This is a genomic window from Rhodococcus erythropolis R138, assembly GCF_000696675.2.
GTDB classification, from domain to species: Bacteria; Actinomycetota; Actinomycetes; order Mycobacteriales; family Mycobacteriaceae; genus Rhodococcus_F; species Rhodococcus_F erythropolis.
Genome location: NZ_CP007255.1, coordinates 5,361,476 through 5,419,146 on the forward strand (window position 1 = coordinate 5,361,476; position 57,671 = coordinate 5,419,146).

Genomic DNA, 57,671 nt, shown 5'->3' on the forward strand with positions numbered 1-57,671 from the left:
TACACCGACACGGACGCCGACATCGACCTCGATGCAGGGCTCCCGACGACCAGGGACACCTGGGAACGCCCGGAAAGCAATCGGACGCAACTGGAATGCGCCCGAGACGGTGTGATCACCCCGGAGATGCGCTATTGCGCTGCACGCGAGGGCGTTTCAGCCGAACTGGTGCGTTCCGAGGTGGCTCGCGGGCGGGCGGTAATTCCCGCGAACCATCGCCACGGCGAGCTGGAGCCGATGATCATCGGCAAGAAGTTCGCCGTCAAGATCAACGCGAATATCGGGAACTCGGCCGTAACCTCCTCTGTTGCAGAGGAAGTCGAAAAGATGGTGTGGGCGATCCGCTGGGGCGCCGACACCATCATGGACCTGTCCACCGGCAAGGACATCCACCTGACCCGTGAATGGATTCTGCGCAACTCACCCGTACCGGTCGGCACGGTACCGATCTACCAGGCACTCGAGAAAGTCAACGGAGATCCCACCGCTCTGACATGGGAAATCTACCGCGACACGGTAATCGAGCAGTGCGAGCAGGGCGTCGACTACATGACCGTGCACGCCGGTGTACGAATCGGTTACATCGCTCTGACTGCTGGTCGCGTCACGGGAATCGTCTCGCGCGGCGGCGCGATCATGGCCGCGTGGTGCATGCACCACAGGCAGGAATCGTTCCTCTACACCCACTTCGACGAACTGTGCGAGATCTTGCGCCGATACGACGTCACGTTCTCCCTCGGTGACGGCCTTCGACCGGGATCGATCGCCGACGCCAACGACGCCGCCCAATTCGCGGAGCTTCGCACTCTGGGAGAACTCACGCAGATTGCGAAATCCGCAGGAGTCCAGGTCATGATCGAGGGCCCCGGACACGTTCCCATGGACAAGATCGAGGAAAACGTCCGTCTGGAAGAAGAGCTCTGCGACGAGGCACCGTTCTACACCCTCGGACCGCTCGCTACCGATATCGCGCCGGCGTACGACCACATCACCTCCGCCATCGGTGCGGCGATGATCGCACGGGCGGGAACGGCGATGCTCTGTTACGTCACACCCAAGGAACACCTCGGCCTGCCCAACCGAGACGACGTGAAAACCGGTGTGATCACCTACAAGATCGCTGCCCATGCAGCAGACCTGGCAAAAGGGCACCCGAATGCACAGGCCCGCGACGACGCACTGTCCAAGGCGCGCTTCGAATTTCGCTGGTTGGACCAGTTCGCTTTGTCACTCGACCCGGACACCGCCAGGGAGTTCCACGACGAGACACTACCGGCCGAGCCCGCCAAGACCGCACATTTCTGCTCGATGTGCGGGCCGAAGTTCTGCTCGATGCGGATCTCGGCGGACGTACGTCAGTACGCGGAAATCCTGGAAGCGGAAATTCCGGAAACCGAGTCCATCCGGACCGAGCTGCCGTTTCCCCAGGTCCGGTCGGTAGGCTCGTCGTCGTGAAGCTGCTGCCCCTGACCCCCGCCGGACAGACCCCGATTCGGGCATTGACCATCGCCGGAACCGACTCCGGCGGCGGAGCCGGCATTCAAGCCGATTCCCGCACGATGGCGATGTGCGGAGTACACGCCTGTGTGGCCGTCGCCGCTGTGACGGTCCAGAATTCGGTGGGCGTCAGCGGATTCCACGAGATCCCGCCGGAGATCGTCGCCGACCAGGTGCGCGTCGTGGTCTCGGACATCGGCGTCGGCGCAGCGAAGACGGGAATGCTGGCCTCGACGACGATCATCGAAGCGGTAGCCGCAGTTGCCGCCGAGGTGGGGATCGGCCGCGACCGACCGATCCCGCTGGTGGTCGACCCCGTGTGCGCGTCGATGCATGGCGATCCGCTGTTGCACGAAGAAGCTCTCGACGCGGTCCGCAACACCTTGATCCCGGCTGCCACGGTGGTCACTCCGAACCTCGACGAGGTTCGGTTGATCACCGGCATCGAGGTCGTCGACGACAAGAGCGCCCGCCAAGCGGCAGAAGCGTTGCATGCGCTCGGCGCTCAATGGTCCATCGTCAAGGGCGGCCACCTTCGTACTTCGGAGTTGTCCACCGATCTGTTGTTCGACGGAGACCGTTTCCTCGAATTCAGCAGTGCCCGGATCGACACCGGCAACGATCACGGCGGCGGAGACACGCTGGCCGCTGCGATCACTTGCGCTCTCGCACATGGCTATTCCGTTCCGGACGCGGTGGCCTTCGGCAAAGAGTGGGTGACCAAGTGTCTCGAGGCGTCGTACGACCTCGGCGCGGGACATGGTCCGGTGTCCCCGCTCTGGCGGCTCCAGGTCTAGTGCGCTAGTTCCGGCGTACGCGCCAGATTCCCAGGTCGACGGGAACTCCGTTGGGCGTGGTCGCGAAGAACCCTCGTCGCCATGGCCGGATCGTGAGATCGAGATCCTCCAGGGTGCCGGCTTCGAGTTCCTCGAGAGTTGTCGCCGACATCATGACGTTGCCGTCGCCGCCCAAGCCCATCATCCGGGCGGCGATGGTCACGTCGACGCCGAGCCAGTCGTCGCCGATCTGGCGCGGAGTACCCGTGTGGAGGCCGACGCGCATTCGTGGGGTGTATCCGTCGAGGTCGACTTCCGCGAGTGCGTCCTGCGCGGTGAACACCGCCTTCAAAGCCGCATCCGGGCGAATGAACACGGCCATCAGACCGTCGCCCATCCGTTTGACGACGTGTCCGCCGTTGTCGGTGATCGGGGTTTCCACGGCCTGCGCCACGGCACGCAGGAGCGTCAGCGTGGCGCCGTCACCGGCTTCGAGCGACCAGGTGGAGAAGCCAACCAGATCGGTGAAGACGATGGTCAGTTCTTGATCACCGCGGCCGCGGCCCATCTTTTCCAGCGCCGCCTGCCACACCTGCAGTGCTCCGAGGCTCACTTCGCGAGTGGCTGCCGGCTTCTGATCGAGCAATCTGTCAGCGACGCGAGCCACGGCACGAGCACCGCCAGGACCTGCCAGCGAGAGCGGGTCTCCGAATCCGGGATCACCGGGTAGTGCCCGCCTCAGCCGTCGTAGCGCGTCGATGAGCTGCTGCCGACGGTTCAGTTCTGCCGCAGAGTTCAAGACGACGTCGACGACGCCTCGAACCGAGGAGGAAGGAGCACCTGTCGTGTCGGTGCCCTCCGGGGACAGATCAGCCATAACTCAAGCGTAACTCAGAGTTACAGACAGTGTGCTGCCGCCGTTCTCGCACAGTGGCCTCCTGGTCGCTCGCACAGTCGATCATTCGGTCAGTCGATCATTCGGTCAGTCGATCATTCGGTCAGTCGATCATTCGGTTCTGGCCTGTGTCCGGGCATCGCCGACGGGAACGCCGTTCGGCCCGCTCAAATCCTGGGCATACGTCGCAACTCCGAAGGCTACTGCAGAAGCGTTGGCAGCGAGCGCTTCGCGATCGATGTTCGCGAGGTTGTCCTGGGCACTGTGGTAGTTCGGGTCAAAGGTCTCCTCCGCTTCGCCACCCCACTTCTCGGCCTGAGCCGGCGTCTTGCGTTCGTCCGCGCCGCTGAACACTCCGCCCGCCGGGATTCCGATCTCGATGAACGGGCCGTAGTCGGAACGCCCGTCGAAGTCCGTTCCGTCCGCCGCAATCCCCCGATCGGCGAGAAAATCGACGAAGGTGCGCTCGATGCCTGCCGAACCCTCGGGCCCTGGCCCCTCCCCGACCGCATCCGAGTTGTCACCGTCGTAAGCCAGGTATCCGGCATTGGGCGAACCGAGCATGTCGAAATTCAGATACAGGGCGATGTCGGCCCGTTCCTGATCGCTCAGACCTTCCACGTAACGGGTGGAGCCGACCAATCCCACTTCTTCCGCTCCCCAGAAAGCGAAACGCACGGCATTCTCGATGCTCGGTGAGCTTCCCATCTGCAGCGCGGTTTCCAGCACGGCTGCGGTGCCGCTTCCGTTGTCGTTGATTCCGGGACCTTCCGGCACACTGTCCAGGTGGGCGCCCACGACAACCACGTTGTCGGTCGCGCCGGTCTTGGTCTGTGCAATCACGTTGCGCGACTTCGTCGTTTCCGTCGACGTGTCGAGAATCAGCGTGAGGTCTCCGGGCGCTACGGCAAGAGCCTCGCCCGACGCCTTGCTCACCCCGCCGGTCGGGATGCGGGCGTCTTCGGGTTCACCCAAGGTTGCCCCGCCCAGCATCGCGTCCTCGTTGTTGGCAACCAACAACGCTGCCGCGCCGCGGTCAGCGGCGATCTTCTGCTTGTCGCCGAACGGGCACACTCCGCGGGTGACCAGCACGATTGCACCGTTCACGTCGCGGCCGTCGTAGTCGGTGGCCTCGCAACCTGGTGTCTCGTCGGCGGGAATCACCACCAGGCGTGCCGTGATTCCGGTCGGTCCCGTGGAGGGGGAATATGTCAACGCCCGCACCGGAACATCGGAGCCGTCAGTAGCTTTCAGGGATTCGGTGCCGGGATCGAAGGAGCTGAAGTCGAATTCCGGGGTACTGACGTCGAAGCCCTTGTCTTCGAGCAGGTTTGCCACGTAGTCGACACTGGCGTCGTAGCCGGGGGTTCCGGCCGATCGATTGCCGTCGTTGTTACCGGCGATCTTCTCGAGTTGCTCCAGATGCCCGGTCACGGCGTCGACCGTGACGGTCTCGGAGAATGCCACCGGATCTGCCGGGACGGCTGCTTCACTTCCTGACGACGAGCATCCACTGACCACGAGTGCTCCAGCCATTGCGACCACAACCACACCGAAGAGTCTCATCTTCGGAGGATATCGGCCGGAGCACAGGAAAGGGACCCAGTACGAATGGTTTTTCGTACTGGGTCCCTACTCTGCTGTCACTCCGCGTTCTCGGTAGGTCTCCCGACAACACCTACCGAGGGAGCGACAAGATCAGGCGTCGCGACGATTCACGATGACAATACTTGCTCCGAAAATCACCAGAACGAAGGCCGCGAAGTAGATCAGGCTGCCCCAGGGTCCCCAGTGGAAATCAAGGCTTCCGCCGCCAGGGCTGAGGAAGTGGTTTGCATTCGCGAACGGCAGGAACGGGGTGATCTTCTCGCCGACACTGCCGAACAGTCCGAACAGGCTCTCGATGAGCAGCGGCCAGAGCAGGAGCAACGCAATAGCGCCCGCCGACTGCCGGATGATCGATCCGACGCCGACAGCAAGAATCACGCAGAGGAAGGCGTACACCGGGATGCCGTAAATCGCACGCCAGTCATCGCCGGTCGACAGGGTCAGGCCCGTGCTGGCCTCGGTACCGGCCATGGCTTTGGCCACCGCATAGGACCCGAAAGCGAGGACAAACGTCAGCACCGCGCCGAAGGCACCGATGAGGCCGGCTTTGGCGATGAGAACCGAGGCACGGTTCGGAACTGCCTGGAACGTGGTGCGGATGGTCCCGAAGCGGTACTCACTGGTGACCGCGAGGGCCGCCATGATCATGAGAACCATGATTCCGAAACCCGAGATGCCGGCCGTGGCAACGGCGGTGTCGAGGTCCGGTGCTCCCTGGACATCGGAGGACGTCAAAGCCGACTTGGCAACCGCGCCCATGATGGCAGCGAAGCCGAGAGCGAGCACGACGATGATGACCGAGCACCAGAGCGGCGACTTGGTCGTGGTGATCTTGATACGTTCAGCACTGAGAACAGCCATTACAGTGCACCTCCCATAGCCTGCTGTGTGTTTGCCTGCTGCGTATTTGCATGGTGTGCACCAGCACCCGGATCGATACCGGACGCGTGATACTGGACATCGTCTCCGGTCAACTTCATGAACGCATCCTCGAGCGACCCCTGCTGGGACGCCAACTCGTACAACACGATTCCCTGCGAACCAGCCAAACCACCGATCACATCAGTCGTCGAATCCACGACCACCAACGCCGGCGCAACACCGGAACCGTCCTCACGCACCGTCAACCCCTGCGAGAGCAACACACTGCGCAACGCATCGAGCTGAGGACTGCGCACGCGCACCGTCGACTCCGACGAGCGATCCACGAACTCCGCCACCGTCGAATCCGAAATCAACCGACCCCGGCCGATCACCACCAACTGCTCCGCCGTCAATGCCATCTCCGAGAGAAGGTGACTCGACACCAGCACCGTGCGGCCCTCGGCCGCCAACCGCTGCATGAACTTACGAATCCAGACGATGCCCTCCGGATCGAGACCGTTGACCGGCTCGTCGAACAACAGCACCTTCGGATCGCCCAACAACGCACCCGCCAACCCGAGACGCTGCGACATACCGAGCGAGAACCCGCCGGCCTTCTTGCCCGCCACCTCGGACAACCCGACCAACCCGAGCACCTCGTCGACGCGGGACTTCGGGATCCCGTTCGAAGCAGCCATCCACTGCAGATGCGCCCGCGCACTGCGATTGGGATGCACCCACTTCGCATCCAACAACGCGCCCACCGTCCGCAACGGTGTCTTCAACTCCCGGTACGGCTTGCCGTCGATCAACGCCGCACCCGACGTCGGCTGATCCAAACCCAGGATCATCCGCATCGTCGTCGACTTACCGGCACCGTTCGGGCCCAGAAAGCCCGTCACGATGCCCGGCTTGACCGTGAACGACAAATCGTCCACCGCTTTCGTCGGTCCGTAAACCTTGGTCAATCCCCTCAGTTCAATCATGAGGAGAACTCTGCCCTACCGGCAATGACCAGCACATCGGCCACAGGTCTAGTTCCGAGTGGTACTCAGGTAGGACATGAGTCCGGGCAATTCGGGCAGAACCCCGAGAAATCACCCGGATCTCGTCCCTCAGGACGACGCTTGAGCCCAGAATCGCTTGGGGATCCGGCCGGCGTGCCGCGCCTCGAAACCAGCCACGACAGCGTGACGCATCGCCGACGCCATCAGCGCGGGATTCTTGGCCCGCGTCACCGCTGTCGCAAGTAGGACGGCGTCGCAGCCCAACTCCATGGCAAGGGTGGCGTCGCTGGCCGTTCCGATCCCGGCGTCGAGGATGACGGGCACGCCGGCGCGCTCGACGATCATCTCGATGTTGTGCGGATTCGCGATACCAAGCCCGGTGCCGATGGGTGAACCGAGCGGCATGACCGCAGCGCAACCAACCTCTTCGAGGCGAAGCGCCAGCACCGGATCGTCCGTCGTGTACGGCAGAACGGTAAATCCGTCGTCCACCAATTGTTCTGCGGCGGAGACGAGTTCGATTGCGTCGGGCAGCAGTGTCCGCTCGTCGGCGATGACTTCGAGTTTGACCCAGTTCGTCTCGAGCGCTTCGCGTGCCAACTGCGCCGTCAGGACCGCTTCGGCGGCGCCCCGACACCCGGCGGTGTTCGGCAACGGTTCGATTCCGAGGCGACGAAGCAGGTCCAGAACACCCGTGCCACCGGCCGCGTCGACTCGCCGCATCGCGACGGTGGTCAGTTCGGTGCCGGAGGCGACAAGCGCTTCCTCGAGCACCGCAAGGTTGGCGGCGCCGCCTGTTCCGGTGATGAGCCGGGAACCGAAGGTGCGGCCAGCGATAGTGAGAAGGTCCTGCTCAGCCACCCTGCACCGCCGTGAGGATCTCGATTTCCCAACCACGTCCGACGGATTCGTCCCAACGCCCGCGAGGAAAGAGCGCACCGTCGACGGCGACGGCGATACCCTTGCTCGGCAACTCGAGGTGCGTCAGTAGCTCGGTCACCGTGACTGCTCGATCGAACTCGAGATCTTCGCCGTTGACGGTGATCCCGATCGGGACCTGCTCACTCATGAATTTTCCTTAACTACTGCGAACCGCTCGGGTTCGGTTCCTTTTACCTCGACCAAAGATGTGCCGTTCAGCAACGCGACCGTCGCATCGGCGGTGACGGGCGTCAGCAGGACACCGTTGCGTCCGTGTCCGGTGGAGACGACAACACGATCGGACACGCGCCCGATCAAGGGCAGGTTGTCCGGCGTCATGGGACGCAGGCCTGCCGCGCATTCGTACAGTTCGTATTCGCCGATCGCCGGCATCAGTGTCTCGGCGTCGTTGATCAGGTCCCGTACTCCGGCCATCGTGACCTGTGTGTCCTCACCGGACTCGTATTGTGTTGCGCCGACGACGATTCCGTCACCGCGCGGGACGAGGTAGGCGGGCCGCCCGTGGACGCTTCCGCGGATGGTGCGGCTGGGCGCCGGGGTGACTCCAGGCCTACTCCGCAGGCGAAGGATTTCGCCCTTGACCGGGCGTACCGGTAACCCGGGCCACAGCTTGGGTGACGCGATACCGGCGGTGAGCACGATCTGATCGGTATCGAGTTCGGCGAGGTCGTTGACGGCACGCGCGATCAATTCGACGCCGGATTCCGCACAGGCCTTCTGCAACGCGTCCAGCAGAAGTCTGTTGTCGACGGCGGACTCACCGACAGCCATCAGTCCCGACCGGATGCCCCGGCCGAGCATCGGTTCGAGTTCGCGGATGCGGGCGCGACCGAGAACTTCGAGTTCATGGCCCTGCGCGGTCACCCACTCGGCGATGGTCTGCAGGTCCTGCGCGTCGGCCGCATCGAGTGCAACCGTCAGCGAACTGTCCGCGGTGAAGACCGATGGCCCGAACTCTCCGAGCTCCTCACCGAACGTCGGCCACCGTTCCAGGGACGCTGCACCAACCGTCAACGCTGTCTCTTCACCCGGCCAGCCTTCGGAAAGCGGGGCGAGCATTCCGCCTGCCACCCACGAAGCACCTGATCCAATGGACGGGTCGTACAACCGAACGGACCACCCGTCGCGGGCTGCTCGCCACGCAATGGCGAGACCGATGACACCGCCACCGACAACCGACACCGTACGAGCGTGTGTACTCACGAAACTCCACCTCCACTTCCTGCGCCGGCATGATCCGGGTCAGGTCTGACGGTCGGGATCTGGTCGCGATCCCCTCTCAGCCCCACGAACCTCGCAGTCACGACAAAAAGTGACGGCGACGTTTCAGGACTCCCGTGTCGAACCTTGCTCCCTAGAGGCTACCGTTTGCTCCGTGCACCCCACACATCCCAGTAACGTCATCGACCGGCGCGAGCGCCTGGCAGCAGCACGGCTGTACCTGTGCACCGACGCGCGCCGCGAGAAAGGCGACCTCGCGCAGTTCGCCGAGGCAGCATTGTCCGGCGGAGTCGACATCATTCAATTGCGTGACAAGGGCTCTGCCGGTGAGCGCGAGTTCGGCCCGCTCGAGGCCAAGGACGAACTGGTAGCACTGGGCATTCTCGCGGCCGCAGCGCGACGCCACGGCGCATTGTTGGCCGTGAACGATCGCGCGGATCTCGCGATGGCTTCCGGTGCCGACATCCTCCACCTCGGGCAGAACGACATTCCCGTCCCCTACGCACGAACCGTTGTCGGTGAAGACGTCGTCATCGGGCGTTCGACGAGTAGTCGCGCGCAGGCGAGTCTGGCCGCAATCGAAGAGGGCGTCGACTACTTCTGCACCGGGCCGGTCTGGGCGACACCGACCAAACCGAATCGAAGTGCGTCCGGTCTGGAACTGGTTCGATCGACCGCCGACGCCGCACCGCCGCGCCCCTGGTTCGCAATCGGCGGCATCGACGAGGAACGCCTGCCGGAGCTGCTCGATGCCGGTGCCACGCGCATCGTCGTCGTGCGTGCAATCACGCAGGCGTCGGATCCGCAGGCGGCTGCGCAGCGCCTCGCCGCGGCCGTCGCTGGACGCTGAAAACCGGTAACTGGCGACCGTCAACTGTTTGCCGGGCGATTTCTACACAGTTACGGGTCAGCACGCCCGACTCGAAACATGAACGGAAGTTGTCCGATCAGACAACAAACCCCCAGTTCCTAGGTGCGATTGGATGTCCGAAAAGTCGGATTACGTGATCTTGATCACAGTTGTTTCGATTGCGTGTCACATCCCATTCGGTTTGTTGTAGTTTACCTCCAGTTACTAACTGAACCTAGGAGCACTAAATGGGATCCCTCGACACCGGCTCGCTCAGCACCGAATCGCTCGAAGACCTGAACCTCGGCAAGATCAGCGAGCTGCTCAAGCTCGGTATCACCGCGGTCAGCTTCATCACGGCGCTGAACTCGCTCAGCTGAGCCTCGTTTCGGTCGGGAGACCGAAACACAGAAGGGCCGGACTCCTGAGGAGTCCGGCCCTTCTGCTGTATATGCCCTGTTAAGACTGCGTACTCGACGCCTCGGACAGGTTCTGGTCACTGCCTGACTGCTCACTGCCTTGGTGGGAACTGCCTTGGTGGGAACTGCCTTGGTGCGAGCTGACCGACAACCATCCGAAGCCACCGTCTTCGAGTACGACGGTGTGTGGGTCGCCGGCCTGTAGGTCTTCGGTCTCGGCTGGTACAGGCGCAGTCCGGAGCTCGGGCCACGAGGAACCGAATCCCGGATGCAATGGCAGCGAATCGACGTCGGCTTCACGCACCCACCGCAACTCGGTGCTCTCACCGTTGGCAACCGTCGACAGTGGATGTGCCGCATCAGCCACGACGGTGGTGTAGGTCCACCCGCTCTCCGCGTGCATCGTCACTACCTCACCGCGGACGCGAACGGCGTCTTCGGCGATTCCGGCTTCTTCGTGTGCCTCCCGGACAGCGGCGTGCGTCGTGCTTTCGTGTGAGTCCCGTGCTCCACCGGGCAATGCCCAGGTACCACCTTGATGGCTCCACGCCGCACGATGCTGCAGCAAGACCAGGGGCGATCCGTCCGAATCGGGGGCGCGCAGAAGCAGTCCAGCGGCTCCGTGTTTACCCCAATGCCGAGTACCGTCCGGTCCGATCGACCAACCGTCACCGTCACCACGCATCGACTACCTCGCTCCGCCTGCTCTCGCCGTTGTCCCACACTAACCGTTTCAAACTGCTCCAGGTGTAGGTGATGCTTATATGCTCGCGAAGATGCCCTGAATCATTTCTCGGCGGCATCATTTCTCGGTAGCCCGCCTACAGCGAAGTGAGGTGCTCGATGGTCGACCGTGTCGTCCCGTCCATCGAACCCCGGTCGCTGCCGCCCTCCGAGGGCACTTCGGTATCGGCGGAGGACGAGCGAGCACTTCTGCGGCGCGAACTCCAGGCATTCATGTCCTCGACGCCTGGCCGGTTGACCGTCGTCGGAGTGATCTTGATTGCGATCACCTTGATCGCCGGACTCCTCGCCACCGCAGCGATCGAGAACCGACAGGCGAACCTCGACCTCCTCCTCGTCGAAACCGAACCTCTCGCCAACTCGGCCCAGAACCTCTACAGCGCGTTGTCTTTGGCAGACGCCGCCGCGGCCACCGCCTTCATCTCCGGCGGCCTCGAACCCGCCGAAGTACGCGACCGATACACGCAGTCGATCGGTGAGGCGTCGGCGGAGATCGTCCAGGCGTCGGCCGGTCTCGACTCGACTGATCTTGCCGGGCACAGCGCGTTGACCACCATCTCGACCGACCTCTCCGTCTACACCGGGCTGGTCGAAACTGCACGGGCGAACAATCGCGTCGGAAACCCGGTCGGGGCAGCATATTTGAGCGAGGCCTCGCAGTTGATGCAGACCTCGCTGCTGCCGATGGCTCAGCAACTGCACGCCTCGCAGGAGACCCTGGTCTCGCAGGTACAGCGCGATTTCGAGACTCCACCGTGGTGGCCGATCGTGGCATTCGTCCTCGTGTTGTGCGCGCTGGTGGCAACACAGGTGTACTTCTCCCGCAAGAGTCGCCGACGCTTCAATCTCGGGTTGATCCTTGCCTCGCTCGCCGTCGCGGCTGCGCTGCTGTGGCTGCTCACCGTCGGACTGGTGTCCGCACTTGCCACCGGACGCGCACTCGACGCGGGCGCCGAGCCACTGCACGAACTGACCGAGGCCCGGATCATGGCACAGCAGGCACGTACCGTCGAAACCCTCACGTTGGCGAGACGGGATTCAACTGCCGAGGACAACGTGACGTTCACTCGCAAGGTCGACGCCCTGCGCGACATCCTCGAGGGCCTACGCAGCGACGAACGCGCCCGAGTGAACAACGAGGTGCTGACCGCCGCACTGGATTCGCGCGAGCAATGGGTGGCTGCGCACACGCGCATGTACGACCGTCTCGGGACCGGCGACTTCACTTCCGCTGCCGCCATCACCATCGGCTCCGGAGAACAGGATTCGGCCGCGGAATACGGAAAGCTCGATCACGAACTCTGGCAAGGAATCGTGGATTCGCGCACAAATCTTCGGTCCGACGTCTCGTACGCCTCACGTGTGTTGGCTGCCTCTGCACCGGGCATGACTGTATTGGCAGTTCTCGGAGTTGCCGGAATCTTCATCGGGTTCTGGCCCCGACTGCGGGAGTATCAGTGACGGGAGTACCGGAGATGCGGAGGAAGCTCCCGGCCGTGTGCGTCGCGGTTCTGGCAGCGTCCGTGCTGGCGCTCGCCGGTTGCGGTGCAGATCGAGCCGAAGACCTGAACAACGCGGCCGCCACGTCGTACACGGAACCGCCGCTGCCGGCCGAGGCCACCATCGCGCCCAGTCCGACACCGACGACTACCGCGTCGTGCACCAACCTCACTGCGAGCCTGCGCCCCACACCCGCAGACGCATCTCCGCAGCCACCCACGCCGAGCCTCGACGCCATCCGCGCCCGCGGGCGGCTGATCGTGGGCCTGGACACCGGTTCCAACCTCATGAGCTTTCGCGATCCGGCGACCGGACGCCTCGAAGGCTTCGACGTGGACATCGCCCGCGAGATCGCCCGCGATCTGCTCGGCGACCCGGAGAAGATCGAGTACCGAATCCTGACCTCGGACGATCGGATCGCCGCACTCCAGGAATCCATGGTCGACGTGGTCGTCAAAACCATGACCATCACGTGCGAGCGGCGCGAGAAGGTCGACTTCTCGACGCAGTACTTCTCCGCCGAGCAACGAATTCAGGTCCTGCAGGGTTCACCGGTACGCGGCATCGCCGATCTCGCAGGCAAGCGAGTCTGCGCTGCCCGGGGAACGACGTCGGCCACGCGAATCCAGGAGCTCCAACCCGAAGCCACCGTCGTGACCGTCCCGATGTGGTCCGACTGCCTCGTCGTCCTCCAGCAGGGGCAGGTGGACGCGATCAGCACCGACGACACGATCCTCGCCGGACTCGCCTCGCAAGACCCGTATCTCATGATGGTCGGTGGTTCACTGGGCGTCGAACCCTACGGAATCGGAGTGAACAAGGACAACCCCGACTTGGTCCGATTCGTCAACGGAACCCTCGAGCGGATCCGGGGTGACGGGACCTGGAACCGTATCTACGACCGTTGGCTCAGCGTCCTCGGTCCGTCACCCGGTCCCCCGCCGGCCGTCTACCGGGATTGAGACTGACATGACCGAAGAAACCGGCCCCGAGCCCGACGCCACGCAAGCCTCCGTACCCCCCGAGCCTGACTCCACGCAGGCAGTTCACCGCGAGCCTGACTCCACGCAGGCAGTTCACCGCGAGCCTGACTCCACGCAGGCATCCCTACGCTCCGAACCCGAAGCCACCGGTGCCTACGAGCGCCTCGAACCGACCTCGGCCCAGATACGAGGAACCGCGCCGTCCGCATCCTCCTCCCCTACCGGCCGCTCCACTCGATCCCGCCGCAGCCGGTCGGGACGAAAGCTGCGCCTCGGCGGCGGCCTGGTCGAAGTTCCCCCCGTCCCGCAGATCGACCCCGCATCTGCGGTGATGAGTGACCCGACGGTCCCCGAGCGCAAACGGTTCTGTTGGAAATGCAACGAACCGGTCGGCCGTAAGAGCGCAAGCACCAAGGCAACTCAGCACGGCACCTGCCCCAAGTGCGGTTCCACTTTCGACTTCCGCCCACTCCTCGAAGAGGGCGAATTGGTATCAGGTCAATACGAGGTTCAAGGGCCCATCGCGCACGGCGGCCTGGGATGGATCTACCTCGCGATCGATCGCAATGTCAGCGACAGGTGGGTAGTTCTCAAGGGACTCTTGCATTTCGGTGATTCCGAAGCGCAAGCCGTTGCGGTGGCCGAGCGTCAGTTCCTCGCCGAGGTCGCCAACCCCAGCATCGTCAAGATCTTCAACTTCGTCGAGCATCCGCGCCCGGACGGGACACCCATGGGGTACATCGTCATGGAGTACGTGGGCGGGCGATCATTGCGCGAGGTGCTGGCCGAATTCCCGGACGGCAAGCACATGCCGATCGAGCAGGCAATCGGCTACGTACTGGAAATCCTTCCGGCGCTGAGCTATCTGCATTCCACCGGCCTGGCGTACAACGACCTCAAACCTGAGAACGTGATGGTCACCGAGGACCAACTGAAGCTGATCGACCTCGGCGCCGTGTCCGGGATCGAAGACTACGGATACCTGTACGGCACTGCCGGCTATCAAGCGCCGGAGATCATCGAGACCGGCCCGACCATCGCCTCCGACATCTTCACCGTCGGAAGAACACTCGCGGTTCTCACCCTCGACATGCCCTCGAAGCACGGACGGTACCTCGACGGCCTTCCCGAACCCGAGGACGAGCCACTGCTGCGGGACAACGAGTTCTTCCACCGCCTGCTGCTGCGCGCCACCGACCCGGATCCGAAGAAGCGTTTCCAGTCGGCCGAGGAGATCGCGGGCCAACTCACCGGCGTTCTGCGAGAAATCCTCGCGGAGCAGACCGGGCAGGAGAATCCTGGGCTTTCGCTCGTGTTCAGCAGGCAGCGAACGTCTTTCGGCACCGACGAATTGGTCGGGCAAACCGATGTGTACGTCGACGGTATCAGCCACGACGCTGCTCTCGATCCGCGCGAAGTTGCGCACGCACTTCCCATCCCGTTGGTCGACCCCACCGATCCCAACGCGCCGTTGCTGGCGGCAGCGGTGCACAGCGAACCGTCTCAGACTCTCGATGCGTTGAAACACGCCCGCGAGAACGGAATCGACCGAACGTCAGGCACACCGGCGGCCGCCATCTCCGGCGAGGTCCGACTGGCCGAGGCCAAGGCTCATCTCGATCTCGGCGATCCGGAGACCGCGCTGAGTGTTCTGGACGAACTCCAGCAGAGCATCGGTGATCACTGGAAGATCGAGTGGTATCGAGGGCTTGCAGCGTTGCAACTGGACCGATTCGAGCCCGCCTTCAGTCATTTCGAGACCGTCCTGACGGCTCTGCCGGGCGAGGCTGCACCCAAACTCGCGTTGGCGGCGACAGCAGAACTGATCCTCCAGCATTGGGAGAGCGACGACCCGGACCAATGGTGCCGCTTCTCGGAGAAGTACTACCGCACCGTCTGGCGGACCGAACGGAACTACGTCAGCGCAGCATTCGGGCTCGCCAGACAACTCGCCGATCACGGCAACAAGAAGGCAGCCATCGCCGCCCTCGACGAAGTTCCCACGTCTTCCCGGCACTACAACGTCGCACGGATGTCGAGCGCTCTGACGATGCTGTCCGGCGTTCCGATCGCCGAACTCGACGAATCGACTCTGAGGGAAGCCGCCCGTCGCGTTCGCGCGCTACCGGCCGAGGAGAGCCGAAGTCTGCAGATGCGAACCCTGGTGTTGGGTACGGCACTCGATTGGATTCGCTACGGAAACCGCTCGCACACCGAACTCGAACCCATCCTCGACCTGCCATTCACCGAGCAGGGTCTGCGCACCGGAGCCGAAGCCTGCCTTCGCGCCCTCGCCCGCGCCACGACCTCCCGCACGCACCGCTACGCCCTCGTGGACCGGGCGAACGCGGTGCGTCCGCGCAGCAATTTCTGACGCGCTCCCCGAGATTTACAGCGCGGCCACCAAAGCCTTCGCCGCGCGGGCGATCGCCAACTCCTCGTTGGTGGGGACCACCAGCACCTCGACGGCCGACGTGGATGCGGAGATACGACGCTCGTCGCGGCTCTTCGCCTCGTTGAGAGCCGGGTCGACCTCGATTCCGAGACGGGAGAGGCCAGCCAGGCTGTCGCGTCGTACGTCGATGTTGTTCTCGCCGACACCGCCGGTGAAGGTGATGACGTCGACGCCACCGAGTTGAACGATGAAGGCGCCGATGTACTTACGGAGCATGTGTACGTAGACGTCGTAGGCAAGTTGTGCGTCTTCGTCGCCGCCCTCGATCAGTGCGAGCAAGGCACGGAAATCGTTGACTCCCGACAGTCCCTTCAAACCGGAACGACGGTTGAGGAGGTCGTCGATCTCGTCGACCTTCATTCCCGAGTTGCGATTGAGGTGCAAGATGATGCCTGGGTCGATGTCGCCGCTGCGGGTGCCCATGACAAGACCCTCGAGCGGGGTGAGGCCCATCGTGGTGTCGATAGCCTTGCCGCCCTTGATTGCCGAGGCCGAAGCGCCGTTTCCGAGGTGCAGAACAATCTGATTCAGCTCGGCCGGATCCTTGCCGAGGAAGTCCGCGACTCGTCCCGACACGTATTCGTGTGAGGTCCCGTGGAAGCCGTATCGACGAATCTGGTTGGCCTTGGCCACATCCCGATCGATCGCGTAGGTCGACGCTGCGGCGGGCAGCGTGTGAAAGAAGGCAGTGTCGAACACTGCTACGTGCGGAACGTCTGGCAGTTCTTCGCGCGCCACCTCGATACCGATCACGTTGGCCGGATTGTGCAGCGGCGCAAGGTTCGACAAATCCGCGATGGCTTTCACGACGCCGTCGTCGATGAGCGTCGGCGAATAGAAGATGTCACCACCGTGCACGACTCGGTGACCGACGGCGATGATTCCTGCCTCGCTCAGCGGCCGTCCGACCTCGGCGACGATGTCGAGCACCATCTTCAGTCCCGCACGGTGATCGGCGATGGGGAGGCTGCGGTCTTCGACTCCGGTGCGGTGGTTGTAGACGATGTGGCCGTCGGGTTCACCGATGCGCTCGATGAGGCCGTGCGCTACCGATTCCGCTGTATCCGGATGCACGAGTTGAAATTTGATCGATGACGAGCCGGAATTGATGACCAGTACGGTGCCGTCGCTCACGCTTACGCTCCCTGTGCCTGTATTGCCGTGATAGCCACGGTGTTGACGATGTCCTGGACCAACGCTCCACGCGAGAGATCGTTGACCGGCTTGTTCAGTCCCTGCAGAACCGGGCCGACGGCGATAGCGCCGGCGCTACGCTGCACTGCCTTGTAGGTGTTGTTGCCGGTGTTCAAGTCCGGGAACACGAACACCGTGGCCTTGCCCGCCACCAGAGAATCCGGCATCTTCTTGTCAGCGACACTCTGCTCGACGGCCGCGTCGTACTGAATGGGCCCTTCCACCAACAGGTCCGGTCGGCGCTCGCGCACCAAAGCGGTCGCGGTGCGAACCTTGTCGACGTCGGCTCCACTGCCCGAATCGCCGGTGGAGTACGAGAGCATCGCAATGCGCGGATCGATACCGAACTGCGACGCCGTCTGTGCGGACGAGATCGCGATGTCCGCCAACTGCTCCGACGTCGGGTCCGGAACCACGGCGCAGTCACCGTAGGAGAGAACGCGGTCGGCCAGGCACATCAGGAAGATGCTCGAAACCGTCGAAACTCCGGGGGCCGTCTTGATGATCTCGAACGAGGGCCGGATCGTGTGAGCGGTGGTGTGGGCGGCACCGGAGACCATGCCGTCGGCAATACCCAAGTGCACCATCATCGTTCCGAAGTACGAGATGTCGGCGATCACCTCGCGTGCCCGCTCGATGGTCATGCCCTTGTGCGCCCGCAGCGCGGTGTATTCCTGTGCGAAGCGCTCGGTGTACTCGGACTGCGCGGGCGCGAGGACCTGCGCGCCGCTGATGTCCACGCCGAGTTCCGCTGCGCGTCGACGCACACTGGGTTCGTCGCCGAGGATCGTCAGGTCGGCAACCTGGCGCTGCAGCAGCCGGCCGGCCGCGCGCAGGATCCGGTCGTCGTCACCCTCCGGGAGGACGATGTGCTTGCGATCGCGTCGAGCGCGGTCGATGAGCTTGTACTCGAACATCTGTGGGGTCACGACCGACGGAATCGGCAGTGCCAGTCGGTCCATCAGGACGTCGGCGTCGACGCGCTGTTCCATCAAGCTCAGCGCAGTGTCGACCTTTCGCTGCGAACCGACTGCCACGCGTCCGCGGGTTTGGGCTGCAGCGCTTGCGGTGTCGAAAGTGCCGAGGGTTGTCGTGAGGATCGGAAGACGCTGTTTGAGGCCGGCCATCAACGCCGCGATGGCCGGGTGCGGCGTGATCCCGCCATTCATGATGATGCCCGCGAGCGACGGAAATCCCTCCGCCTCATGCGCATTGAGCAACGCGAGCAGCACGTCCGAGCGGTCACCCGGTGCGATGACGACCATGCCCTCGACCAGACGCTCGAGGATGTGCTCGGCGGTCATTCCGCCCACCATCACCTTCAGTGCCTCGCGGTGCAGCAGTTCCGGGTCACCCGAGTACAACTCACCGCCGGTGGCCTCCATCAACTCGGCCATCGTGGGTGAGACGAGCAACGGAATCTCCGGCAGGCTCCACGTCGGAACACCGATGTCGGACAGGGCTGCGGTGACCTCGTCGAGCTTGTCGGGATCGCAGCGATTGGCGACGACCGCGAGCAGGTGAGCGTGGTTGGCGGCCAACTCGGCGGCGCACAGGTGCGCGAGCTGAGCAACCTCCTCGACGCTGCGCCGAGCGCCTCGAACCGCCAACAGCACCGGCGCTCCCAGGTTCACGGCGATGCGGGCGTTGAAGCTCAATTCGCTGGGGCTTGCGACGTCGGTGTAGTCACTTCCGATGATCACGACGGCGTCGCACTGCTCGGCCACGGTGTGGTACTTCGCGACGATGTCGGCCAGTGCGGCTTCCGGATCGGCGTGAACCTGCTCGTAGGTGACGCCGAGTGCGTCGGCGTAGGAGAGATCGGCAGTGGTGTGCTCTAGCAGCAGTTCGAGGATGTAGTCGGTTTCCTCGGTCGAGCGGGCGATCGGGCGGAAGACACCGACCCGGGCGACAGTCGCGCACAACATCTGCAGCACGCCAAGCGCGATGGTGGATTTTCCGGTGTCACCTTCAGGGGAGGCGACGTAGACACTCGACACGGCAGCGGGCGCTTCTGGCATGCCCAACAGCCTAGTGTGGGCCGCCGCCCACCTTGCCACTGATCGTGGTCACGCTCACGGTGCAGCCGACAACCGGCCGCTACGAGAAAGACGAACGGTGCCTGCCACACGTCGAGTGGCAGACACCGTTCAGTTGATCTCGAGGATCAGCCCAGAGCACGCAGGCGGGGCGCGAGGTCACGCTCGAACAGTTCGAGGAAGCGGCGCTGATCGTGGCCCGGTGCGTGGAACACCAGGTGATTGAGACCGGCGTCGACGTAGGCCTTGACCTGCTCGACGGCGTCCTCGGGATCGGAAGCGACGATCCAGCGCTTGGCCACCTGCTCGATGGGCAGAGCGTCGGCAGCTGCTTCCATTTCGATCGGATCCTCGATGCTGTGCTTCTGCTCCGGCGTCAGGGACAGCGGCGCCCAGAAACGCGTGTTCTCGAGTGCAGCCTCCGGGTCGGTGTCGTAGCTGATCTTGATCTCGATCATCTTGTCGATGTCGGCGACGTCGCGCTCGGCCTTGGCCGCGCCCTCGGCAACCGCCGGAAGCAACTTCTCGGTGTAGAGCTCCATGCCCTTGCCGGAAGTGCAGATGAAGCCGTCACCGGCACGTCCCGCGTACCGGGCGACAACGGGTCCACCGGCCGCGATGTACACGGGAATCCCACCCTCGGGGACGTCGTAGATCGACGCGCCACGAGTGGTGAAGTACTCGCCTTCGAAGTCGACACGATCGCCCAGCCACAGCTCACGCATCAGCCGCACCGACTCACGCAGGCGCGCGAAGCGTTCCTTGAACTCGGGCCACTCGCCCTGGAAGCCGGTGGCGATCTCGTTGAGAGCCTCACCGCTGCCGACGCCGAGCATGATGCGCCCCGGGTAGAGACATCCCATCGTCGCGAACGCCTGAGCGATGACCGCCGGGTTGTAGCGGAACGTCGGCGTCATCACGGACGTGCCGATCTGCACGCGCTCGGTGCGCTCACCGACGGCCGTCATCCAGGCGAGCGAGAACGGCGCGTGTCCACCGTTGTGGCGCCACGGCTGGAAATGATCGCTCACCGCAACGGAATCCATGCCGTGCTGCTCTGCCAGAACTGCCAGCTCTACCAGTTCGCGAGGGCCGAATTGCTCAGCCGATGCCTTGTATCCGAGCTTGAGTTCCTGCGCCACCGTGCACTCCCTTGTCGTCTGTTTCGTTTACTTCTCTGACGTGCTTCTCGTTCTTTGCAGACTATCCAGACACCGCTCGGACTTCTCTGCGTATCTCAGCGAGGTATCTCAGCGAGCGAGGCTGGTAACCACCGTTGCCACGCCGGCCGCGACGGCAACCCCGGCCAATGCCAGTGCGAACAGCCACAGCGCATGCGGTTCCGGCATCGCCGCTCCGTCCTCGAGCGCCTTCTTCACCTGTAGCCAGCGTCGCATACCGACGAGGGCGGCTGCTGCCGAGAGTGCGATCAACGTCAGACCGAGCGCCGTGCGAACCCACCCTGTACTCCACTCGGGGACCAACTGGACGACGGCGATGCCGCCCGCCAGCAGGGCAAGCGAGCTACGCATCCACGCGAGGAAGGTGCGCTCGCTGGCAAGGGTGAATCGCTCGTCCGGGCGGTTCGGTTCACTCATGCGTGCTCGCCTCCGTGGGGTGCCACCAGATCCGGGTCCTGACGCCAGTCGTAGACGACCTCGGTGCGCAGAACGATGTCCTGCAACGATCGTCGCCGTCGATCGACCGCCGACCACAGCAATCCGAAGGCGAAGAGCACACAGAGCACCGCACGGATGAAGGCGAGCGGCCAACGGACCAACCGGTGACCCGACGTGATCACCCGCAACCCCATCACGAGGGAACCGACAGTTCGGCCGGTGGTCGCCCAGCAGGCAGTCAGGTAGGCCACCGAGACGCCGAGAAATGCCGTCGTGGACAGGAAGATTCCCGGTTCCGAGAACGTGAAACTCTGCGGCGAGAAGAGCAATCGAACAAAGGCCAAGGCCACGTACACGGAACCCATCAGGATCAGCACGACGCCCAGGTCGATCAGTCCGGCGAGGCCACGGGTGACGATTCCGGCCGGGCCGGAATTCTCCTGGGCCACTAGCGTTCACCTGCGTTCGTGTCCGGATGCGGCTCGTGTGAGGGTGGTGCGTTGTCGCGGCCGAACAATCGTCCGACGAACCCGGCGACAGCGTCGTCCGCCTGCATCCCCTGCACGCGCGCCCCGTGCACGGCTTCGGTGGAGAGTGAACCGGTCGATTCACGAATCATCTGTGGGAGGTCGACACCCTCGATGACCTGGTCGGCGATCTTGAGGAGGTCGACGCGGTCGATCTGGCGCTCGAGGTCGACGCTGTCGACGATGCCGTCGAGGTCGAGGCGATCGATCACTGCTTTGACGTCGAGTCGGCTTGCGATCGCATCGACGTCGACGCGATCGATGATCGGTTCGAGCGAGACCCGTTCGGCAATCTTGTCCACGTCGATGTTCTCGGCGATCTTGTCGATGTCCACGTGGTCCACGACGATCTTCGTGATGTCGACTTCGGCAAGAGCAGCGTCGACGACAGCTTTGATCACCGTTCTCAACGTGGAATCGGCAAATTCCGCTGTCGAGCGAATCGCTTCCGTGCCGCGGGTGGCGACCTGGGTGATCGCGTCGTCGAGTGCGTCACCGACAACGGGGATCCGCTGCACCGAATCAATGGCGAGACCAGCGGTTCTGCGCGCCGCACCAGCCGTGATCGCGGCCAGCCCGAAGGCCAGCCGAATCACGTCGGATTCGGGGTGATGCGACTGCGATCCCACGCAATTGTCTCCATCTTCTTACCGGACTGTTATCCGGACATTCGTCACTCTCCTTCGCATTGTGCCACTGTTGGTAGGCACAAATACGCTGTCCGGCTTGCGCCAGGGGGAAATAATGAAGGCACGTCGATTCACGGCCCGCTTGACGATGGCGGTGGCCATGGCTGCCGGCTTTCTCGGCCTCAGCACGCCGACCGCGAGCGCGGATTCAGTGGTCAGCCGCATCGATGTCTACTCCCCCTCCATGGACCGCTGGATCGCCAACGACGTGATTTCCCCGGCCGGCGGTGGCCCCGCCCCGACCTTCTACCTGTTGACCGGCGTCGGCGGCGGTGAGGACGGGATCTCTTGGTTCAACAACACCGGAGTTCGTGACTTCTTCGACGACAAGCACGTCAACGTGGTCATGCCGGTCGGCGGCAAGTTCAGCATGTACACCGACTGGAACGCCGACGATCCGGTGCTCGGCCGCAACAAATGGCAGACCTACCTCACCAAGGAACTACCGGCAGCGGTCAACGCTCGATACAACACGACCGGCGTCAACGCACTCGGCGGCGTGTCGATGGCCGGTGGACCGGTTCTGGACCTCGCGATCCAGTCGCCTGGCACCTACCGCGCCGTCGGCTCGTACAGCGGCTGCCCGCGCGCCGGCGACCCGCTCGGCCAGGCAGCGGTGCGCTCGATGGTCGAGATACTCGGCGGAGGAAACGCGGCCAACATGTGGGGGCCGTGGGGTAGCCCGCAGTGGGCTGCTCACGACCCGCTGATCAATGCCGAGAAACTGCGCGGCACAGCGCTGTTCATCTCCACCGGCAACGGCCTTCCCGGTCCGGTGGACGGAATCAACTCACTGGCGATGGCTGCCGGAGTCGTTCCCGGCGCTGTGCTCGAAGGCATCACCAACATGTGCACCGCTGCCCTACAGGGTCGATTCGGTCAGCTCGGCATCCCCGCGACGTTCAGCTTCCGACCTGAAGGCACCCACACCTGGGGACTCTTCGAAGCCGACATGCGTGCGTCGTGGCCGATGATCGCGGGCGCGATCGGGGCGTAAGCCTCACGGCCCTCCTTCAAGCCATGGCGTCAGGTGAGACTGCGCGCCCAGTCCCGCATCCCGGCGGGGCCAGTGCCAGTGGCGTATTCAGCGAACCACACCCGGGACACGCCGAGTGTGATCGCGGCACCCATGCACATCAGGCATGGTTCGAGATTGACCGCCAATGTCAATTCTCCTGACGCTCGAGTGAACCCGAGAGCCTCGTCGGCCTGCAAGATCGCTTGAAGGTCCGCATGGACTACCGTCGGCCGAGTGCCCGTTCTTGCGTGTACGCCCGCCCGAGAACACGGTCGTCGTCGAACACGACTGCCCCGATCGGCATCTCCCCGAGTTCCATGCCCTCACGCGCTACGTCAAGAGCAAGGGAAAGCGCATCTCGGGGCGAAAACATCACTCGACACTAGTAGACCAAGGCAAGCTCATGCTGCCAGTAGTGCGGGTAGCCCCCATTCCTTGGCAAGCAGCTCGTACGAGCGCAGACGATCCTCGTGCCGATGGGTCACCCCGGTGATCACCAATTCGTCCGCTCCGGTGAGCTTCTGCAAACTGTCGAGCCTGTCGGCGACGGTGGTGGGTGAACCGACGAACTGCGTGATCAGCCGATCCTCCACTACTGCTTTGTCGGCATCGGAAAGTGGGAGCGCTGTGGCCGGATCGGGGTACGGGATGGCGCCGTGCCCGCTGCGAATGCTGTGCGTCCAGTGCGCGAAGGTCGACGCCAACTCCCTCGCCGTCGCATCATCTTCCGCAGCAACAACATCCGCGGAGACGACGACATACGGCTCCGACAGAACTGCCGACGGTCGGAATGCTGCTCGGTATGCCTCGACGGCATCGAGCGTACTCGACGGCGCCACATGGTAATTCGCGCCGAACGGCAATCCGAGTCGTCCGGCGAGTTCGGCACTGGGGCCTGCGCTGCTTCCGAACACCCACAATTCGACGTCGGCGTCCTCGCCGGGACTGGCATGCAATTCGATGCCGTCGCGGGTGCGGTGGGTGCCGTTCAGGAGCGAGAGTATGTCGTCGACCTGCTGCTCGAAATCCGGCGCCTGCGCGCCCGGAAACGCCAATGCCTCGAACGACGCCTGCAATCTCGGTGACGTGAGAAGACCGGTTGGATCGAAGGGCGCCGGGATCACGACGCCGTCGCGTACGACGTTCTCCCGCTTCGATTCTGCCGGGGCAGGCGTTCCGGCAGCGACGGCACGAAGTGCCTCCACCCGACGCTGCCCGCTGCGCCCGATACCGAGATCGATACGACCCGGATACAGCGCTTCGACGGTACCGAAGGCCTCGACCACCTGAGCTGCCGTGTTGTTGCCCAGCAGCACTGCGGCCGAGCCGACGCGAATGGTGTTGGTCGCGGCCGCAATCAGTCCGACCAGAACGGCCGGTGACGAGCTGGCTACGCCGACGAAGTGGTGTTCGGCGACCCAGTACCTCTTGTATCCCCACGCTTCGGCAGAACGAGCGAGGTCCAGCGAGTTCCGCAAGGCCTGGCGGGCCGTGTCACCCTCACTGACCGGCGAGAGGTCGAGTACGGACAGCGGCGCGCTCACCTCGGTGCGCTTCCGTCGCGGTTATTCGGTGTCTTCTCGCCGGCTTCCACCGCGAACGGCAAACGATTCTCGGCGGGGGCGACGGGGCACGTCGCGTAATCGGTGAAGGCGCAGGGCAGGTTCGACGCCCGATTGAAATCGAGGACTACCGCGCCACCGGGCTCCGGTGCACTAACGTGCAGCGAGCGTGCGGCCGGGTACGTGGACACACCACTGGTCGCGTCGGTGAACAGGATGTGAAAGCCGTTGTCCTTGCCCGCGAACGCAATCAGAGTCCGGGTTTCTCCGTCGTGTTCGAAGCTGATGGTTCCGCGGGCGTCGTGATGATGCTCGAGGCGCTCGACGACCGCACCCGTCGTCACCGTCCGAGCCTCCTCGAAAGCGGTGAAAACACCGTCGATGCGCCACTGCGGGTTCGGCTCGAAGGTCGGGATACCACTGAACTGCGCCAAGGCCGGGGCCGACGAATCGTGGATCCGCAGAGCCACCTCGCCGGTGCGGCGGATGACCTCGACCAACCGCGCGCCCTGGTTGACGATCAGTCCCGGCGCACCCTCGATCGGATTCAGAGTGACCGAACCGTCCACTGCGACGCCGTCGATCGAGAGGTCGTCGGCCGGCGTCGCGGTGACGACAACGGCATTCGCGTCGGCGCGCCATGCGCCCGGCAGGTCTGCGAAGGTGGAATCGGTGTCAACCAGCCATTGCAACGCAGTCAGGCTCAGCCAGCCGAGTGGTTCACTGAAGGTGGCGTCGCGCGAGGCATGCCAAGCATTCCACTCGTCGGTGAAGGTGCTGGTGGAAGTGTCGGTAACGGTCATGATGCGCGGACTCCTTCAGCCTGCTCGTATGGGTGGCGCAGCCCGAGATGGCTGCGCAGGGTGGTTCCTGAGTATTCGGTCCGGAAACTGCCGCGGTCCTGTAGTTCTGGTACGACGGTGTCGATGAACTCGTCGAGGCCCGCGGGGGTGATGTGGGGAACGAGGATGAATCCGTCGCTCGCGTCGCCCTGGACGTAGGTGTCGATCTCGGCAGCCACCTCCGCTGCACTACCCACGAACTGTTGGCGGGCAGTCACTTCGATGATGAGTTCACGGATGCTGAGGTTTTCGGCCTCGGCCTTGGCACGCCACTGATCTGCGACCGCTCGCGGATCCTTGACGTGGCGGACGCGTCCGCGGGTGATGTTGACGTCGTCCGACGGATCTTCCTTCGGCAACGGGCCGTCGGCGTCGTACTGGGAAAGGTCTCTGCCCCAAACCTGTTCGAGAAAAGCGATGGCAGTCTGGGGTCCGACCTGCTGCCGCCGGATGTGATATGCCTTCTCCTGTGCGTCCGCGGCGTTGTCACCGAGCACGAAGGTGGCGGCGGGGAGAATCTTGAGGTCTGCGTGCGTGCGTCCGTACTTGGCCAGGCGTCCCTTCACGTCGGCGTAGAACGCCTTGCCTGCTTCGAGCGTTCCGTGCCCGGTGAAGATGGCGTCCGCCTTGGCGGCGCCGAACTCGCGTCCTTCGTCGGAATCGCCTGCCTGCAGCAGAACTGGGTGTCCTTGGGGACTCCGAGGAACTTCGAAGCGTCCGGTGATGTCGAACTGCTTACCGGAGTGTTGGAACTGACCGACCTGCTGGTCGGTGGCAAAAATGCCGCGCTCACGGTCGACGATCGGACGATCGATGCTCCAACTGTCCCACAGCGTCCGTACTGCGTCGACCAACTCGTTTGCGCGTGCGTACCGCTCGGAATGCTCCAGATACCCACCGCGGCGGAAGTTCTCACCGGTAAAGGCATCCGAAGAGGTGACCAGGTTCCACGCGGCGCGGCCGTCGGAGAGATGATCGAGCGTCGAGAACTGCTTGGCCAACTCGTACGGCTCGTTGAACGTGGTGTTGATCGTCCCGGCCAGACCGAGATGCGTTGTCACACCGGCAACCGCGTTGAGAATACTGAATGTATCCGGGCGACCGACCACGTCGAGGTCGTGAATCATGCCCTGATGCTCGCGCAGGCGCAAACCCTCTGCGAGGAAGAAGAAGTCGAACAATCCGCGTTCGGCACTGCGGGCGAGATGCTCGAACGAGCTGAACTCGATCTGGCTCTTGGACGCCGGATCGGTCCACACCGTGGTGTTGTTCACGCCGGGGAAGTGAGCACCCAGGTGAACTTGCTTGCGAATCCTGTTCTGTGTCATCGGTGTTCCTGTTCTCTGTTCGCGCTACGCGAACTGATTGACGGGCAACTCGAAACCCAACCGCTCGCGCAGAGTCGGGCCGGTAGTCGGTCGCGGATTGAGAGTCGGCACCACGTCCGCCGCGATCTTCTCCACTGCGGCAGCCAAAGCCAAGGGACGCAGGACAACACCGTCGACCCCGGCCAGCCCACCGATCTCGCGAAGGAGGACAGTCAGGCCGGCGCTGTCACCGCGGTAGAACAGCGAGTGCGGGGCGTACGGTGCTCCCGCCCATTCCTCGAGTTCCGCCAGAGCGTCGTCGGCGGCTCCGCGATCAGCGCCGAGAAGCACGTCGACGTCGAGGAGAACCCTGACGCTGCGCCCGAGGGCAGCGGCATTCGCGTGGACCAGCTTGGCCGTGGCGTTGGCCTCGCCGAGGTCGGTTGCCGAGATCCGAATCAGATCTCCCCGCGCAACAGCGAGCTCGCGTGCCTCCGGCCTGCTCGCGTCGACTGCGATCAGCGGCTGCCCCTGCGGGGAGCGCGGCGTGATGGACGGCCCCTTGACGGAAAAGTTCTTTCCCTCGAAGTCGATGTAGTGCAGCTTGTCTCGATCGATGAATCGTCCGCTCGCAGCGTCCCGTATCTCGGCGTCGTCCTCCCAGCTGTCCCACAGCCGACTGACCACCTCGACAGCCTCGGACGCTTCCTCCCACGCGGACTCGGGGCCCTGCACTGCCTTTCGGCCGAATAACGACGCCTGCTCAGCGGTGTCGGACACCGCGACCTGCCAGCCGGCCCGCCCCGCTGAGGAGTAGTCGATACTCGCGACGGCCTTGGAGATGTGGAACGGCTCGGTGTGCGTGACTGTCGCGGTGGGAATCAGGCCGATACGCGAGGTCACAGCACTCAGCCGCGCCGCAGTTGCAACTGCCTCCAATCTGCCCCGCACTGCGTGCTGGCCCTCGGATTGCAGTCCGAACGAGTCAGGGAGGAACGCCAGATCCACCCCACCCCGATCCGCGGCGGTCACCAGGTCCACCCAGTACGAGGGCGTGAACAGATCTTCGGCGCGCGAATCCTCGCGTCGCCAGGAGTACGGATGAGCTCCGGTTCCCTCGAATTCGAGGCCGACCAGGAATGCTCCGGAACTACGCTCGGACATGTTCGGCCTTTCGTGTCGAATGATCCCGCCCGGGGATCGCGTCGAGAAGTGTGCGTGTGTACTCGTTTCGGGGATTGTCGAAAATCTCGGTGGTAGTGCCGATTTCGAGCAATCGCCCGGCCTGCATGACGCCGACGACGTCGCTGATCTGGCGAACAACCGCAAGATCGTGGGAGATGAAGAGATAGGTCAGGCCCAGTTCGCGCTGCAACTCGTCGAGTAGCGCCAGAATCTGCGCTTGCACCGAGACGTCGAGAGCGGACACAGGTTCATCGAGAACGAGCAGGTCCGGCTTCAACGCAAGCGCACGAGCGATCGCCACCCGTTGACGCTGGCCGCCCGAGAGTTCGGCCGGTTTGCGGCTCAGGAACTGCTCGGGAAGTGCAACCTGATCGAGCAACTCTGCTGCACGACTCTGCTGCTGGCTGCGTCCACCAACCTTGAAGGCCCGCAGCGGCTCCGCAACGATGTCCTGGACGGACAATTTCGGGTCAAGTGATGCATAGGGGTTCTGGTACACGAGCTGGATCTTTCGGCGCAGCTCGCGCAGATCGCTGCCCTTGACCTTCGTGATGTCGTGTCCGTCGAAGGAGATGGTGCCGGCATCCGCCTGCTCCAACCGCACGGCGATGCGCGCCGTGGTCGACTTGCCGGAGCCCGACTCCCCCACCAACGACACCGTCTGACCACGCGGAACAGTCAGCGATACCTCGTTCACCGCGGTGATCGAACTCCCGCGTCCGACGTTGAAACGCTTGGTGATTCCGGTCAACGTCAGCAGCGGGCTCGTATCCTGACGGACCGGCCGATCGACCGGTCCCGAGGACAGGCTCGGAGCCGAGTCGAGCAGCTTCTTCGTGTACTCGTGTCGCGGGTTGTCCAGAATATCTGCGGTGCGGCCGGATTCGACGATCCTGCCGCCCTGCATCACCAGGATCCGGTCCGCGCGGTCTGCGGCCACTCCCAGGTCGTGCGTGATCAGGAGCACGGCTGCACCGGATTCGGCGATTCGCTCGTCCAAGTGGTCGAGGATGCGTCGTTGAACCGTGACGTCCAGAGCACTGGTCGGCTCGTCGGCGATGATGAGGGCGGGGTTCGCGACAAGCGCGATACCGATCAGAACTCGTTGCCGCATACCGCCGGAGAGCTCGTGTGGGTACTGGCGTGCTCGGATTTCCGGCCGGTCGATACCCGCGCGCTCGAGCACCTCGACGGCGTCCAACCGGGCTTTGCGACGGTCTGCGAGGCCGTGGATCCGGAGGACTTCTGCAACCTGGTCGCCGATCCGCGTCACCGGGTTGAGCGAGGTCGTCGGATCCTGCGGCACCAAACCGATACGCGCGCCGCGGATTCGCTGCCACGCACGGTCGGAATACGAGTCGATCTGTTCACCCTCGAACTCGACGGTCCCGCCGGTGACGTGACCACTGCCGGCGAGCAGACCCAATATCGCGTGTGCCGTGGTCGACTTACCGGAACCCGATTCCCCGACCACCGCAACTACTTCGCCCCGACCGACGGTGAAGCTCACGCCGGATACCGCGGGCTCGGCGCCGTAGGCGATCTGTAAGTCGGTGACGGAAAGCAACTGTTCCTCGGTCGTGCTCATCGCCGGTTGTTCCTTTCGATCTCGTGGCCGATACGGTGTGCCGAGATGACCACGGCGACAATCGCGAGACCGGGAAGTGTTGTCATCCACCAGGCATTGGCGAGGAAATTGCGTCCCTCGGATACCAGCGATCCCCATTCCGGGGTAGGCGGAACGGCGCCGAATCCCAAGAAGCTCAGAGCCGACACCGCCAGTACTGCCTGCCCGAACTCGACAGCGGACAGCGCGACCACCGGCGCGTAGGAGTTGGGAAGCACGTGCCGACGCAGGACACCGAGCCACTGCACACCTGAACTGAACGCAGCCTCGACGTACTGAGCTCCGCGCACCCGCATCACTTCGGCACGCATCACTCGCGCGAAATTGGCGACCATACTGACGCCGACCGCGATGGCGACGTTGATGGTGCCGAAGCCGAGTGCGGTGACAAGGGCCAACGAGAGCAGCAGTGCCGGAATGGACAGCAGCACGTCGACGATGCGCATCAGCACGGCGTCGACGACGCCACCGACAAAGCCCGCGAGCAAACCGATTATCGATCCCGCCACCAATGCGATTCCGACCGCCACCAGGGTTGCGGTCAGGGACAGCGCGGCGCCGTGCACGAACCGTGTGTACAGGTCACGTCCGAGATTGTCGGTTCCGAACCAGTGAGCCAGGCTCGGGCCCTGCAGTTTGTCCGCCGGGACACCGGACAACGGATCGCCGCTGGCAAAGAATCCGGGTGCGACGGCAAAGCCGATGGCAAGCAACACGATCAACACCGGAATCACCAAGCCGGGCTTTCGGATCCAGCCGATGGCCGTGGACTCTCGGCGCGAAACAACAGGTGCCTTCGCCTCGACGCTCGGATCGAGGAGTAGGGGTTCGATCAATGTGTCAGACATGAGCCGGCTCCAGATCGGTCGAGCTTTCGGTATTCGACTTTTCGGTGTGACTCTTCTTCGTCTGGATGATCCGTGGATCTATCAAGGGGTAGAAGAGGTCGACCGCGAGGTTGACGAGCACGAACACGAGAGAGGCGAACACAACGACTCCCTGCACCACCGGGATGTCCTGCGCCATCACCGACGTCTGTGTCAGACGGCCGACGCCCGCGCGAGAGAACACCGTTTCCACAACCACCGAGCCCGCCAGCAGCGTGCCGACCAGCACACCGGCAATGGTGAATGCCGGAATGCTCGCCAGTCGCAACGCGTGACGGGTCTGCACGCGCCAACGGCTTGCGCCCTTGGCGTACGCAGTCTCCACGTGCGGCGAACGTAGCGTCGACTGCAGGCTGGTCGTGAGCACCTGCGCGATCACCGCGCCGGTCGGGATCGCCAAGGTGATCGCCGGAAGAATCACCGTTGCGAATCCCTTGTCTCCGAATGCCGGGAAGATGTGCAGACGGAACGAGAAGAGTTGCAGAAGAATCAGGCCCACCCAGAAAGTAGGCACTGCCACACCCAGCGGCGGCAGAGAGAACAACAGGTTCGCGAGCCACCGCTTGCGGGTGTAGGTAGCGAAGAACGCGATCGCCACTCCGAACAACACGGCCAGAACCAAGGCGGTGGTTGCCAGCACCAGAGTGCTGGGCAGCGCCGAGAAGATGGCATCCGTCACCGACTGACCGGTGGAGATCGATGTACCGAAATCGCCGCGAAGAGCATTCGTCAGCGACGTCCAGTACTGCACCCACACCGACTGGTCCAAGCCGTACCGCGCCCGAAGCTGATCGAGCGCGGCCTGATCCACTGCAACACCCTGACCGGACGAGTCGGCAGCCATGCTGACGGGGTCACTCGGCAGGAGGAACAGAATCACGAACGAGATGGTGAAGGCGGCCCACAGGACCACTGCGGCCTGACCCAGTCGGGTGAGTACGTATCGAGTCATGATTACTTACCCGACAACCATGCGTCGTAGAACTGCAGGCGTGAAGAGGCTTCGAAGTTCAGGTCCTGCACACTCGATCCGGCGCCGATGGCCTGTGAGAGCTCGATGGTCGGGATGGAGAGTCCACGGTCGAGGATCAATTCCTGTGCAGTGGATACCAGTTCGCCGCGTTGGCCGTTGTCCGTGGCTGCAAGCTGGTCTGTGAGTACCTTGTCGAGCTCCGGATCTGCGCCGCGACGGTTCAGGTTGCGGCCCTCGGTGCTGAACGATGCCCGCAGGATGTCGGCGTCCGCGCGAGTGCTGTTGTAATACAGCGAATCGTAATCACCCGATACTCCCTTCTCGGTCCATTCACCGTTCGAGACCAGGTTGAGCTGCAAGTCGACGCCGACCTTCTTGAGCTGCTGCTGTACGAGCTCGAGGATGGCCTGGTTACCCGAGAACACCGGACTGAAGGTGACGCTGAAAGTGAGCTTCTGCCCGTCCTTCTCGCGGATACCGTCGCTGCCGGCCTTCCAACCAGCCGCGTCGAGAAGCTTCGCCGACTTGTCGGCGTCGTACGTCACGACACTGGATTCGTCGCTGTAGAGCGGAGTGGTGTGAGCCAACGGGCTCGTGGCCGGGAAGAACGACGGATCCAGAACGGTGTCGACGAGTTCTTGGCGGTTGATCGCGGGAATGATGGCCTGGCGAACAGCCTGATCGGCGAGAACGCCGCGACTGACGTTGGGCTGGAAGAAGAAGCTCACACCCGGGTTCGGCCTTGTGAGGATTCGTCCGCCTGCGCCCTCGATCTGCGGCGCATCCTGCGGAAGCGCATCGCTGACCGCATCGAGCTGGCCGGAGGCCACGCTGCCTGCCCGCACACCGGATTCGGGGACCACAGTGAAGTCGACGCCGTCGAGGTAGGCCTCACCCTGATGCGCGACCGCGTCCGACGCCCAGTTGTATCCCGCACGCTTGGCGATCTTGACGCTCTTGTCCTGCTGCCAGTCGGTGTACACGAACGGTCCGGAGGCGATCACCGCGGCACCGGGGCAGCGCTGCTCGGATGCCAGCGCGGTGGTGGAATCGGCGAGGATTCCGAGCTGTGGCGTCGAAGTTGCCTGCAGGAACTGAACATTGGGTCCGGAGAAATTGATCTTCGCCGTGTGAGCATCTACGACGTCGGTACCCGTGTACGAGGACAGGTAACTCTTCGCCAACGACGCGTTCGGTCCGAGATTCTTGACCGAGTCGAAGGTCTTCTTCACCGAATCCGCCGTCACCGGTGTGCCGTCACTGAAGGTGGCGTCGTCGCGAAGGACGAACGTGAAGCTAGCGGCGTCGGGGCTGATCTCCCAACTCTTGGCGAGCCACGGGGTGATCTCTCCGGTGTCGGGATTTTGATCGGTCAGCGAATCCACCACGGTCCGAGTGACATACACGGTCTGGTTACTGCCGGCCTGGGCCGGATCGGCGCACGTCGGCGCCTGCGACAGACCGTAGCGAAGGGTTCCGCCGGACTGGGCGGGGCCTGCGTCGGCAGCACTGTCACTCCCGCTGCTGCAGCCGGCGAGGACGGTGCCGAGAACCGAGACAGCACCGATACCGGCGATTACGGTCGCGCGTTTGCGGGCACCGAATGAGGGCGAAGACACCAAGAACTCCTAAAGAGGCATGCCGAAGAGCGCACCCGTCGCCTGAGACGAGAAAGGCGATCGAGCACGAATCACTTGTGAGAGAAGAGAAAACAGACTTGTCGACGACTCGCCTGAGTGTGAATGACTGACCGAGGTCAGTTGGTACAGAAAGATCCCGCGGTGCGGCACAGGTCTACGTGACGACGCGACCAGGCGGTATCGAAACCGCCTTCGACTGCCTTCATTTCGTGTTCCTCCATCGGTCCTGGCGGTAGCACCCGCACCCGATCACTCGGGGGGTTGCTGCGACTTCAATGAGCCAGGTCTCTCGGTCGCTCTGGATGGTCGTTCGCAAGTGTACGAGGTTAAACCCGGGTGTTGTCAACCCGGTCGGTAGGAATTGCTGCTCGAGTCACATTTTCGAGGACCCGAAGTTGTTTCTCGAACGGGTGGATGCCCACCTCTTCGGGCGAGAGTGACGCGTCGTAAAGCGGTGTGTATCCACTGGACAGATACAGCGCGACGGCCTCGGGTTGCCGAGGACCCGTCGTGAGAAACACCCGGTTGTATCCACGAAGTTCGATCTCTCGTTCCAACTCGCGAACGACGGCCTTGCCGAGGCCGCGCTTCCGATAGTCGACCGATGTCCAGATTCTCTTCAGTTCGGCAGTGGTGGAATCGAATTGACGAAACGCACCACCGGCGATCGGCAGACCGTCGTGGGTGAGCACCAGAAGCGCACCCTGAGGGTAGGCAAATTCTTCTGCCGGATACGTCGTGAGATCCTCGAGCATCGCTTCGCGAGTCCCGCCGTAACGCGAACTGTATTCGAGTGCCAACTCCGCGATCAGTGGAGCTGCCAAGGGATCGTCCTGCGATACCGAATAGACCTCTACCGCTCCGACACCCTCGAGCTGCCGAGTTCCGAGCTCCAGTGCCACAACACTTTCCTCCATGAATCTGGTCAACGCTCCCCCAGCCTGAAAACTTCCGGAGCGAGGGTGGTTCCGTCGACGAGGTCCGCCACAAGTTCACCCAAGGCCGGACCGAACTTGAACCCATGCCCCGAGAACCCCGCCGCCACCGTGACGGCTCCGACTCGGTCGATGACGAAGTTACTGTCCGGCGTGCTCGTGTACAGGCAGGTGAGCGACTCGACACGGGTGGAATCGACACCGGGCAACCACGACTCGGCGTACTCCACCAATCGCTGCTCTCCGTCGATACCAGGGGTGTAGTCACGGGTCTGCGGAGTCACCACCGGCCCGGTCGCGTGTTCGCCGATCTTGATCCCGTCCTCGGAACCGAGCCCGTAGATCCCCGCGGTCTCCAATTCTGCGCCGGTGTGGTGAACGAAACTCGGCCACTCGACTCCGGGATCGAGCGGTGCGAAGTGTGCTGGTTGTTCCTGTGTCGTGCGCAGTGTCGGCAGTACGATCTCGGAGCCGAGACCGCTGTCTGCGATCAGATCCGCAGTCCACGCACCGGCCGCGATCACTACCTGACGAGCTGCGAGCGTTCCACTGTCCGTCACCACGTCCACGCCGTAGGACGCCCGCGCGAGTGCCAACACCCGAACATCGTGACGGATCTCGGCACCGGCGAACACCGCTCCCGCCTTCAGAGCGGTCACGGCGCGGTCCGCGTGCAACCGGCCTGCATCGGGATGATGGAGCACCGTGGTGTCGAATCGCAGCCCCGGCCAACGGGCGGACGCCTCGGCAGGGGTGAGGATCTCACCCTTGATGCCCGCCTCGAGAAGTATCTTCGCCTTGGACTGCACGGCCTGCGGCAGGCCGTGATCAACGGCACCGGTGAGTTCCAGGAACCCGATGTCCGTCGTGGTCTCCAACTCCCGCCACAGCGGCAGCGCGTCGGCCGCCAACCCGGTGTACAGGTGATTGTCGTACGCCTGCCGGTAGATGCGCGAAGTACCGTGCGACGCACCGTGCTTGTGCCCCGGCCCGAACTGTTCCAGCTGAACGACGCTACGTCCGCGCGCCGCGAGCCGCCAGGCGGCGGAGGACCCGACGAGTCCTCCGCCGATGACGATCGCATCGAGAATCTCACTCATGGACGAGAGCTCACTTGGTCTTCGGAAGGCCGGGCGGGTTGATCAGGGACGTGTCGACGGCTTCACTCGTGATGTTCCAGCGCTCGAGGATCTGCTGGTACGTGCCGTTCTCGATCGTGTGGTTGATCGCGTCGTTGATTGCCTTGATCAGGCCATTGTCCTTCTTCACCAGAACCGCGATCTGACCCTGCAGCGTGTCGCCTGCACCGGAGAACTCACCGACGACTTCGGTTTCACCCGACTGCTTGGCATGGAACTGCGACGACGGGTTCGGTCCGAAGTAGGCGTCGATCCGGCCGGACTGCAGCGGCAGGTAGTAGTCGGTGGTGTTCTGGTAATAGGAGATGTCGGTGGGCGCCAAGCCGGCCGCGACGTTCTGCTCACTCCATTTGACCAGCAGCGCTTCCTGATTGGTGCCCGAGGAGACGGCGATCTTCTTACCCGCGACGTCCTTGGGCTCCTTGATGGAGATCCCGGCTCCCTTCTTGGCTTCGAAGGCGAGGGTGTCGAGTCGGTAGGTGGCGAAGTCGTACTTCTCCTTACGCTCTTCCGTCACAGTCACATTGGACAGGAATGCATCAGCCTCGCCGGAATCGACGCGAACGAAGTTCTGTGCCCAGTCTGCGGTCTGCAGGTCGACCTTCAAACCGAGAACGTCACCGATCAAGTAGGCGAAGTCGGTCTCGGAACCGATGAGAGTGGTGTCGTCGTCGGCGTAGAAGCGGAGCGGCGGAGCGGAACCGGCACTACCGGTGACGCGCAGCGTGCCACGATCGCGGATGTCCTGAGGTAGCTCGGCGGCGATGGAATCCACCTTGTCGGTGGTAATGCGGTTCTGATCGGCCGTGAGGTTGTAGCCCGCAGCAGCGGTGACCTGGGCGCCGTCGGACTCCGCGTCCGCGCTGCTGCATGCAGCGCTGAGCAGTCCGACTGTGGCAAGAGCCGAGATCAGAAAAGTCGCGCGACGGGATGGGGAGAACATCAATTTTTCCTTCCGGGAATGAGTCTGGGTCGCGTCAGAGGACGCGGGAGAGAAAAGCTTTGGTCCGTTCGTGGACCGGATTGTCGATCACCTGCGAAGGTGGGCCCTGTTCGACGATGACGCCGCCGTCCATGAAGACCGCAGTGTCCGCCACTTCCCGAGCAAATCCGACCTCGTGTGTGACGATCACCAAGGTGGCGCCGTCACGGGCCAGCTGAGCGAGGACTTCGAGAACCTCGCCCACCAGTTCCGGGTCGAGCGCCGACGTCGGCTCGTCGAAGAGAATGACCGCCGGCCGCAGTGCCAGCGCTCGCGCTATCGCGACGCGCTGTTGCTGGCCACCGGAGAGTTGGCGGGGATACTCGTCCGCCTTGTCCCCCACTCCCACTCGCTCGAGCAGTGCGCGGGCCTCGCGGTACACCTCGTCACGATCACGCTTCTGGGCCGAGAGCGGCGCTTCCACCACGTTTTCCAACGCGGTCAGGTGCGGAAACAGGTTGAAGTTCTGGAACACGAATCCGATGTGCGAACGCTGTTTCAGGATCTCGCGGTCACGCAGTTCGTGGAGCCGATTTCCCTTGCGCCGGTACCCGATCAGTTCTCCGTCGATCCGCACGGTCCCGCGGTCGACCTTCTCGAGGTGATTGAGGGTGCGCAGCAAGGTGGACTTACCGGAACCCGACGGACCGAGAATGACGGTCACTTCGCCCTTGCGGACCAGGAGATCAACGCCGGCAAGTACTTCCAGCGTGCCGAACGACTTGTGAATTCCGCGCGCTTCGACGGCATACACCGTCTCTTCGGCCAGTTCTGCGGTCATCGGGTCGCACCTCTCGGAATATCGAGACGCGCATCGCGAATCTCTTCGAACTTCTTGCGCGCCTTCTGTACCGGAGTCAACGGAAGCGCACGGGCGGATCCTCGTGCATAGTGGCGCTCCACGTAGTACTGACCGATCGAGAGCAACGTCGTGAGGATGATGTACCAGATCGTGGCGACCATCAGCAGGGGCACGACTCGTCCGTTGCGGCCGAAGATGACCTGCACCTGGTAGAACAGTTCGGCGATTGCCATGGTGGAGACGATCGACGTTCCCTTGAAGAGTCCGATGACCTCGTTGGCGGCGTTGGGGAGAATCGCTCGCATTGCCTGCGGGAGAACGATCTTGAAGAACTGGCGACTGCACGGAATACCGAGCGAGTGAGCAGCTTCGATCTGGCCGTGATCCACCGAAATGATTCCGGAGCGGATGATCTCGGCCGAGTATGCAGCCTGGTGCAGCGCCAAACCGATGACCGCCGCGGTGAATCCGCCGATCACACCGCTGACCTGGAAGGTGAAGAACTCGGGCCCGAAAGGTATTCCGAGAGAAAGCGTCTGGTACAGGTAGGTGATGTTGAACCAGAAGAGCAGCTGCACGATGAGTGGAATCGAGCGGAAGGCCCAGATGTAGGTCCAAGCGATCACCTGCAGGACCGGGTTTTTCGACAACCGACCGAGTGCCAGGAAAACACCGAGACCGAATCCGAGGATCGTCCCCCACAGCGTCAGTTTGATCGTCATCCACAGCGCGGCGAGCACTGATTTCGCGGTGAAGTACTGCGCGAAGGTCGGCCAGTCCCAGCCGGGGTTGACGACGAGTCCGTGGATGAACTGAGCAAGCAGTACCAGCACGACCGCACTGATCACCCAGCGCAGCGGGTGCCAGGTGCGAGCAACGACAAGCTCCGAGTCCGGAAGTTGCGGCTCGGACACCGACTTTTCGGGGCGGACATCGGTGGGCGCGCTCACGGCGCGCTACCTGACGGAGTGGACATGACGAATAGACCTTTCGGGGAATGGGAACGCAGCTGTGGTCTCGAGTTGGTGAGCTCGAGTTGCGAAGACGACGGTTCGGTCAGCGACAGTGACACGAAGCGGTGCGGCACAGATCGATATGGCGGCGCCTGTGCGGAGCGTGCGAAGTGGAACCCATGTGATGCCTTCCATCGGTCCTGGCGGTAGCACCCGCTCCCGATCACTCGGGGGGTTGCTGCGACGTCGACGAGCCAGGTCTCTCGGTCGCTCTGGATGGTGAGCAAAGACTAGACCCGAAATGTCTAGTCGTCAAATGTTGTATTTCCCTGCACTGCAAGGGAAATGAAAGATCAACCAGGTTGAAATCGCACTGATTCCAACGGTGTCCGAAGCCGCGTTAGACGTGTTCAATGGAGTGTTCGAACGAAGACCGGGACCGCCGTCTGGACCGACTTTTCCTCTGCCGTACCGTCTGCGGAGTGAGTGGACTCGACGCATTCTTCATATTGCTGGCCGGCATCGGCGCGGGCGCGATCAACGCCGTGGTCGGCAGTGGAACGCTGATCACGTTCCCGACGCTGGTCGCCTTCGGCATGCCGCCCGTGACCGCGACCATGTCCAACGCGGTCGGGCTCGTCGCCGGCGGAGTTTCCGGCACCTGGGGCTACCGACGCGAGCTGTCCGGACAGTGGGATCGACTGAAGTGGCAGATTCCGGCGTCACTCGCCGGGGCACTACTCGGTTCCTGGTTACTCATGCATCTACCCGAGAAACTGTTCGAAACCATAGTTCCGGTGCTGTTGGTCCTCGCCCTCGCGCTCGTCCTCCTCCAACCACGCATCCAGGCGTGGGCCAAGAAGCGTTCCACCGAAGAAACGACGCTGTCCACCAAGAGGCTGATGCTCCTGACCGCCGGCACCTTTGCAGTCGGCATCTACGGCGGATACTTCACTGCCGCGCAGGGCATCCTTCTCATCGGTGTGATGGGTGCCATCCTCCCGGAAACCCTCCAACGCATGAACGGCGCGAAGAACCTGCTCTCACTGCTCGTCAACATCGTTGCAGCGGGGATGTACATCACTCTGGCGTTCGATCAGATCAATTGGGCAGCAGCCGGTTTGATCGCTGTCGGCTCGCTCGGCGGTGGCGTCCTCGGCGCCCGCTACGGACGGCGCCTGTCCCCCACTGCATTGCGCTACACGATTGTCGTCGTCGGCCTGATCGGGCTGTGGCGCCTTCTCGCTTGATCGCCCACATCGGGCGGCACCCGCACATACTGGAGTCATGACCAGTACAGAAGATCAGACCGGTTGGACCTACCTCATGGACATGGACGGGGTTCTCGTCCACGAGGAGCACTTGATACCTGGAGCGGACACGTTCCTGGCAGAGCTGGCGTCGAACGACATCCCGTACATGGTGCTCACCAACAACTCCATCCGAACCCCGCGTGACCTGCGAGCACGCCTGCTCAATTCGGGACTCGACATCCCGGAGAAGTCGATCTGGACGTCAGCGCTCGCTACCGCGACGTTCCTGGCCAACCAGCGGCCAGGCGGCAGCGCCTACGTGGTCGGCGAATCGGGCCTGACCACTGCCCTGCACGACATCGGTTACGTCCTGACGGACAGTGACCCCGACTACGTCGTCCTCGGCGAGACGCGCACGTACTCGTTCGAGGCGATCACCACCGCCATTCGCCTGGTCGAGCGTGGTTCGCGGTTCATCGCCACCAACCCCGACGCCACTGGGCCGTCGCGTGACGGCTCGCTGCCGGCCACCGGCTCGGTCGCCGCTCTCATCACCAAGGCAACCGGACGCGATCCCTACTACGTCGGCAAGCCCAACGCCTTGATGATGCGCTCTGCCCTGCGGTCCATCGGCGCTCATTCGGCTAACACGTTGATGATCGGCGACCGGATGGACACCGACATCGTCTGTGGCCTCGAAGCCGGACTGCAGACGATTCTGGTGATGACCGGGATCTCGACCCGCGCGTCGGTGGAGCTCTTCCCGTACCGACCCACAGTCGTTCTCGAGTCGGTCGCCGATCTTGTAGGAATGACAACCGATCCATTCCGTAGCACCGCAAACAATTGATTCAATTGCAAAACAAAACCGCGAGTCGGTAATTAACTGGTAAAAAACACTAGATTTGCCAGGATCCGACTCGTCCACTTTGTCCAACTGGACAAACAATCGGTTTTCTTCACTCCAAAATTACATACTGATAGTTATCTGCAGGTCAGAAGGCAATTTGTTCGACAGAGAAAGGTGGATCACAGTCGAAAAATAAATTTCGAAAAAGTAGTAACGAATCGTTTGCCGTGGCTGATACTCATGTCTGAACGACCCATTTCGGGTCCCAGACATGAAATGAGATTTTCATGAAGAAGCAGACCAAGGGCGCGATCGCTGCTGCGGCGGCCGGCGCCCTCCTCCTCGGCGGTGCGGGCTCGCTCGCTGTGTGGAGCGACTCGGCCGACGTCAGTGGCGGCGGACCCGTCACTTCCGGTGCACTCGACCTGAGCGCCTGCGCACCGGTCGGCGGCGGTTGGAACTCCCTCAACCCGACGAAGACCGCGATCACCAACATCTCGGCTTACCGCATCGTCACGACCGAGAGCATCGAATACACCTGCGACGTCACAGTGACCGCAGTGGGCGATCGTCTCGCGGCTGTTCTGACCGCTGATACGGCCGGCATCGTTCCAGGTGCCAACAGCGCCGAACTTGCCGCCGCTGTACAGCCGGTTACGACCATCAAGGACGCTGGTGGCAACCCGATTTCACAGATCACCAAGGTACAGAACGGCACGATCGTGCACGTCGGAGTCCGTCTGAACTTCACCGAGGTGGCCAACCAGGTCGCGCAGAATCAGTCGCTGAACTTGGCGGCGATGAAGCTGGTCGTCACTCAGACAGCGCTGACTCCGGCTCCGTAATTTCATGAGGAAAAAGGTCTGGGGAGCGATCGCAGTCGCGGTGGCTGCTGTAGCGGTGTTCGCATCGTCACAGCAGTCGCTCGCGCTGTGGTCCGATTCGGCGAGCGCGAGTGGTGGGACCGCAACCGCTGCCAGCGTCAACCTCACCGTTGGTACATCGGCCGGAACCAGTGCGGCGTACACCCTGGCGAATTTGACGACGGCCACGACGCCTGTGGTCCCGGGAAACACGGTGCAAGCTCCGCTCACCGTCAAGAATTCGGGGTCTGATCCTCTGCAGTGGCGAATGCAGTCGACGAGCGCACTTCCGGGATTCACGTTGACCACGTACGGAGTCGACAACGAAGGCGCCTGCCCGACCGGCGTGAACACCGCGGCTCCGGCAGTGACCCCAGTGACGTCCGGATCGATGAATGCATCGCTGCAGTACCCGGTTTCCCCCGCGTACATGCCGACTCCGCTCGCAGCCGGTGGCACCTACATCCTGTGTCTGCGGCTCACGGTGGGTGTTGGTGCGGTTTCCGGTCAGACGACCAACGCCACCTTCACGTTCCAGGCAGGGGCGGCATGACGAAACACTCGACCAAACGCGGTGAACGTACCGGCCCTCTGTGGTGGGTCACCTCTATCGTCAGTTGGACACTGCTGCTGGCGATTTCGGCAGTCATCGTCGCAACCATTGTCGTCCCCTTCTTCGCGGGAGCGCAGCGCTTCACGATTCTGACCGGTTCGATGCGCCCGACGTACAACCCCGGATCACTGGTCGTCGTCAAACCTGTCGATCCGTCCGAACTGGGGATCGGTACACCTATTACGTACCAGCTGGAATCCGGTCAGCCGACAGTCGTCACACACCGGATCATTGCCACGAGCGAAAACCAGAAGGGTGAAAGAACTTTCATCACCCAGGGCGACGCGAACGGTGAACGCGACGAGAAAGAAGTACGGCCAGTACAGATCCGGGGAAAGGTCTGGTACAGCCTTCCGTATCTCGGCTACGTCAACACTTGGCTCACCGGAGAGCAGCGCACCGTGATCGTGGTGATAGTCGTGACGACACTACTGCTGTACGCGGCCTACATGATGATCAGCGGCATCCGTGACGGCCGGAAGGAGCGAGCTCGAGCCCGATTGGCTCCTGACCCTTCAGCTTCCAACCTCCCCAACTCCGACCAGAACGAGAAAGGCCAGCACGATGCCCTCGCGCCCTGACCGTCCGGCCCACCGGATTCGTCACCTGTTGACCAGCACGCGTTTTCGCGCGCTGCTCGCACTGGGGATGGTGCTTGGCGTCGGCGGTGTGACCACGCTCGCGGCCTGGACGTCTTCCGCGACTGCGACTTCGGGAAACATCACGACCGGGTCGATCAATCTGCAGTTGAACACCACAACCCAACCCACGCTGACCACGACACTGAACTTCAGCCAACTCGGCAAAACCGGGATGATTCCCGGCGACTCGAACTCCGCGATCCTCAAAGTCAACAACGTGGGGGCAGGCGTGAATCTTCCTCTGAAATACACGATTACTTCCACCAGCGGCGGCGCGCTGACGACCTACTTGCGGATGACTGTGTCGTTGAACGGAACTGTGGCCAACAAATGCACAGATGGCAGCAATGTGGTGTTGTCCTTACCCCTGACCCTCACCGTAAATCAGGCGGTCGGTGCGCCCGACCGTTCTCTGGCTATCGGGGCAACCGATAATCTTTGTGTCTCGGTGACGCTTCCGACGAGTCCGACCCCACCGACGAGCAGCTCGTCGAGCATCGTCCTGAACTTCTCGGCAAAGGTGTGAGCGCCGTGTCACGACACACGAAGATGTCACCGAAAGCCTCGACGCCACGTCGGATTCACGAACTTCTGCTCACCCTCGGTGCCCTCGCCGGTCTGGCATCCATCGGATTGTTCATTGCCGGCTTCGCTTTCGGTATCACTCCGCTGATCTTCAAGAGCGGATCGATGTCTCCCACGATCGAGACCGGTGCTCTGGCATTCGCGCGCACCGTGCCTGCTTCGGAAGTTCAGGTCGGTGACATCGTCAGTGTCTACGACAACCAAGGCGTTCGAATCACCCATCGTGTCGAGACGATCGAGCAGCAAGGCAACAATCTTGCAATTGCACAGCTGCGCGGCGACGCGAATCCCGTCACAGACCCAGATCCTTACGTAATCACCGAAGCGGATCGAGTTTTCTTCAGCATCAACCGCCTCGGCTACGTGGCCGTCTGGCTGTCCGGACCGAGTGGGCTTGTGCTTGGTGCGATTGCCGTCGGAGGACTGCTGTACATCGCATTTCGCCCACGGAAAAGACCGGATGAAGGGGAACCCAGGCTGGATCGTCAGGACGCGCACGGCGATTCCCACGCCTTCAAGGCAATCGTCGCATTGGCAACGGTCGGTCTCAGCGTGGCGGGCATTGCGAACGTCGGCGGAACACAGGCCGCCTTCACGGGCATGGCGACAGCGGGAAGCATTTCGTTCACCACTGCTGCAAGCTTTCCGAAACCTCCCGCGTCAATGACCTGCTCGGACAAGGGAACTTCCGTCGTGCTCGCTTGGCCTGGCGTTGCCACGGATACATTTCGAATCATCGTCCGAAACGCAACCAACACCACCCAACCTCCGCTGATCAGAGACGTGACCGGCCTCTCGACGGCCCTGACGTTGTCCGATCTGCCGAGCGGCGGGATTCTCCTGTCGAACACGAACTACGACGTCGAATTACACGGACTCGTTGGAACTTACGTGACACCGGAATACACCGGGTACCGCATCAGCAGTTCGACACTGCTCATCATCCTCAATGACATGGCGTGTGTATCCGGACCCACGAGCGGAACCACGGCAGCCTCAGCTCCGGCCGCTCGTTCGGCGCTGGTTGCACAAGCTCCGAGTGCGACGACCACCACCTCCACCGCAGCGGTCAGTTCGACCACACCTTCACCCACGACTACTCCGAGCGCATCAACAACCTCGCAGGCCCCGACGTCCACCAGCACAACTACACCTTCGACAACCACCTCGTCACCGGCTACAACTACTCCGTCCACAACGACAACAACAACGACCATGACAACGACACCCACAACAACTACGACCACCCCGAGCGAGGTTCCCGTCGACGCCCCGGCGACCACGACCGGTCTCAGCGCCCAGAAGCTCTCGACTGCCAGCGGAACGGTTGTGTCCGTGTCGAATTCATCGGGCACTGAGGTATATCGAGGTCCCGTTGACAGCGACGCTGTACTGCATTGGCTCACCGGAACCGATCAGTTGTATGTGATCACCACTGGCGGCGTCACCGTCATCGACACGTCAGCGGGAGTCTGGGCCGAATCTCCTGCCCCGAGCGAACTTCCGGACGAGATCAAGGCCCTGGTGCCGTGATGAAAAAGACGACGAAAGCCGCCATGGCAGTCGCCGCGGCCGGAACTGTATTGCTCGGCGGCTCGGGCACATTGGCGAAATGGACGGACAGTACGACCCTGACGAGCGCCGCTGTCCAGTCCGGGACCCTGGATCTGGGAGCATGCGTGACCACGAGCGGCGGGGGCTGGTATTCGCAGGTCTACGTCAACGCGCCCACCAATCCGAATCCACTCGTATATATCCCGGACATCACTACCTACCGACTCAAGCCCGGATTCAACTACACGTATTTCTGCGATTCGAAGGTCTTGGCCACCGGTCCCCGGTTGAGAGCCAATGTGACGGTTGACAAGACCAAGTTGAGTGGCGGGCTCGCGACCGCCAGTGTCGATCTCCGCACTTACGTCACGGATCAGAGCAACAATCTTCTGTACGACAGCACGGCACCGACGCCGAACCTCATCCCGGTCACATCGGCGTTGAACAACACCAACCTGACCGCGCAGGTGCTGTTCACGATCTACCCCGCCGACACGACAAGCTCAGGTCTCACACTGAATACGACGGCGTTGACGATCGACGTCAAACAACTGGGTCTCACGCCCGCACCGTAGAACGCCTTGCCGTCGGAAGTTCGAGGCAAGGCGCTCGAGCGTTTCAGCCGAGAGCTCGCTTCAGATCAGCCAAGAGATCGGCGGTATCTTCCAGACCCACCGACAAACGCACAACGCCGTCGGTAATACCCACTGCTGCACGACCTTCCGGACCCATGGCCCGGTGGGTCGTGGTTGCGGGGTGGGTGATCAACGACTTGGAATCACCCAAGTTGTTGGAGATGTCGATGACGCGCAGGCCGTTGAGAACCTCGAACGCCCGCTTCTTGCCCTCGCCGTCAGGCGCATTGAGCTCGAACGTGACTACAGTTCCGCCGCCGCTCATTTGAGACTTCGCGAGCTCGTGCTGCGGGTGCGAAGTCAGGTACGGATACTTGACCCACTTGACGCCGGAGTGTCCTTCGAGGAATTCGGCGATCTCGAGTGCCGAAGCCACGGAATGCCGAATACGGACCGGCATGGTCTCGAGACCCTTGAGCAGAGTCCACGCATTGAACGGGCTGAGTGCAGGACCGGTGTGCCGCATCAGTTCTCGGACGGGACCGCTGATGTATTCCTCGGTTCCGAGGATCGCGCCGCCGAGCACGCGGCCTTGACCGTCGATGTGCTTGGTACCGGAGTACACCACGACGTCGGCACCCAGATCGAGGCTGCGCTGCAGAAGCGGCGTCGCGAAGACGTTGTCCAGCACTACCTTTGCCCCGGCAGCATGAGCAAGCTCCGACACCCGCCGAACGTCGACGAGGGACTGCATCGGGTTGGACGGCGTTTCGAAGAACACCGCAGTGGTCGGCACCGAGAGCGCTTCTTCCCACTGCGCATTGTCTTCACCGTCGACAAAAACGACCTCGACACCCCAACGCGGAAGGATCTCGTTGCACACGACAAAGCAGGATCCGAACAGGCTGCGAGCAGCCACCAATCGGTCGCCGTTGCCCAACAGCGCGCCCAACGCTGTGAAGACAGCCGACATTCCACTGGCCGTCGCAAAGCAGGCTTCCGCGCCTTCGATGAGACGCAGACGCTCTTCGAACATCTTGACCGTCGGATTGCCGTAGCGGGAGTAGACAAAATGATCCACCTCGCCGGTGAAGGCCTGTTCGGCGGCTTCTGCACTCTCGTAGACGAATCCGGAGTTGAGGAACAGCGCTTCGGAAGTCTCCTCGAACCCGGTACGCATCAGTCCGCCGCGAACTCCGAGAGTGCCGAGACCGACGTCGTCCGGCAGCGCTCGTTGAAATGCGCCACCCTGGGGAATTCCGCTCACTGCTGCCTCCATGGCAAGCCGATGGCCCGCCAACCTACAAGTCCGCGATGTCCGTCGGCACCCAATGCGCCTTCGAACCCGTCGAGCACGTTGTACGACGGGCCGATGCCCGCCGCAGTCGCAGCTTCCGCCGCACCGATGGAACGTTGTCCGGATCGACACAGGAAGATCACCGGACGCTCCGACCCGGAGGAATCGGCGGTGATGCCGGCTTCCTTCAACTGGTCGACGAAGTTGTCATTGCGCGCGCCGGTCGGGTGGCTCACCCATTCGATCAGTGCGGCCTGCTTGCCGAGGGAGGAAACATCGGGGACACCGACGTACTTCCACTCCGCATCGGTCCGCACGTCGACCAGCACGGCGTCGGGGTTTTCGCGGAGCAGCTCCCAGGCTTGCTCCGGCGTCAGATCGCCTGCGTAACTCACGTAGTCCATGTTTTCACAAGACTGCCGTGAGCGCCTGAGCGGGCCGTCAGTTACAGACGACCCAACGGTTGCCGTCACGGGTCAGGGCCCAGGTCGAGACCCGCTCGCCCGCTCCGCCGCCGGTGATCGTCACGTCGGCCCGGGCGCGATCGCCGTTGACCACGACCCCGTCCACACCCTTCAGTTCGACCGTCCCGTCGACTCCGGCCATCGGACCAGTGCTCGAATTGAAGCTCGCGCAGGTCAGGGTCTTGACCGTCTCCGCGTCATTTCGATTCTCGGCATCGACGTAGTCGGTGACGGAGCGGCTCACGCGGTCCGACTCGGTGACGTTCTCCTCGGCCGGCGAGATCCACGATGCGACGAAGATTCCACCCAGGATCAAGGCGACGATGGCAACAGCCAAGAGGAACGGCCCCGCAGACGCCTTCTTGCCATCGATGTTGTCGGATTCGCGAAGCTCGTCACTCATAACGCCAATACTCCCCCACAACTTGAAATTGTGGCCCGTCAAGGACCAGGCCCCTACCCCGAATACCCGAGACAACGGGAGAATGGGAAGAAAGAATAGGTTTACCCACAACCGATCGAGTGAGAGTGTGGATCCGTTCGGCCGCAACCGAGGCACTGTGCTTAGGTTCGGCTAAATTGGATACTTGTCGATATGTTGTCCGAACTTCGAAGAAGGTAGCTGTCCTCACGATGACTGACTCCAACCGCCCACTCCGGGTCGCGATCGTCGGCGCCGGCCCCGCCGGCATCTACGCCGCCGACGCCCTCATGAAATCCGACACCGCAGTCTCCGGCCGCGGCGTCAGCATCGACCTCTTCGAGCGCATGCCCGCGCCCTTCGGCCTGATTCGTTACGGCGTCGCGCCTGATCATCCGCGCATCAAGGGCATCATCACCGCTCTGCACAAGGTGCTCGACAAGCCTCAGGTCCGCCTGCTCGGCAACATCGACTACGGCACCGACATCACCCTCGACGACCTGCAGTCGTTCTACGACGCGGTCATCTTCTCGACCGGCGCCAACGCCGACCGCGCGCTCGGCATCCCGGGTATCGAACTCGACGGCAGCTATGGCGCGGCCGACTTCGTCTCCTGGTACGACGGCCACCCCGACGTACCGCGTACGTGGCCGCTCGAAGCCGAGAAGGTCGCTGTCCTCGGCGTGGGCAACGTTGCGCTCGACATCGCCCGCGTCCTCGCCAAGACCGGCGACGAACTGCTGCCGACCGAGATCCCCGCCAACGTCTACGAGGGCCTCAAGAACAACAAGGCCGTCGAGGTTCACGTCTTCGGACGCCGCGGCCCGGCCCAGGCCAAGTTCACGCCTCTCGAACTGCGTGAACTCGACCACTCGCCGACCATCGAGGTCATCGTCGACCCCGAGGACATCGACTACGACGAGGGTTCCGAGCAGGCTCGCCGCAACTCCAAGCAGGTCGACATGGTTGCGAATACGCTGCAGGACTGGGCAATTCGCGACGTCGGAGCCCGTCCCCACAAACTGTTCCTGCACTTCTTCGAATCTCCCACGGAGATCCTTGGTGAAGACGGCAAGGTCGTCGGCCTGCGCACCGAGCGCACTCAGCTCGACGGCACCGGCAACGTCAAGGGCACCGGCACGTACAAGGACTGGGATGTCCAGGCCGTGTACCGCGCCGTCGGTTACCTCTCGCAGAACGTCACGCAGCTGCCGTTCGACGACCAGGCGGGCACCGTCCCCAACGACGCCGGACGCGTCGTCGCCGACGACAACGCCGAGGGCGCAGCCCGGTTCATGCCGGCCACCTACGTCACCGGCTGGATCAAGCGCGGCCCCGTCGGCCTCATCGGCCACACGAAGGGTGACGCCAACGAAACCGTCGCGAATCTTCTCGAGGATTCCGTCGGCTTCGCCGGCGCCGCGAACCCCGACGAGAACGCCGTCATCGAGTTCCTCGAAGGCAAGCAGGTGCCGTACACGACCTGGCAGGGCTGGTACCGCCTCGACGCGCACGAGCGCAGCCTGGGCGAGCCCGAAGGCCGTGAGCGCATCAAGGTCGTCGAGCGTCACGACATGCTGAAGGCGTCCGAGCCCGACCGCGCGAACTGAGTGCGCAGAAGTAACTGAACAGAAGCCCTCCACCGGCCCGACGCGACCCAGGTCACATCGGGCCGGTGGTGTGTGCGGGGACCCAGGGCAACAGGGCAAAATAGACCCCGTGTTTGACGCCCACGTGCATATCATCGACCCGCGCTTCCCGCTGGTCGAGAATCACGGGTACCTGCCTGAGCCCTTCACCGTGGCCGACTACCGGGCCCGGCTTGCCTCACTGAAGGGCCTGAGTGTTGACGGCGGCGCGGTGGTGACCGCGTCGTACCAGGGCAATGACCAGGAATACCTGAAAGCCGCCTTGTCCGAACTCGGCGAAGGCTGGGTGGGCGTCACTGCTTTGCCGCTCGATGCGACGGACGAAGACATCGTTGCGCTGGACGCGCTGGGAGTGCGCGCCGTCCGATTCAATCTGCGCCGAGGCGCCACCGACCTGCGTCTACTCGCCGATCTCGCCAACCGCGCATTCGATCTGGTCGGCTGGCACGCCGAGTTCTACGTCGATGCCACGCTGTTGCTGTCGCTGGAACCCGTCTTCGCCAAATTGCCGGCGGTGAGCATCGACCACTTGGGAATGTCCACCCGCGGACTGCCGTATCTCCTGAACCTCGTCGACCGCGGGGTACGCGTCAAAGCCACCGGGTTCGGCCGCACCACCATCTCCGACGTCGGCGACGTGCTTCGCCAGATCCACGCGGTCAACCCCGCTGCGCTGATGTTCGGCACCGATCTACCCGGCACACGGGCACGTCGAGCGTTCGAGGTCCACGACCTGGACGTGATCGCCGAAGCTGTCGGCGACGACCTGTCCGCGGTCATGTGCGACAACGCCCGCTCCTGGTACCGCTGCGCTCAAGTGAACGCGACGGCTCCCAGCCACAGCCCCGCCGCGATCAGCGCTCCGAACAGTTCCACCAGCATGGACAATCCGACTGCCTTCACCGCGTGAAGCGTCGACGACCAGGCGATGTCGTAACGGCGCAGTCGCGCTAGTTCGGCGAAATACGTTCCGACGATGAATCCGAGGAACAAGCCCACGACCGGAATCACGAAGAACCCGATGATGCCGACGACGCCGCCGACCACCACCGACAGGTTGGGCACTCCCCCGGACTTCATCCGCTTGCCTGGCCAGGTGTACTTCACGATCCCGGTGACCACCAGTGCCAGCGTGGACAGCGCGAACACCGTCCACGCCGTCGCGCCACCGGTCATGATCGCCCACACCAGAATTGCACCGAAAACGAGAAGTGTCCCCGGAAGAATCGGAACGACGACACCGATCAGACCGACCAGGATGACCAGCCCGACGAGGACCTCGGCCACAGGACTCATCCGACGGGACGCACCTTCGACGCGGCCTCGCGAGCACGGGCGCGTGCAGTCGGCACATCGGCGGCCGTCGACACTGCAACACCCATGCGACGACGCGTGAAGCTCTCGGGCTTGCCGAAGAGCCGCAGGTCCGTCTCGGGAACCGAGAGTGCCTCGGCGACGCCGTCGAATCCGATCCCCTTGGCCTCCATTCCGCCGTAGATCACCGCCGATGCTCCCGGCACCGTGAGCGTCGTGTCGACCGGCAAGCCCAGGATCGCGCGGGCATGCAGCTCGAACTCCGAAAGTCGCTGCGTCCGCAGAGTCACCAATCCGGTGTCGTGCGGCCGTGGGCTCACTTCGGAGAAGAAGACGTCGTCGCCCTTCACGAATAGCTCGACGCCGAAGATGCCTCGCCCGCCCAGAGCCGTGGTCACCTTCTCGGCGACGTCTCGGGCCGAGGCGAGGGCAACTGCGGACATCTGCTGCGGCTGCCACGATTCGATGTAGTCACCGGCTTCCTGCAGGTGCCCGATCGGCTCGCAGAACGACGTCTCGACCTGACCGCTCTCACCGACGGCGCGAACCGTCAATTGTGTTATCTCGTAATCGAAATCGACAAAACCCTCGACGATCACCCGGCCGTGATTCACACGACCTCCGGCCATCGCGTAATCCCATGCGGCGTCGAGATCTTCGGCGGATCGAACCGTCGACTGTCCCTTCCCCGACGAGGACATGACGGGCTTGATGACGCACGGGAAACCGATTCGGTCTGTCGCTGCCTGCACTTCGGCAAGCGAGTCCGCGAAAGCGTACGGCGAAGTGGGCAGGCCCAACTCCTCGGCCGCGAGCCGACGGATCCCCTCACGGTTCATCGTGAGCTGGGTGGCGCGGGCGGTCGGAATGACCACCGCGGCCCCGCGTTCTTCAACGAGTGCAAGCGCATCCGTCGCAATGGCCTCGATCTCGGGAACCACGAAGTGAGGCTTTTCCAACTCGATGACGGCAAGCAGCGCTTCCGGATCGGTCATGTCGACGGTATGCGCACGATGAGCCACCTGGTGTCCAGGGGCATCGGGATACCGATCCACCGCAATCACTTCGACGCCCAGACGCTGCAACGCGATGACAACTTCCTTACCCAACTCGCCTGATCCCAACATCATCACGCGGATGGAGTTCTCGGTCAGGGGAGTTCCGAATCGGAGCGGAAGCGTCGGCAGGGGCGAAGGCGTCGAATCAAGCTGCATGGGTGCGACTATATGCCAATCCCGATGCAGGTCAGCGCGGTTATCGGCCGTCCACCACACCTTCGCGGCCAAATCCCCGCCTGATCGTTCGTGGTATGTCAGGTTTGCGATAGGTGCGGGTGGCCATATCCGGCTCGGAATTCCGTTGCGGCAATGCATCGTTGCCGAGCCGGCGCACTTTCACGAGGTTGCGCCCGGCGCGCTTGGCTTCGTACAGAGCCTCGTCCGCGACGCTCATAAGGGTGGTCAACGTCGGCGTCGCATGATCGACCCACGCGACGCCGACACTGACGGTGCTCGTCACTTCTGATTCGGCCGAGTACTCGACTTGCGCGCCGCGGACCGCCTCGGCCACATCGACTGCTCGCGCGTAGCTGCAGTCCGGAAGCAGAATGGCGAACTCCTCGCCGCCGAGCCTTCCGATCAGATCGCCGTCCGACAATCGGTCAGCGGCCCGTTCGGCGAAGTTCGCGAGAACGCTGTCACCGGTCATATGTCCATGCGTGTCGTTGATGCTCTTGAAGTGGTCCAGGTCGAGCATCAGCAGGCCGACCGGGGATTGTGTGCGGGCCGCGGCGGCAAGCTCCGATTCCGCATGCCCGAGAAACGCACCACGCGAGAGGACCCCGGTCAGATGGTCGAATTCGACAGCAAGGAAGAGCTCACGCTCGGCAGCGCGACGTTCCTCGGTCGCACAGGCAACCGCGATCGGCCCCAACGCGATCAGCGTGACGGCAATGGACGTGATGACGTCCTCGTTCCACGTCGAGGCAGCTTGATCTCCGATATCGAGTCGACCGCTTCCCGCCATCATGAGTGACCACACCGACCAGACCACTGAAACGAAGGCAGTGCTCGGAACCGAGATGCGAGTGGCGCACCACAGGAGAGCCGGAATCGGAAGGACCAGCGCGATCGGCCCTTCGATGCTGAGGGCGATCGGCACGCAGGCTGCAGTGGCGAGTAGCGGAACGCTCATAGCGGCGACGGTTTTGGCAGTCAGTTTGCTGCGGAACTCGGCAAGGCTCGACGGGATGGTGAGAGTGAGAATGAGAGGAAGGACCAGCAGGTACGCCATGACCTCGGTGGCACCCCAGTGGAAGAACGTGTCGGTAAAGGACTGACCGCGTAAGAGCCGGTCCAAGGCGCCGGCAGTGGCCGCGGTACCAGTCGCCGCGACGAACGAGACGAAGACCATCCACACCAGCGACTGCGAATCGACCAATCGGAACGGTGTGCGCTTCAAGTAGTACAGAACAAGAACACCGACTGTGACTCCGGCGAGGTTCGCCCCGTTCAACTGCACCGCAAGCGAGAGCGAGTTGCCGGTGATCAGGTCAGCGCAGACGTATCCGACAGCCGCAGCGATCCACGTCGGCCACTCGATCAGGACCGGCCATCTGACCATCATTCCCAGCAGAATGGCGTTGGCGCACCAGAATGTCGCGAGCAAACCTGGTGGGCGCGTGAGGATGCCGATCAACGAAGCCGCAAGTACAACGGCCAGCACTAGGAGAAGGCGCAGAAAGCGACTCGTCCCTACCATGCGTCACCTCGCGGTCGGCTACCTCTGAATTCGGGAGCACCGGACGTCGCGGTGACCGTATGCCGATGTCGTCGAACCATCGTACGCAGGTGCTGCCACTCACAGTTCTGTGTTCACACGCCAAAACGGCAACTACGAAAATCTCCGCAAACGCGGGTGCCCTCCGGCCACGACAGTGGACAGAGGGCACCTGCATGCAATCCGATTGGCAGAGCCGAATGGACCTGCCGGAAGGGATGACTACTCGGCGGATCCGCTGGACAGACCCGAGAGTGAACCGGTGGACGAGCCCTCGCCCTCGCCGGACAGCGATTCGGTGGGAACGGACTTGAGGAAAGCTCCGAGCGCGGTGAGCAGGGGTCCGAGGGTGCTGAGTGATCCGAACATAGGAGGTTCTCCTGTTTGTGAGGTGGTGTGATGTTCCAGCGCCATTCCGGCCGCAGGCGGTGGCCGAGATGGTTCGGGAACTTCTGCCGCGCGGATGGCTGAACCGCCCCCCGAACAACATCCCGAGCTGTGATGTAGCGCACTAACTTGGCGCTGCCTGCATTTATAGACTGACTGCCCACCTTTGTCTAGCTACCGAATAGCTACCAACTTGAACTGTCGGTAACACCTTCTGACATAATTGCAGTTCAGAGGCCAAATAGACGGTTCGAAATATCCTATAATGTGATTTAGCTCACAATTGAAATGCAAAAAGTGTGGCCCGCAGACAACCGCGAGCCACACTTTCGGACAAACGGGACTTACTTGTCAGCCGCCGATCCTGTGCCCGGGGTGAGCGAGCCACCACCGAGTGCCGTGAACAGGTCCTTGAGTACCGGAATGAACGTCTTGACGACGCCGCTGAAGTCTTCGAATGAACCCATGTCGGGCCTCCTTGTGTCGGGATGCAGTTGAAATGAAGTGGGGACCGAGAATTACTCGGCAGTGGAACCGGCCGAACCCGAGCCGTCCGCCGATCCCGCGTTCAACTTGGTCACGAATGCGAGAACGCTCTTGAGGAAGGCGTCGAGATTCTGAATTGAGGTCATGCGACTACTCCTGTGTTGTTTCGGAAGAATTGTTGTGGTCGAACGTCAGGAGTTCGAGCTCGCGGTGTCCAGCCCCTGAAGGGTCTTGAGCATGTTGACCAGGGGAAGAAGCTGGAGAATGCCCCAGCCCATGCCGTTGGCCTTGAGAAGGTTTCCGAGGGATCCCATGTGTGACTCCTTGCATGAATATCTATGACGCGGCGCACGTTTTGTTCGCTCCGCCTCTTTGTAGCCAAGCTAAATACGTACGTCCAGTTTGTTTCTATCCAAAAGGACCGTGACATATTGGAGCAATGTGTAAACCAGCAGTTCAGGCCCTGTGACCTGAAACCAATATCGAATTCAAGTGTGTTGGACATCACATTCGATTTGGACAAATGGATGCAATCGTCAGAGTCGGTGCCAACCTCGACCACGATCTGTCATACCGTGTGCTTGTGATCAATCGCGAACGAGCGGCAACCGAAGCAACTCACCGGGAACCGTCGTGCTAGCAAAACTCCTCAAGGCGTACCTGCCGCCGTACCGCTGGTTGCTTGCCGGGGTCCTCGCACTTCAACTCTTCGGGGCCATCGCGTCGTTAGTCCTCCCCACGCTCAACGCTCGGATCATCGACGACGGTGTCGCCCGAGGCGACACCGGATTCATCATGTCCACCGGCGGGATCATGCTGCTGGTCTCGCTTGCGTCGATCATCGCGTCGGTCGCATCGACCTATCTGGCGGCAAAATCGTCGATGGGCTTCGGCCACGACGTTCGAGGCGCCTTTTACAAGGCCGTCGGCAGCTTCTCTGATCGCGAATTCAACAGTTTCGGTGCGCCGACGCTGATCACACGGAACACCAACGACGTCCTGCAGATCCAGGCCCTGGTCATGCTGACCTCCTCGATGCTCGTCAGCGCCCCACTGATGTGTATCGGCGGCATCATCATGGCGCTGCGCGAGAACCTGCAGATGTCCTGGCTCCTGACGATTTCGGTACCACTGCTCGGCATCACCGTCTCGGTCGTGGTGGCCAAGCTGATCCCGCACTTCCGGACGATGCAGACGCGGATCGACAACATCAATCGATCACTGCGCGAACAGCTCACCGGTATGCGTGTCATCCGCGCCTTCGTTCGAGAACCCGACGAGACGATCCGCTTCGACAAAGCCAACAAGGAACTGACCGACACCTCGCTCCTCATCGGTCGCTACCAGGCGGTTCTGCTGCCCACCGTCATGTTGATCGCCAACCTGTCGAGCGTCGCGGTGCTGTGGTTCGGCGCGCATCTGGTCGATACCGGAGACATGCAGATCGGCCAGATCAGCGCCTTCCTCGCCTACGTCATGCAGATCCTGATGTCCGTGGTCATGGCGACCATGTTGGCCGTCGTGATCCCCCGCGCGGCCGTGTGTGCCGACCGCATCACCGAGGTACTCGACACCGAGCCGACCGTGCCCGCACCGGCCCAGCCCCTTCGCCCGACCAGCCCCTACGGCGTTGTCGAGTTCGGTGGAGCCGGATTCACGTATCCGGGAGCAGAAACGCCGGTCCTGTCGAATGTCTCGATGCGATGCATGCCAGGAACGGTCACCGCGATCGTGGGCAGTACCGGTAGTGGCAAATCGACCCTCGTCTCACTCATCCCCCGACTCTTCGACGTCACGGCCGGCGCCGTCCTGGTCGACGGCTTGGACGTCCGTGGCTGGGATCAGGACGAACTCTTCGCCAACTTCGGATACGTGCCCCAGAAGGCCTACCTGTTCGCCGGCACGATCGCGAGCAATATCCGCTACGGAAACCCGACCGCCACCGACGACGACATCTGGGCAGCCCTCACCATCGCCCAGGCAGACGACTTCGTCCGTGAACTCTCCGACGGTCTCGAGTCTCCGATCGCTCAGGGCGGCGGCAATCTCTCGGGCGGACAGAAACAACGTCTCGCCATCGCCAGAGCTGTGGTCCGCAGACCCCGGATCTTCGTCTTCGACGATTCGTTCTCCGCACTCGACATGCACACCGACGCCGCAGTCCGACGCGAACTCCGCACGGTCTCGACTCATTCGACGGTCATCATCGTCGCGCAGCGCGTCGCGTCCATCATCGATGCCGACCAGATCATGGTCCTCGAAGACGGCGCTCCGGTCGGTCTCGGCGACCATCAGTTCCTCCTGGCCAACTGTCCGACGTACCAAGAGATCGTGGCTTCCCAGATTCCCGCGGAGATGAGCGCATGACCAGCCCGCAGGACCCGACGTGGGGCAGCCCCAACAGCCAGTACTTCGACGATGCCCCGACGGTGGTGTTCGCCAAGATCCCGAGCGAACCTGAATCCGCGAACGGGGATGCGAAGTCGAGTAACCCCGAGAACCCCGACAAAGAGCCGAAGCCCGCGCTGACCGCGACGGACACCAAACCTCGCCACTTCAAGGCGACGATGAAGCGGCTTCTCTCGCTTCTGCAGCCACACAAGTTTGCGGTCGTCTGTGTCGTCGTTGCGACGATCGCCAGCATCGCGCTCTCCGTCGCGGTGCCGAAGATCCTCGGTCACGCGACAGACCTCATCTTCGCCGGGTTCATCGGCAAGAGCCTGCCCGCCGGACTGACCCGCGATCAGGCAGCAGAGGCGATCCGCGCATCAGGAAATTCGACGTTCGCCGACCTCGTCGCCAACTCGACCGACGTCGTTCCCGGTGTAGGTCTGAACTTCGACGCCATCGGCAAAGTCGTCATGCTCGCGATCGTCGTGTACTTGCTCTCGTCGCTACTTGCCTGGTTGGAAGCATTCCTCCTCAACATCATCGTCCAGAAGACCATCTACAACCTGCGTGCCTCGGTCGAGGCGAAGCTTCACCGTCTCCCCCTTCCATACTTCGACAAGACGCCGCGCGGCGAGATCCTCAGCCGCGTCACCAACGACATCGACAACATCTCGTCGACGTTGTCGTCGACGTTGACCTCACTCCTGACGTCGGTGCTCACCGTCCTCGGCGTCCTGACGATGATGTTCGTCATCTCCCCGATGCTCGCCCTGATCGCACTGATCGCGGTGCCGGTATCGGTGCTCCTCGTTGCCAGGGTCGCCAAGCGTGCACAGGTGTTGTACAAGGCTCAGTGGACCGAGACGGGCAAGATCAACGCACAGATCGAGGAGAACTACAGCGGTCGCGACCTGGTACGCGTGTACGGGCATCAGGCCGAAGCCGAGCGTGAATTCGCCGAGCAGAACAAGAAACTCCTCGACGCGTCCTTCGGCGCACAGTTCCTCTCCAGCCTGATCATGCCGGTCATGAACTTCGTCGGAAACATCACCTACGTGCTGCTCGCTGTGGTCGGCGCACTCAAGGTCGCCAGCGGCAACATGTCACTCGGTGACGTTCAGGCGTTCATCGTCTATTCGCGCCAGTTCAGCCAACCACTCACGCAGATCGCGTCCATGTCGACGAGCCTGCAGTCCGGAGCAGCGTCGGCCGAGCGGGTCTTCGAGCTTCTCGACGAACCCGAGCAGTCGCCCGACATCGACGTGCCACTAATGCCCGAGCCTGCCGGACGCCATCGCAACGTCGGACACATCGAGTTCGAGAACGTCTCGTTCCTCTACGAGCCGGACAAGCCGTTGATCGAGAACGTGTACCTGACGGCTCGGCCCGGGCAGATGGTCGCCATCGTCGGACCCACCGGTGCCGGCAAGACCACCTTGGTCAACCTGCTCATGCGCTTCTACGAAGTCGACTCGGGCCGAATCACTCTCGACGACGTCGACATCTCGCAGATGCGCCGCTCCGACTTGCGCAAGCACGTCGGCATGGTCCTGCAGGACACCTGGCTCTTCGGCGGAACGATCCGCGACAACATCGCGTACGGCCGGCTCGACGCCAGTGAATACGAGATCCACGAAGCCGCACGCGCTGCCTTCGTCGACCGCTTCATCCACACGCTCCCGGACGGGTACGACACCGTGCTGGACGAGGAGGCATCGAACATCAGCTCCGGCGAGAAGCAGCTCATCACGATTGCCCGAGCATTCCTGTCGGAGCCGTCGCTGCTGATTCTCGACGAGGCGACCAGCTCGGTCGACACACGTACGGAACAGCTTGTGCAGCAAGCAATGTCCGCGTTGCGCGTCGGGC

The 57,671-nt window shown here is 62.9% G+C and carries 59 protein-coding genes and 3 riboswitches (2 of these 62 running past the window's edge); of the genes, 20 read left to right on the forward strand and 39 right to left on the reverse strand.

Annotation, left to right across the window (positions count from 1 at the left end):
• Positions 1-1,455, forward strand: partial view of a phosphomethylpyrimidine synthase ThiC gene (gene thiC, locus H351_RS24580; RefSeq protein WP_019744505.1) — the 3' portion only. The gene continues 177 nt to the left of window position 1, outside the view; 1,455 of the gene's 1,632 nt are visible here — the last part of the coding sequence; its start codon lies off the left edge, out of view; it ends in the stop codon at positions 1,453-1,455.
• Positions 1,452-2,294, forward strand: coding sequence for a bifunctional hydroxymethylpyrimidine kinase/phosphomethylpyrimidine kinase (gene thiD, locus H351_RS24585; protein WP_003945044.1), 843 nt, complete (start codon positions 1,452-1,454; stop codon positions 2,292-2,294). The genes thiC and thiD overlap by 4 nt, the downstream gene beginning before the upstream one ends.
• A 4-nt stretch (positions 2,295-2,298) precedes the next feature.
• Here the strand turns inward: thiD and H351_RS24590 are convergent, their stop codons facing one another.
• The 7 genes from H351_RS24590 to thiO all read right to left on the reverse strand — a co-directional run bounded on the left by H351_RS24590 (position 2,299) and on the right by thiO (position 8,792).
• On the reverse strand, positions 2,299-3,150 hold the full coding sequence (locus tag H351_RS24590) for an adenylate/guanylate cyclase domain-containing protein (RefSeq protein WP_019744506.1): 852 nt from the start codon (positions 3,148-3,150) through the stop codon (positions 2,299-2,301).
• Between the two features lie 129 nt (positions 3,151-3,279).
• Positions 3,280-4,734 (reverse strand): M20/M25/M40 family metallo-hydrolase, encoded by a 1,455-nt coding sequence (locus H351_RS24595; protein WP_029254781.1) that lies wholly within the window; start codon positions 4,732-4,734, stop codon positions 3,280-3,282.
• 132 nt (positions 4,735-4,866) lie between these two features.
• Entirely contained in the window at positions 4,867-5,637 is a 771-nt protein-coding gene (locus H351_RS24600; protein WP_019744508.1) for an ABC transporter permease, read from the reverse strand.
• Entirely contained in the window at positions 5,637-6,626 is a 990-nt protein-coding gene (locus H351_RS24605; RefSeq protein ID WP_020968852.1) for an ABC transporter ATP-binding protein, read from the reverse strand. The genes H351_RS24600 and H351_RS24605 overlap by 1 nt, the downstream gene beginning before the upstream one ends.
• A 129-nt stretch (positions 6,627-6,755) precedes the next feature.
• Entirely contained in the window at positions 6,756-7,508 is a 753-nt protein-coding gene (gene thiG, locus H351_RS24610) for a thiazole synthase (protein WP_020968851.1), read from the reverse strand.
• On the reverse strand, positions 7,501-7,716 hold the full coding sequence (gene thiS / locus H351_RS24615; RefSeq protein WP_003944402.1) for a sulfur carrier protein ThiS: 216 nt from the start codon (positions 7,714-7,716) through the stop codon (positions 7,501-7,503). Before thiS ends, thiG begins: the two co-directional genes overlap by 8 nt.
• Entirely contained in the window at positions 7,713-8,792 is a 1,080-nt protein-coding gene (gene thiO / locus H351_RS24620; protein WP_029254779.1) for a glycine oxidase ThiO, read from the reverse strand. The genes thiS and thiO overlap by 4 nt, the downstream gene beginning before the upstream one ends.
• A riboswitch (TPP riboswitch) is annotated at positions 8,792-8,938 on the reverse strand. It overlaps the preceding gene by 1 nt.
• 26 nt (positions 8,939-8,964) lie before the next feature.
• Here thiO and thiE point away from each other — a divergent pair.
• Together thiE and H351_RS32800 are read left to right on the forward strand one after the other, a co-directional pair.
• The gene (thiE, locus tag H351_RS24625; RefSeq protein ID WP_019749516.1) at positions 8,965-9,660 is read left to right on the forward strand and encodes a thiamine phosphate synthase; all 696 of its coding nucleotides are present in this window, start codon (positions 8,965-8,967) and stop codon (positions 9,658-9,660) included.
• Between the two features lie 248 nt (positions 9,661-9,908).
• Positions 9,909-10,040: a hypothetical protein gene (locus tag H351_RS32800; protein ID WP_003944354.1), complete on the forward strand. Its 132-nt coding sequence runs from the start codon at positions 9,909-9,911 to the stop codon at positions 10,038-10,040.
• A 79-nt stretch (positions 10,041-10,119) separates the two neighbouring features.
• Here H351_RS32800 and H351_RS24630 read toward each other — a convergent pair whose 3' ends face one another.
• The gene (locus H351_RS24630) at positions 10,120-10,764 is read right to left on the reverse strand and encodes an NUDIX hydrolase (RefSeq protein ID WP_029254778.1); all 645 of its coding nucleotides are present in this window, start codon (positions 10,762-10,764) and stop codon (positions 10,120-10,122) included.
• 158 nt (positions 10,765-10,922) lie between these two features.
• Between H351_RS24630 and H351_RS24635 the strand changes: the two genes are divergently transcribed.
• The 3 genes from H351_RS24635 to H351_RS24645 are packed head-to-tail and all read left to right on the forward strand — an operon-like array spanning position 10,923 to position 15,680.
• Positions 10,923-12,284, forward strand: a complete 1,362-nt coding sequence (locus tag H351_RS24635) for a hypothetical protein (protein ID WP_029254777.1) — start codon at positions 10,923-10,925, stop codon at positions 12,282-12,284.
• 14 nt (positions 12,285-12,298) lie between these two features.
• Positions 12,299-13,285 (forward strand): glutamate ABC transporter substrate-binding protein, encoded by a 987-nt coding sequence (locus H351_RS24640; RefSeq protein WP_020968847.1) that lies wholly within the window; start codon positions 12,299-12,301, stop codon positions 13,283-13,285.
• A 7-nt stretch (positions 13,286-13,292) separates the two neighbouring features.
• Positions 13,293-15,680: a serine/threonine-protein kinase gene (locus tag H351_RS24645; protein ID WP_029254776.1), complete on the forward strand. Its 2,388-nt coding sequence runs from the start codon at positions 13,293-13,295 to the stop codon at positions 15,678-15,680.
• Between the two features lie 15 nt (positions 15,681-15,695).
• On the opposite strand, the gene H351_RS24650 is transcribed toward H351_RS24645, so the two are convergent.
• From H351_RS24650 to H351_RS24675, 6 genes are all read right to left on the reverse strand, one after another.
• Positions 15,696-16,895 (reverse strand): acetate kinase, encoded by a 1,200-nt coding sequence (locus tag H351_RS24650; protein WP_020968845.1) that lies wholly within the window; start codon positions 16,893-16,895, stop codon positions 15,696-15,698.
• Between the two features lie 2 nt (positions 16,896-16,897).
• Positions 16,898-18,976: a phosphate acetyltransferase gene (gene pta, locus H351_RS24655; protein WP_003944313.1), complete on the reverse strand. Its 2,079-nt coding sequence runs from the start codon at positions 18,974-18,976 to the stop codon at positions 16,898-16,900.
• Between the two features lie 146 nt (positions 18,977-19,122).
• The gene (gene fgd, locus H351_RS24660; protein ID WP_029254775.1) at positions 19,123-20,136 is read right to left on the reverse strand and encodes a glucose-6-phosphate dehydrogenase (coenzyme-F420); all 1,014 of its coding nucleotides are present in this window, start codon (positions 20,134-20,136) and stop codon (positions 19,123-19,125) included.
• 108 nt (positions 20,137-20,244) lie between these two features.
• Positions 20,245-20,592, reverse strand: coding sequence for a YidH family protein (locus tag H351_RS24665; RefSeq protein ID WP_019749510.1), 348 nt, complete (start codon positions 20,590-20,592; stop codon positions 20,245-20,247).
• Positions 20,589-21,062 carry an RDD family protein gene (locus tag H351_RS24670; RefSeq protein ID WP_019749509.1) on the reverse strand — a complete coding sequence of 158 codons (474 nt, stop codon included), beginning with the start codon at positions 21,060-21,062 and terminating at the stop codon, positions 20,589-20,591. Before H351_RS24670 ends, H351_RS24665 begins: the two co-directional genes overlap by 4 nt.
• A complete protein-coding gene (locus H351_RS24675) occupies positions 21,062-21,769 on the reverse strand; it encodes a hypothetical protein (RefSeq protein WP_019749508.1) in 708 nt (235 codons plus the stop codon). The genes H351_RS24670 and H351_RS24675 overlap by 1 nt, the downstream gene beginning before the upstream one ends.
• A 115-nt stretch (positions 21,770-21,884) precedes the next feature.
• Here H351_RS24675 and H351_RS24680 point away from each other — a divergent pair, with 115 nt between their 5' ends.
• Positions 21,885-22,826 (forward strand): alpha/beta hydrolase, encoded by a 942-nt coding sequence (locus H351_RS24680; protein WP_020968843.1) that lies wholly within the window; start codon positions 21,885-21,887, stop codon positions 22,824-22,826.
• Between the two features lie 29 nt (positions 22,827-22,855).
• Here H351_RS24680 and H351_RS32595 read toward each other — a convergent pair whose 3' ends face one another.
• The 16 genes from H351_RS32595 to H351_RS24750 form a co-directional block, all read right to left on the reverse strand.
• Positions 22,856-23,044 (reverse strand): tRNA-specific adenosine deaminase, encoded by a 189-nt coding sequence (locus H351_RS32595; protein ID WP_244891392.1) that lies wholly within the window; start codon positions 23,042-23,044, stop codon positions 22,856-22,858.
• A gap of 23 nt (positions 23,045-23,067) precedes the next feature.
• On the reverse strand, positions 23,068-23,220 hold the full coding sequence (locus H351_RS32600; RefSeq protein WP_244891393.1) for a tRNA-specific adenosine deaminase: 153 nt from the start codon (positions 23,218-23,220) through the stop codon (positions 23,068-23,070).
• A gap of 28 nt (positions 23,221-23,248) precedes the next feature.
• Entirely contained in the window at positions 23,249-24,391 is a 1,143-nt protein-coding gene (locus H351_RS24690; protein WP_029254774.1) for an LLM class flavin-dependent oxidoreductase, read from the reverse strand.
• The gene (locus H351_RS24695; protein WP_029254773.1) at positions 24,388-25,212 is read right to left on the reverse strand and encodes a DUF1684 domain-containing protein; all 825 of its coding nucleotides are present in this window, start codon (positions 25,210-25,212) and stop codon (positions 24,388-24,390) included. Before H351_RS24695 ends, H351_RS24690 begins: the two co-directional genes overlap by 4 nt.
• Positions 25,209-26,579: an NtaA/DmoA family FMN-dependent monooxygenase gene (locus H351_RS24700; RefSeq protein ID WP_029254772.1), complete on the reverse strand. Its 1,371-nt coding sequence runs from the start codon at positions 26,577-26,579 to the stop codon at positions 25,209-25,211. The genes H351_RS24695 and H351_RS24700 overlap by 4 nt, the downstream gene beginning before the upstream one ends.
• Positions 26,580-26,603: 24 nt before the next feature.
• Entirely contained in the window at positions 26,604-27,722 is a 1,119-nt protein-coding gene (locus H351_RS24705; RefSeq protein WP_019749502.1) for an LLM class flavin-dependent oxidoreductase, read from the reverse strand.
• The gene (locus tag H351_RS24710) at positions 27,709-29,331 is read right to left on the reverse strand and encodes a dipeptide ABC transporter ATP-binding protein (protein WP_029254771.1); all 1,623 of its coding nucleotides are present in this window, start codon (positions 29,329-29,331) and stop codon (positions 27,709-27,711) included. Before H351_RS24710 ends, H351_RS24705 begins: the two co-directional genes overlap by 14 nt.
• Complete coding sequence (locus tag H351_RS24715; protein ID WP_019749500.1) at positions 29,328-30,218, reverse strand: ABC transporter permease; 891 nt, start codon at positions 30,216-30,218, stop codon at positions 29,328-29,330. The genes H351_RS24710 and H351_RS24715 overlap by 4 nt, the downstream gene beginning before the upstream one ends.
• Entirely contained in the window at positions 30,211-31,209 is a 999-nt protein-coding gene (locus tag H351_RS24720) for an ABC transporter permease (protein ID WP_003944382.1), read from the reverse strand. Before H351_RS24720 ends, H351_RS24715 begins: the two co-directional genes overlap by 8 nt.
• Before the next feature lie 2 nt (positions 31,210-31,211).
• On the reverse strand, positions 31,212-32,849 hold the full coding sequence (locus H351_RS24725) for an ABC transporter substrate-binding protein (protein ID WP_019749499.1): 1,638 nt from the start codon (positions 32,847-32,849) through the stop codon (positions 31,212-31,214).
• A 137-nt stretch (positions 32,850-32,986) separates the two neighbouring features.
• Positions 32,987-33,091, reverse strand: coding sequence for a putative leader peptide (locus H351_RS32965; protein WP_019749498.1), 105 nt, complete (start codon positions 33,089-33,091; stop codon positions 32,987-32,989).
• A riboswitch (SAM riboswitch) is annotated at positions 33,085-33,179 on the reverse strand. (Overlaps the previous gene by 7 nt.)
• Positions 33,180-33,196: 17 nt before the next feature.
• Entirely contained in the window at positions 33,197-33,787 is a 591-nt protein-coding gene (locus H351_RS24730) for a GNAT family N-acetyltransferase (protein WP_019749497.1), read from the reverse strand.
• Between the two features lie 8 nt (positions 33,788-33,795).
• Positions 33,796-34,905 (reverse strand): FAD-dependent oxidoreductase, encoded by a 1,110-nt coding sequence (locus H351_RS24735; protein WP_029254770.1) that lies wholly within the window; start codon positions 34,903-34,905, stop codon positions 33,796-33,798.
• A gap of 10 nt (positions 34,906-34,915) precedes the next feature.
• Positions 34,916-35,887, reverse strand: a complete 972-nt coding sequence (locus tag H351_RS24740; RefSeq protein WP_020968834.1) for an ABC transporter substrate-binding protein — start codon at positions 35,885-35,887, stop codon at positions 34,916-34,918.
• 34 nt (positions 35,888-35,921) lie between these two features.
• Positions 35,922-36,707 (reverse strand): amino acid ABC transporter ATP-binding protein, encoded by a 786-nt coding sequence (locus tag H351_RS24745; protein WP_020968833.1) that lies wholly within the window; start codon positions 36,705-36,707, stop codon positions 35,922-35,924.
• Entirely contained in the window at positions 36,704-37,678 is a 975-nt protein-coding gene (locus tag H351_RS24750) for an amino acid ABC transporter permease (protein WP_029254769.1), read from the reverse strand. The genes H351_RS24745 and H351_RS24750 overlap by 4 nt, the downstream gene beginning before the upstream one ends.
• Positions 37,679-37,869: 191 nt before the next feature.
• Positions 37,870-37,964: riboswitch (SAM riboswitch) on the reverse strand.
• 199 nt (positions 37,965-38,163) lie between these two features.
• On the opposite strand from H351_RS24750, the gene H351_RS24755 reads away from it, so the two are divergent.
• The 8 genes from H351_RS24755 (at position 38,164) to H351_RS24790 (ending at position 44,615) form a co-directional block, all read left to right on the forward strand.
• Positions 38,164-38,931 carry a sulfite exporter TauE/SafE family protein gene (locus H351_RS24755; RefSeq protein ID WP_003944404.1) on the forward strand — a complete coding sequence of 256 codons (768 nt, stop codon included), beginning with the start codon at positions 38,164-38,166 and terminating at the stop codon, positions 38,929-38,931.
• Positions 38,932-38,968: 37 nt separating this feature from the next.
• On the forward strand, positions 38,969-39,784 hold the full coding sequence (locus tag H351_RS24760; protein WP_029254768.1) for an HAD-IIA family hydrolase: 816 nt from the start codon (positions 38,969-38,971) through the stop codon (positions 39,782-39,784).
• A gap of 287 nt (positions 39,785-40,071) precedes the next feature.
• Entirely contained in the window at positions 40,072-40,629 is a 558-nt protein-coding gene (locus tag H351_RS24765; protein WP_020906667.1) for an alternate-type signal peptide domain-containing protein, read from the forward strand.
• 4 nt (positions 40,630-40,633) lie between these two features.
• A complete protein-coding gene (locus H351_RS24770; protein ID WP_020906666.1) occupies positions 40,634-41,200 on the forward strand; it encodes a hypothetical protein in 567 nt (188 codons plus the stop codon).
• Complete coding sequence (locus H351_RS24775) at positions 41,197-41,841, forward strand: signal peptidase I (RefSeq protein WP_020906665.1); 645 nt, start codon at positions 41,197-41,199, stop codon at positions 41,839-41,841. Before H351_RS24770 ends, H351_RS24775 begins: the two co-directional genes overlap by 4 nt.
• Entirely contained in the window at positions 41,825-42,427 is a 603-nt protein-coding gene (locus H351_RS24780; protein ID WP_020906664.1) for a SipW-dependent-type signal peptide-containing protein, read from the forward strand. Before H351_RS24775 ends, H351_RS24780 begins: the two co-directional genes overlap by 17 nt.
• A gap of 5 nt (positions 42,428-42,432) precedes the next feature.
• Complete coding sequence (locus tag H351_RS24785) at positions 42,433-44,019, forward strand: signal peptidase I (RefSeq protein ID WP_133053427.1); 1,587 nt, start codon at positions 42,433-42,435, stop codon at positions 44,017-44,019.
• Positions 44,019-44,615, forward strand: a complete 597-nt coding sequence (locus tag H351_RS24790; RefSeq protein WP_029254765.1) for an alternate-type signal peptide domain-containing protein — start codon at positions 44,019-44,021, stop codon at positions 44,613-44,615. The genes H351_RS24785 and H351_RS24790 overlap by 1 nt, the downstream gene beginning before the upstream one ends.
• Positions 44,616-44,658: 43 nt before the next feature.
• Here the strand turns inward: H351_RS24790 and H351_RS24795 are convergent, their stop codons facing one another.
• The 3 genes from H351_RS24795 to H351_RS24805 are packed head-to-tail and all read right to left on the reverse strand — an operon-like array spanning position 44,659 to position 46,779.
• Entirely contained in the window at positions 44,659-45,882 is a 1,224-nt protein-coding gene (locus H351_RS24795) for an O-succinylhomoserine sulfhydrylase (protein ID WP_029254764.1), read from the reverse strand.
• Positions 45,879-46,307, reverse strand: a complete 429-nt coding sequence (locus H351_RS24800) for a rhodanese-like domain-containing protein (RefSeq protein ID WP_007726822.1) — start codon at positions 46,305-46,307, stop codon at positions 45,879-45,881. The genes H351_RS24795 and H351_RS24800 overlap by 4 nt, the downstream gene beginning before the upstream one ends.
• A gap of 46 nt (positions 46,308-46,353) precedes the next feature.
• Positions 46,354-46,779: an Rv0361 family membrane protein gene (locus H351_RS24805; protein WP_019749485.1), complete on the reverse strand. Its 426-nt coding sequence runs from the start codon at positions 46,777-46,779 to the stop codon at positions 46,354-46,356.
• 230 nt (positions 46,780-47,009) lie between these two features.
• Between H351_RS24805 and H351_RS24810 the strand changes: the two genes are divergently transcribed.
• Both H351_RS24810 and H351_RS24815 read left to right on the forward strand, forming a co-directional pair.
• Positions 47,010-48,407 (forward strand): FAD-dependent oxidoreductase, encoded by a 1,398-nt coding sequence (locus H351_RS24810; protein ID WP_019749484.1) that lies wholly within the window; start codon positions 47,010-47,012, stop codon positions 48,405-48,407.
• Positions 48,408-48,516: 109 nt separating this feature from the next.
• Positions 48,517-49,356 (forward strand): amidohydrolase family protein, encoded by an 840-nt coding sequence (locus H351_RS24815; RefSeq protein ID WP_024487914.1) that lies wholly within the window; start codon positions 48,517-48,519, stop codon positions 49,354-49,356.
• Here H351_RS24815 and H351_RS31570 read toward each other — a convergent pair.
• The 6 genes from H351_RS31570 to H351_RS32810 form a co-directional block, all read right to left on the reverse strand.
• Entirely contained in the window at positions 49,260-49,742 is a 483-nt protein-coding gene (locus H351_RS31570; RefSeq protein WP_019749482.1) for a DUF456 domain-containing protein, read from the reverse strand. The two genes, H351_RS24815 and H351_RS31570, sit on opposite strands and share 97 nt — an antisense overlap.
• Complete coding sequence (purT, locus tag H351_RS24820) at positions 49,739-50,974, reverse strand: formate-dependent phosphoribosylglycinamide formyltransferase (protein ID WP_020906658.1); 1,236 nt, start codon at positions 50,972-50,974, stop codon at positions 49,739-49,741. The genes H351_RS31570 and purT overlap by 4 nt, the downstream gene beginning before the upstream one ends.
• 40 nt (positions 50,975-51,014) lie before the next feature.
• Complete coding sequence (locus H351_RS24825) at positions 51,015-52,520, reverse strand: GGDEF domain-containing protein (protein ID WP_020906657.1); 1,506 nt, start codon at positions 52,518-52,520, stop codon at positions 51,015-51,017.
• A 240-nt stretch (positions 52,521-52,760) separates the two neighbouring features.
• Entirely contained in the window at positions 52,761-52,907 is a 147-nt protein-coding gene (locus H351_RS24830) for a hypothetical protein (protein WP_003944356.1), read from the reverse strand.
• A gap of 362 nt (positions 52,908-53,269) precedes the next feature.
• Positions 53,270-53,392: a hypothetical protein gene (locus tag H351_RS32805; RefSeq protein ID WP_019749478.1), complete on the reverse strand. Its 123-nt coding sequence runs from the start codon at positions 53,390-53,392 to the stop codon at positions 53,270-53,272.
• Between the two features lie 210 nt (positions 53,393-53,602).
• Positions 53,603-53,725, reverse strand: coding sequence for a hypothetical protein (locus H351_RS32810; protein WP_003944443.1), 123 nt, complete (start codon positions 53,723-53,725; stop codon positions 53,603-53,605).
• 319 nt (positions 53,726-54,044) lie between these two features.
• Between H351_RS32810 and H351_RS24835 the strand changes: the two genes are divergently transcribed.
• Both H351_RS24835 and H351_RS24840 read left to right on the forward strand, forming a co-directional pair.
• On the forward strand, positions 54,045-55,778 hold the full coding sequence (locus H351_RS24835; RefSeq protein ID WP_019749475.1) for an ABC transporter ATP-binding protein: 1,734 nt from the start codon (positions 54,045-54,047) through the stop codon (positions 55,776-55,778).
• Positions 55,775-57,671, forward strand: the 5' portion of a protein-coding gene (locus H351_RS24840; protein WP_029254761.1) for an ABC transporter ATP-binding protein. It continues 170 nt past the right edge of the window; the window shows 1,897 of its 2,067 coding nt (coding positions 1-1,897); it begins with the start codon at positions 55,775-55,777; its stop codon lies off the right edge, out of view. Before H351_RS24835 ends, H351_RS24840 begins: the two co-directional genes overlap by 4 nt.

Bases quoted from the DNA above. Each gene is read 5' to 3' on its own strand.
- H351_RS24635 (WP_029254777.1), top strand. From the start codon at position 10,923: ATGGTCGACCGTGTCGTCCCGTCCATCGAACCCCGGTCGCTGCCGCCC.
- H351_RS32600 (WP_244891393.1), bottom strand. From the start codon at position 23,220: ATGTTTTCGCCCCGAGATGCGCTTTCCCTTGCTCTTGACGTAGCGCGT.
- H351_RS24705 (WP_019749502.1), bottom strand. From the start codon at position 27,722: ATGTCCGAGCGTAGTTCCGGAGCATTCCTGGTCGGCCTCGAATTCGAG.
- H351_RS24765 (WP_020906667.1), top strand. From the start codon at position 40,072: ATGAAGAAGCAGACCAAGGGCGCGATCGCTGCTGCGGCGGCCGGCGCC.
- H351_RS24770 (WP_020906666.1), top strand. From the start codon at position 40,634: ATGAGGAAAAAGGTCTGGGGAGCGATCGCAGTCGCGGTGGCTGCTGTA.
- H351_RS24760 (WP_029254768.1), top strand. From the start codon at position 38,969: ATGACCAGTACAGAAGATCAGACCGGTTGGACCTACCTCATGGACATG.
- H351_RS24775 (WP_020906665.1), top strand. From the start codon at position 41,197: ATGACGAAACACTCGACCAAACGCGGTGAACGTACCGGCCCTCTGTGG.
- H351_RS24700 (WP_029254772.1), bottom strand. From the start codon at position 26,579: ATGACACAGAACAGGATTCGCAAGCAAGTTCACCTGGGTGCTCACTTC.
- H351_RS24735 (WP_029254770.1), bottom strand. From the start codon at position 34,905: ATGAGTGAGATTCTCGATGCGATCGTCATCGGCGGAGGACTCGTCGGG.
- H351_RS24630 (WP_029254778.1), bottom strand. From the start codon at position 10,764: ATGCGTGGTGACGGTGACGGTTGGTCGATCGGACCGGACGGTACTCGG.
- H351_RS24645 (WP_029254776.1), top strand. From the start codon at position 13,293: ATGACCGAAGAAACCGGCCCCGAGCCCGACGCCACGCAAGCCTCCGTA.
- H351_RS24710 (WP_029254771.1), bottom strand. From the start codon at position 29,331: ATGAGCACGACCGAGGAACAGTTGCTTTCCGTCACCGACTTACAGATC.
- H351_RS24825 (WP_020906657.1), bottom strand. From the start codon at position 52,520: ATGGTAGGGACGAGTCGCTTTCTGCGCCTTCTCCTAGTGCTGGCCGTT.
- H351_RS24680 (WP_020968843.1), top strand. From the start codon at position 21,885: ATGAAGGCACGTCGATTCACGGCCCGCTTGACGATGGCGGTGGCCATG.
- pta (WP_003944313.1), bottom strand. From the start codon at position 18,976: ATGCCAGAAGCGCCCGCTGCCGTGTCGAGTGTCTACGTCGCCTCCCCT.
- H351_RS24715 (WP_019749500.1), bottom strand. From the start codon at position 30,218: ATGTCTGACACATTGATCGAACCCCTACTCCTCGATCCGAGCGTCGAG.
- H351_RS24665 (WP_019749510.1), bottom strand. From the start codon at position 20,592: ATGAGTGAACCGAACCGCCCGGACGAGCGATTCACCCTTGCCAGCGAG.
- H351_RS24780 (WP_020906664.1), top strand. From the start codon at position 41,825: ATGCCCTCGCGCCCTGACCGTCCGGCCCACCGGATTCGTCACCTGTTG.
- purT (WP_020906658.1), bottom strand. From the start codon at position 50,974: ATGCAGCTTGATTCGACGCCTTCGCCCCTGCCGACGCTTCCGCTCCGA.
- H351_RS32805 (WP_019749478.1), bottom strand. From the start codon at position 53,392: ATGGGTTCATTCGAAGACTTCAGCGGCGTCGTCAAGACGTTCATTCCG.
- H351_RS24640 (WP_020968847.1), top strand. From the start codon at position 12,299: ATGCGGAGGAAGCTCCCGGCCGTGTGCGTCGCGGTTCTGGCAGCGTCC.
- H351_RS24790 (WP_029254765.1), top strand. From the start codon at position 44,019: ATGAAAAAGACGACGAAAGCCGCCATGGCAGTCGCCGCGGCCGGAACT.
- thiS (WP_003944402.1), bottom strand. From the start codon at position 7,716: ATGAGTGAGCAGGTCCCGATCGGGATCACCGTCAACGGCGAAGATCTC.
- H351_RS24745 (WP_020968833.1), bottom strand. From the start codon at position 36,707: ATGACCGCAGAACTGGCCGAAGAGACGGTGTATGCCGTCGAAGCGCGC.
- H351_RS24595 (WP_029254781.1), bottom strand. From the start codon at position 4,734: ATGAGACTCTTCGGTGTGGTTGTGGTCGCAATGGCTGGAGCACTCGTG.
- H351_RS32965 (WP_019749498.1), bottom strand. From the start codon at position 33,091: ATGGAGGAACACGAAATGAAGGCAGTCGAAGGCGGTTTCGATACCGCC.
- H351_RS32800 (WP_003944354.1), top strand. From the start codon at position 9,909: ATGGGATCCCTCGACACCGGCTCGCTCAGCACCGAATCGCTCGAAGAC.
- H351_RS24720 (WP_003944382.1), bottom strand. From the start codon at position 31,209: ATGACTCGATACGTACTCACCCGACTGGGTCAGGCCGCAGTGGTCCTG.
- H351_RS24830 (WP_003944356.1), bottom strand. From the start codon at position 52,907: ATGTTCGGATCACTCAGCACCCTCGGACCCCTGCTCACCGCGCTCGGA.
- H351_RS24740 (WP_020968834.1), bottom strand. From the start codon at position 35,887: ATGTTCTCCCCATCCCGTCGCGCGACTTTTCTGATCTCGGCTCTTGCC.
- H351_RS24695 (WP_029254773.1), bottom strand. From the start codon at position 25,212: ATGACCGTTACCGACACTTCCACCAGCACCTTCACCGACGAGTGGAAT.
- H351_RS24600 (WP_019744508.1), bottom strand. From the start codon at position 5,637: ATGGCTGTTCTCAGTGCTGAACGTATCAAGATCACCACGACCAAGTCG.
- H351_RS31570 (WP_019749482.1), bottom strand. From the start codon at position 49,742: ATGAGTCCTGTGGCCGAGGTCCTCGTCGGGCTGGTCATCCTGGTCGGT.
- H351_RS24810 (WP_019749484.1), top strand. From the start codon at position 47,010: ATGACTGACTCCAACCGCCCACTCCGGGTCGCGATCGTCGGCGCCGGC.
- H351_RS24590 (WP_019744506.1), bottom strand. From the start codon at position 3,150: ATGGCTGATCTGTCCCCGGAGGGCACCGACACGACAGGTGCTCCTTCC.
- H351_RS24805 (WP_019749485.1), bottom strand. From the start codon at position 46,779: ATGAGTGACGAGCTTCGCGAATCCGACAACATCGATGGCAAGAAGGCG.
- H351_RS24605 (WP_020968852.1), bottom strand. From the start codon at position 6,626: ATGATTGAACTGAGGGGATTGACCAAGGTTTACGGACCGACGAAAGCG.
- H351_RS32810 (WP_003944443.1), bottom strand. From the start codon at position 53,725: ATGGGATCCCTCGGAAACCTTCTCAAGGCCAACGGCATGGGCTGGGGC.
- H351_RS24730 (WP_019749497.1), bottom strand. From the start codon at position 33,787: ATGGAGGAAAGTGTTGTGGCACTGGAGCTCGGAACTCGGCAGCTCGAG.